The sequence below is a fragment of the Yaniella sp. genome (assembly GCF_030453185.1).
Classification (GTDB): domain Bacteria; phylum Actinomycetota; class Actinomycetes; order Actinomycetales; family Micrococcaceae; genus Yaniella.
The window spans coordinates 1-43,187 of sequence record NZ_JAKDKW010000012.1 but is presented as its reverse complement, the minus strand read 5'-3'; the positions used below and the strand labels follow the sequence as shown (position 1 = coordinate 43,187).

Here is a 43,187-nt window from a genome sequence, read left to right as displayed (position 1 = left end):
CGATGTCTTCTACGGTCTCCACGGGGGAGGCAGAATCCATGTGCACATTGAGTTCAGTGTCATCGATGGTGACCTCGGCGACCGGGAAGTCTGTGGTGTGGGAGGCGATCAACCCCATCGCTTCGGGAACGGTCATACCGTAGTCTGCGATTTCTTCTTCGATAGGCACGATTTCCAATGATGGTGCCGCGGCTTCAAAGTCGGACTCCACACGGGCGACGTCGTCGAGGTCTTCAAAAGTGGCGCTCAGTGTTTCTGTGGCTTCGGCCAGATCGGCTTCGTCGAGGGCATCGAGTTGAATATCAACGGTATCCGAACCCATCATGCCGCCACCGGCTTCGAGTCGGAATTCCCCGGCCTGTGGGTTGTCTTCAAAGTACGCATCCAACGTTGATTGGATATTGGTTTCGGCCTCGGACTGATCAGCCCCGGGATCAGTAATGAGGGTAAATGACGCCTGGTCAGGGCCACTGCCCATCATGCCACCGCCGATATCGGCCTGCACCGTATCGACCTGTTCAACTTCAGCGAGTTCTTCTTCTAGCTCGCGGGACAGTTCTGAAGTGCGTTGAAGCGTTGAACCTTGCGGCGCGGTGTAGGTCACGGCGTGCATGTTCATGCCGGTGTCGGCCAGCAGGTTAACTTTCAGGGCCGGCACCAATGCGAGAGAACCGACAAAGACACCGAGGGCGACGACGGCGGTGGTCCAGCGGGTACCACGAGATTTGATGGTCCAGGCGATGATCGGACGGTAGAGCCGTGCCATCCAGTTGGTGGTGACACGGATATCCGTGTCAGTCATCTGAGCGGCTTTATCACCTCGGATCCGCTGATTGCGCATGAACCAGTATGCCAACACCGGCACGATGGTCAGCGCCACGATGGTGGAACCGACCATGGCTAAGACTACGGTGAGCGCAAATGGTCGGAAGAGTTCGCCGGCCATGCCCTCAACCAACAGGATCGGTACAAACACCATGACCGTGACGACCGTCGAGGAAATCACCGCCGATGAGACTTCACCGGTTGCTCTGGTAATGGTCTTGGCTTTCGATTCACCTTTGGGCGCCTGCCTGAGATGTCGCATGATGTTTTCTATGACAACGATCGAGTCGTCAACCATGCGCCCAATGGTGATCATCAAGCCGGCAAGCGACATCATATTGACCGTTGTGCCGGTGGCCAGCATTCCGACAAACGCAAACAGCACCGACAGTGGAATGGTGATACCGGTAATGATGGTTGGACGAATCGATAACAGGAAGACGAAAATCACCAGTACGGCCAGGGCCAGACCCCACAGCCCCTCATTGGCAAGACCAGCGATAGCGTCTTCAATGAATTCGGCCTGGTCAAAGACCACGGTAAATTCGGTGCCCGAACCCATTTGCTGTGCGGCTTCATCCATTTCAGCGAGGGCTTGTTCGGAGACTTCAATGAAATTGGCGTCATTGGACGGCAGCACTAACAGCGTGATGGCTTCGTTGCCGTTGGTCCGCGATAGGGATTCTGCTTCGGCCTCGGTCTGTTCGACTTCAGTGACCTCGGAGAGCTGTATCGGCGCTCCCTCGTCAACAGGGATCAGTGTCGCCGCCATGTCATCGACGTCGTCGAAAGCGTTTCCGATAGAAATATCGAGGGATTGATGATCGTCAGTCACGTTGCCACCCGGGAAGACGACGCCGGCATCCTCCAGTGCATCCACAATGGCCGAACGGTCGAGCCCTTCTGCCTCCAAGGCGTCATCGTCGGGAGACAGTCGAACAATTTCCTCATTGGCACCGAAGAGCTGGACCTGGGCAATACCAGGGATGTTTTCGATATCGGAGCGCGCGGATTGTTCAAAGCGCCGGTCCAATTCGGCTGCGGGAAGTTCCGAACTCATGGTCACCACCATGGCCGGGATATCGGCTGAACCACCAGACAGCGTTGTGGTGGTTGTCCCATCGGGCAGCTGGTCATCCAGGGAGTTCAATAAGGTATCAGTTTGGGAAGCCGCGCGAAACACATCGGAACCATATTCCATTTCCAACGTCACCATGGAGAAATTGGAACTGGAGGTCGACGACGTCGACGTCACGTTATCGACGGCGGTCAACTGTCGCTCAATGGGCTCGGCTACCTGGTCGGCCATTTGTTCTGAAGAGGCTCCCTGGTTGGTGGCAGTGACCGCAACCGTTGGTAACTCAACCGGCGGGATCAGCTCACGCCGTAGCATGTTAAGCGAAACGAGCCCCAAGACCATGATGACGATGGTGACTAAGGCGATGAAGGCACGATTCTTCATGCTGAGTTTGACGAGCCAGTCCAATGTGGTCCTTCTATAACGTATGTATGGGTAGCCTGAGTTCTTGGAACAACTTACCCTAAACGGGCGTTGGGCACTCAACACCAAATCTGACGGAACGAAAGCGATATATGGACGTACAGCGAAAACTTCGGCCACGGGCCAAACGCGTAGGAGCCTATTTGGCGATTGTGGTGTTCCTGACGATGTTCATCCCCACCCCGTACACGATTCAGGCACCTGGGCCGACGTTTGACACCCTCGAACAAGTCGAGGCGGAAGGTACGACCCACGACATGGTCGAAATCGATGGCGCCGAGACATATCCCACGAAGGGTCGTCTAGATCTGACTACGATCTCGGTTTCAGGACCGCCGACGTCGTCGTCATTGGTACTCGAGGTGCTGTTTCACGCGCTGCAACCGTATCCGGCGATTACTCCGGCGGAGTTGCTGTACCCGCCGGAAACCACAGGCGATGAGGTGCGTAATCAAAATGCTGAAGCCATGGTTGATTCGCAGTCGTGGGCGGTGGCTGCTGCGCTAGAGCACCTCGACAAGGACTACATGCAGCGACTGTTTGCCTTGGACTTCACCGAGGATTCACCGGCTCGAGGCATTTTGGAGCCAAATGACGAGATCGTGAGCGTCAACGGCACTGAAATTACTGGTCACGGGCAGCTGGTGAATACTATTCAAGACGCGCAGGGCGAGCCAGTGGAGATGACCATTCGTCGCAATGGTGCCGAACAAACCCACACCATCCCGGTGGCCCAGGGCGAAGACGGGACGTATCAGGTCGGAGTCTTTTTGGATTCGGAGTTTGAGTTCCCCATCGACGTCGATATCTTCTTGGAAGACGTCGGAGGACCGTCTGCTGGGTTGATGTTTACGCTGGCGTTAATTGATCGCATGACCGAAGAATCTGTGGCGGATGGACGCCACATCGCCGGAACCGGAACCATTGATCCGGATGGCACTGTGGGGCCGATCGGCGGTATACAACAGAAGGTTACCGCCGCAGCATCCGAGGGCGCCAGTATATTTCTGGCCCCCGAACTGAACTGCGAAGAAATCACTCACGTGCCGGGTGGCATGACCGTTTATAGCGTCGATACGTTGGACACGGCGATAGAGATTTTGGATGCGCCAGAAGGTGAAATGAATTACCCAACCTGTTCATAGGCTGTCAGTTCGCTAGAATTTCACTGATTGTACAAAAAATTAGTCGGGCATGGCCCGCAGATAGGAAACTACCGTGAGTTTCGGACAAGGATTCGGTGGCATATTCGGCCGCCCGAATGATCCCTCCGGTGGCTCTGACGATTCCGGCGGTGCCGACCGCGGCAACGGTTTCTCGTCAGGCAGCGGAGGCTCGTCAGATGGCGATGCTAGAAGTAGCGGCGGCGCAGGTTCGCGTCGTCCAGGAGCACTACTCCTCACACTGATCATTCTCGGTGTGCTGGTGGCACTCTTCGTGCTGTTTACCATGGTCTACACGGAGGTGTTGTGGTTCAACCATCTGGGATACCAACAGGTGTTCTGGACCGAGTACACCACCAAGGCAATACTCTTTGTTGCTGCTGGTCTCCTGATGGCCGCGATTACGTGGTTGGCATTACATCTGGCCTATAAATACCGGCCTAAGAACCTCGCCGGGCAACTGCGCCGCAATGTTGAGCAGTATCAGAAGCAGCTCGAACCGATCCGCCGTTTGGTTTTCATCGGTGCCCCGATCCTCATTGGATTCTTTGCCGGCACCGCCGCCATGAACGGGTGGGAACAGGTTCTGCTGTTCTTCAACCAGGTGCCGTACGGCATGGAGGACCCAGAATTTGGTCTGGATATGACCTTCTTTATGGCCACGCTGCCCTTCTTGAACACCATGATCTCTTTCCTGGTGTCAATCGTGCTTGTCGCAGGTATTGCCGGCCTCATAGTGCACTACCTCTACGGCGGAGTCCGCATTGAAGAGGGCTCTGGAGTCACGGTGGAACGTGCTGCACGCTTCCACATCCTGATTTTTGCCGGCGTCTACATGTTGCTGCAGGCTGGCCGCTTTTGGCTTAACCGCTATGGCACGCTGCAGGACCAATCCGGTAACTGGGCCGGTGCGATGTACACCGACGTCAACGCCGTCATCCCTACCTCCACCATTTTGGCTATCGCCGCGATTTTGATCATCGGCTTGTTCATCGCAACTATGATCACCGGACGGTGGCGCCTTTCTATCATTGGTGTTGCTGGTTTCCTCGTGGCCGCATTGATTGCCGGTGCGATTTACCCGTTCCTGATTCAGGAATACCGGGTAAGCCCAACCGAGCAGACCATGGAAGCCGAATACATCGAGCGCAACATTGAATTCACTCGCGAAGGCTATGACGTCTCCGATGTGGAATACACCGACTACGCAGGTGAAACCGCTGCGGAACGTGGCGCACTTGCCGGTGACGCCGCAACCACCGCAAACGTCCGACTGATGGACCCGAATCTGCTCAGCCAGACCTTCGGTCAGCTGGAACAGTTCCGTCCGTACTATTCCTTCCCGGAAACCTTGCACGTCGACCGTTATGAAATTGACGGCGAAGTCCGAGACGCGGTGTTGGCAGCCCGTGAAGTCAACCCGCCCAGTGATGACTCGTGGGTCAACCAGCACGTGATCTACACCCACGGTTACGGCATTGTCGCCGCAGATGCTTCGGAAGTAGGTGGCGGTGGACGCCCATCGTTCCTGCTCTCAGGTATTCCAACCTCTGGTGTACTGGCTTCTGAAGATGACTACGAGCCACGTATTTACTTTGGCCAGAACTCACCGGACTACTCCATTGTTGGGAAAGAGGGAGACGCACCGCACCGTGAACGTGACCGTCCTCAGGAAACCGGCTCGGACCAGGACACCTCCTACACCTTCTCCGGTGACGGCGGTCCAGCCGTTGGTGGCTTGTTCAACCAGTTGGCCTTTGCCATCAAATTCGGGGCAACGGAAATCCTGTTGTCGCAGGACGTGAACTCACAGTCACAGATCCTCTACGACCGTGATCCAGTTGAGCGCGTCGAAAAAGTGGCACCGTATCTCGAAGTAGATACCAATACCTACCCGGCCATTGTTGACGACGAAGTTCTGTGGATCGTTGATGGGTACACCACTTCGGATGCCTTCCCATACTCGGACCAGTCTCAGTTGGAATCGGCTACCACCGATGCGCTCAATGTTGATCAGAACCTCACCTTGACCGGTCAGGTCAACTACATTCGTAACTCGGTCAAAGCGACCGTGAACGCATACGACGGTACGGTCACCCTGTATGCCTGGGAGCCGGAAGATCCACTGCTGCAAGCGTGGATGGAGGTCTATGACGGTACTGTGAAACCGTACTCGGAAATGTCGGCTGATCTCATGGCCCATGTCCGCTACCCGCAAGACATGTTCAAGGTGCAGCGTGAGCAGCTGGCTCGGTACCACGTGGATGATCCGGGTGACTTCTACGAGAACAACGATGCTTGGTCTATCCCAGATGACCCAACATCAGGTGCTGAAAATGACGTCAAGCTCCCGCCGTATTACATGACCATGCAGATGCCTGGTCAGGATCCAGCGTTCCAGCTGACGACGCCATTTATTCCACAGGAGCGTGAGGGCGTAGCCCAGCGAAACGTCTTGTACGGATTCCTGGGTGCCAATGGTGACGCAGGAACCGGTGAAGACGGTGTCAAATCTGACGAGTACGGTCACTTGCAGATGCTTGAACTGCCACGTCAGACGACGACTCCAGGTCCTGGACAGGCGCAGAACAACTTCAACTCTGACGACACCGTTTCGCGTGAACTCAACCTGCTGCGTCAGGGTGCTTCCGATGTGATCAACGGCAACATGATTACTTTGCCGGTCGCTCAAGGTATCCTCTACGTCCAGCCGGTTTACGTTCGTTCAACCGGCGAAACGTCCTACCCGGTCCTGCGAAAGGTACTGGTGGCATTTGGTGATGAGGTCGGCTTCGCTGACACCTTCGCCGAGGCGCTGGACCAAGTCTTCGAAGGTGACGCCGGTGCAGAAACCCCAGAGGAACAGCAGGCCCAAGAGCCAGCTGAGACCGAAGGGGAAGAGGGCACTGAAGAAGAAACCGAGCAGGCTGAGCCTCCAATGGCCGATGCTCCATCTGCGCAGCTTGCTGATGCACTCGATGAAGCACGCGATGCCATGGCTCGCTCTGAAGAGGCGATGGCCGATGGCGACTGGGCAGCATACGGTGAGGCACAAGCTGATCTGCAAGCTGCACTGGAACGTGCCATGGAACTCGACGACGGTGAAGACCCAGCAGAAGACGAAGGTGACGCTGCTAACAGTGACACCGAAAACGGCTCTGACTAAGGGTTATGACCTGATCCGTCAGTTTGCATTCCATTTCCGCGGTGTGTAGAGTGTAATTACACGCCGCGGGGTGGAGCAGTTCGGTAGCTCGTCGGGCTCATAACCCGAAGGCCGCAGGTTCAAATCCTGCCCCCGCAACGAGTAAGAGGAAAGCCCCCGACAATGTCGGGGGCTTTTCGCATGCCCAAAGAAAATAGTGACACTGTGTGCACAGCTCCTATGATGACTTCATTCGGGAGATGTCCAGAAAGCTGTACCAAAATAGTCCTGATACGAAAGGACGGATGATGAACGATAACTGGTCAGAAGAGGCCCGCGAACGCGGTAGCCGAGAAGAACAGCCTACTGAAACAATGGGGCAAGCTCCGCCGCCACCGCCGCCAGCCTCGGCCTCACCATACTGGTCTGACCAGCAGCCGTCTGAACCCCTACAGCACAAAACACGCCGATTCGGCTGGCCTGTATTGATCACCGGGGTGGTCCTAGCCGGTGTACTCGGTGGAGGAGCCGGTGGAATCGCCGTGCACTACGCAGGCTCTCCCGGCGCAACGAGCAGTGAAAGCGTCCAAGAGTCCCCACAGCTCAACCGTAGTGAGGACGTCACTCCAACCACTGAAGCTGCGGCAACTGCCTCTCCGTCCGTCGTAACTCTTTCGGTAGGCGGGGACGAGGCCCAAGGTTCCGGGTCCGGGGTAATTCTCGACAAGGAAGGCCACATTCTGACGAACAGTCACGTGGTCACCCTGGGCGGACAGACCGCAGCCGCCAACGTTCAGGTGCAAACCTCTGAAGGCCAAGTTCATCAAGCCGAAGTGGTAGGAACCGACCCGTTATCTGATCTGGCCGTCATCAAAATTGACGCCGAAGGACTCAGCCCGATCGAAATGAGCTCAGCCAAGGACCTGAACGTGGGGGACCAGGCAGTGGCCATTGGGGCTCCGATGGGCTTATCCGGCACGGTCACCGAGGGTATTATCTCAAACCTTGACCGCACGATTTCTGTGTCCTCATCTGCGGTGCCAGAAGAACCCGAGGTGCCCGAGCAAGAAAGTCCGTTTGAATTCGGTCTACCTGAAAATCAGGAAGTGCCCGCAGAACAGGGTCAAATCCACTTGAACGTGATCCAATCTGACGCAGCCATCAACCCCGGCAACTCCGGTGGTGCCCTGGTTGACCAGGCCGGACGCCTCATCGGCATCAACGTGGCTATCGCGACTCGCACTGAAGGCAATGTGGGCCTGGGCTTCGCTATTCCTGCCGAATACGCACAACGCGTCGCAGGTGAGCTTATCGAAAACGGCGAGGCCTCACACGGCATGCTGGGCGTATCGATCGTACCTTCAGGTGATGCGAACATCTCCGATGGTGCGCGTGTAGTCGAAGTCGTTGAAGACGGCCCGGCTGCGGGTGCCAATCTTGAGTCCGACGACATTATTACTGCTATTGACGGCAAATCGGTCACCGATCCCGGCTCGTTGTCAGCAACGGTACGTCAATATCCTGCCGGTTCCGAGGTCGAACTCACCGTCGTGCGTGACGGGGAAGAATTTACTGAAACGCTGCAATTGGGCAGTATGAGCTAGGGCTAGACTGGGCATATGCAACCCGTATATGCCCATGACCTGGTGAAAAGGTCAAAAATTTCTCGTGCCCTAGTCATTGCAGCGCACCCCGACGACATTGACTTCGGCGCTGCCTCTACCATCGCTGCGCTCAGCGCATCCGGTGTGGAGTTGACCTATTGCTTGGTGACTTCTGGTGACGCCGGTGGTTTCGAGCTTGACCACTCGCGCGAAGCCATGATCGCCCGGCGGGAGCAGGAACAACGTGACGCCGCGAATGTCGTGGGCGTCAGCGACGTTCGGTACCTGAAACATCTGGACGGCTACGTCGAACCCAACCACGAACTGGTGAGTGCGTTGGTCGCGCTGATGCGCGAAGTGCAACCCGACGTCGTCATCAGCCAGCATCCACAACGTAACTGGGACCGCCTGCAGGCTTCACATCCCGACCATATCGCGGTCGGCGAAGCAACCGTACGAGCCGTGTACCCGGCCGTGGAGAATCCATTTGCTTACCCGGACCTGGAACACCTGCCAGCTTTCCGAATTGGACAGCTGTGGATGATGGGTGCGCCTGCCGAACTGGTAAACCTATGCGTGGATATCACAGACTACGTTGACTTGAAGCTCGAGGCGCTGCACAAACATAATTCACAGCACCCAGACCCGGCCGCGATGGACGCACGAGTGCGCAACGCGCTGGAGACAAATCACCCGGAAACCGGCCGCGCAGCGGAAGTCTTCCATAAGGTCGCCATAAATGACGAGACCACGTTTGCAGGGTTCTAGCCTTCTAGCGGCATCTCTACGACAGCCGTGCCCGATGGTGTTTCCGAGCCGGTCTGTGGTTCTACGGTGATCCATAGCAGCTGGTACGCTGCTACACCGCGGAACTCCACCTCGTCGTCTTCCAATTCTTCTGCGGTGTAGGTATCCACCGAAACCACAGACCCGCCGGGCTCTTCGAAGAGCCATACCTGGTAGCTTTCGTCTTCGGAGAGCTCTGGAACGTCCTCAAAGGTGAGATAGGCGGCGTCTTCTGCCGTGGAGAAGCGCCCGGTTGCGGTGCCTTCTTCCATTTCCGCGTCGACGGTGACGGTATCCTCGGCATCGTCGACGCTGCTGCGGATCCGCATGTCGCCGGTGTTCAAAAAGATGACGGCGGCCAGCACGGCCACTACTAAGACAATGCCGACCACGATAAACATAGTGCGACTACGGCGTTGTTGTTCTGGGTCTTCTTCGATCTCGTACTCTTCAACGCCTTCAATAAAACCAATGCCCACGTTTTGTTCGGGCAGTTGATCGAGCACCGAATCCAGCAGCGAGGCCGGTGGGTGAGCGGAGACGCGGCGGTACGCCCAAGTGAGCATGCGTTGGAATAGGGCATGACGGGCGCGTAGTTGTGCCGCGACGTCGCGGTCCTGACGGTTGATCCAGGCTTCCACGGCAACCGAGTCATCATCATCAAAAGCTTGCAGTGCATTGAGCGTGGCCAGTTCGGTGCCGAGTCCAACCTGAAGATCGGCTTCGACGTCGTCAGAAAACGCGGCCGTCTGCCCGCCAGAGGACGAGAGCGATCCGGTCACCCGGGTGGTCAGCAGTGGATCGTTATCTGCGCTGGTGCGGCCGGTAATCTCGGTCTGATAATGCCGGGTCAATCGGATGGTTGCATCCCGAAGACGGGATTTGAGGGTTGGCACGGCAACGTTGAGCTCGCTTGCCGCCTCATTCACGGTGCGGCCACCTAACCAGATGGTGGTCAATGCCAGTGCCTGTGCATCGGTGAGTGGTTCAAGTTCTTTGAGTCGGGAGGCCACGGCCTGCATGCGGGAAACATCGCCGACATCCTGGGCGTCAGGCCGATGGTACCGGCCGATCTGCTGTGCGATCGAGTTGATCCATGCGACCACTGTTCGGTCTCGAGCCTGCTCGTCAGCGTGGTCCACATTGAAGTCAAATGTGAAATGTGGTGCTTGACGCCAGAGCGATGTGTAGGCGTCGGTAGTAGCCTGCAGGGCGTCGTGTTCGATAGGAAAAAGTGCGGTGAGCAGGCCGAATACCTGCGGTGACGTGACATCATAGAGCGCAGCGAAGGCTGCGGTGTCGTCGTCGCCGGCAAGCTTCAAAAGTTGGGCTGGTCCCGGAGTTTGTGTTTCCATCTCTGCTAGCTTATGAGGTGTTGTCGTGTAGAGCACTCCGGCGCGCCACAGGGCAGCCTAACTGCCCGAAAATTCATGTTGTCGCCAGGCCTCGTACAGGACAATGGAAGCCGTATTTGCCAGGTTCAACGACCGTCTTCCGGATTGCATCGGCAGGAACACGGTGTCGGTGATCATTGGGTCATTCAGCACCTCGTCGGCAAGACCGACGGATTCTTTGCCGAAGACCAGCACGTCGCCGGGCTGGTAGGTGACATCGTCATAGCGCAGGTTTCCGGTCCCGGTGAAGGCGAACACCCGTGTTGGCTGCAGCGCTTCCCATGCAGAGGCAAGATCAGGGTGCACGGTCACCAGGGCCAGATCGTGGTAGTCCAGTCCGGCGCGGCGAAGGTGTGCGTCGTCGAAATTGAACCCCAGAGGTTCCACCAAGTGGAGTTCAGCCCCGGTAATCGCAGCTAGCCGGATGGCATTGCCGGTGTTGCCTGGAATTTCAGGCTCATGAAACAGGACACGAAACTTCGGATTGGTCGCGCCGGGGGTGCGTGGTGCGTTGGCATGTGGATTCATAGTTTTGCTAGTAATTGTCCCATCGCGGTCCGATCCACCACGTTGTGGTCACCGGTGCCGATAAAGAGTTTGATTTGGCGGACCGCATCCATGATTGATGCGGGGACGTCGGTGAGCCCCAGGGTGTTGAGAGAAACGGGGGCCTGAATAGTGGGTGCATGCGGATTGGTGGAAAAGACGACGGCGAATCCGCCGATTTCGAAGTCCGGAAGCAGCTGTTGGAGGCCCGCGACGGCGTCAGATAGGTCCGTTAGCTCAATGCGTTTCTGCCCGGTGAGTTCGGTGCCGTTGAACTGGTAAACATCCGGCGGGGCATCGGCCACGGAAAACACCGCGACTTTCGTGCCGCCCAGCACCACGGTGCTTAGGACGTTACGTCGGGAGAGCTTGACCCCGTGAAAAATCCGTAGTGAGGGTAGTGCCGAATACACTCGAGTTTGCAATACCTGTGACAGTCGGCTGTGTAGGGTTCGCTGCTTGCGCCCGAAGAGCCCACCCGGGATGGTCCCGTGAACGATTCGTTGTGCCAGTGGTGAATCCACGGTCACGGTGGGGTTACCCACGAACTGAACCGGTCCATCTGCCAACGGCGGAATGAACCGGAGTGGCTCGGGCTGCTTCGAGGTGTTGGGCCGAGATTCATAGGCGCGCGTGGTGTGCCGTCCCGCCGGCCTTGGGGGCGGCGCGGAGGTGTTGGACGTGCCATTGGTCGTTGAATCAAGTTCAGACAATTGTTTCCACGCTTTAGTGATTGCATCAAAGCGCGCTGCATCACCACCGCGATCCGGGTGATGCCGTTTCGCCAAGGAAAGATAGGCCCGACGGATCTGCTTTTCGCTGGCCGACGGACTGACCCCGAGCACCTGATAGGGGTCTGAACGGTTACTGAGATTGTCTGACACGGGCCATATTCTACCGGTCCTGTTCTAAACTGGAGGACATGTCCCGAATCTATCTTGATCACGCAGCCACCACGCCGGTGCGCGATGCCGCCCTAGAAGCATTCGTGAGCCAGGCGAAACGCAACGGCAACGCATCGGCCCTGCACTCGGCTGGCCGCTCGGTGAAATTCCACGTGGAGGATGCCCGCGACCGACTGGCGGCGACCCTGGACGCTGATCCAACTGAGATTCTGTTTACCGCAGGTGGCACCGAGTCGGACAACCTGGCGCTCAAGGGGCTCTACTGGGCGAACCGACCCAACGACGTCATTCTTGCCACCGGTATTGAGCATCCCGCGGTGATAGAAACACTCGAGTGGTTGGAAGCCCGCGAAAACGCGACCGTGGTCTTTGTCGACGTGACCGAAGAAGGCTTTGTCGACGTTGGAGCGTTCAAAGCTGCGCTCGAAGAGTATGCAGGACGTATTGCTGTAGCGACACTGATGTGGGCAAATAATGAAATCGGCACTATTCAACCGGTCGAACAGATCGCCGAGCTGTGCCAGGCTGCCGGCGTGGATTTTCACGTTGACGCCGTTCAAGCATTTGGCAGCTTGCCCATTACGTTTGCGCCGGGCATGACCACCATGGCGCTCTCCGGGCACAAAATTGGCGCACCGGTAGGAATCGGTGCGCTGCTAGTGCGCCGTGACGCCAAACCGGTACCGGTTTTACACGGCGGGGGCCAGGAACGTGAAATTCGCTCGGGGACCATCGCCGACGCGCTGATCTTGGCTTTTGCCGCCGCAGCAGTCGAAGCCACCCAGAATCTGAGTGAAGAGTCGACCCGATTAGCCGGGTTACGAGACCAACTGATCCATGCGATTCAGGAACACATACCAACGGCAAAACTTCAGGGACCGGCCGACCCAAATTATCGGCTTCCAACGAACGTGCACTTTTCCTTTGCGGGGGCAGAGGGTGACTCGTTATTATTTGGGTTGGACATGGCAGGGATCGAGTCATCGACGGGTTCGGCATGTAATGCAGGGGTGTCACGCCCCTCGCATGTTATTTTGGCTACCGGCCAAAACGAATCAGCGGCCCGATCTACCCAACGGTTTAGTCTGGGACATACGACGACGCAAGAAGATATCGACGCGGTGATAGCTGCGCTACCGGGAATTTACCGGGCCGCAGCGGAGGCCGGGATGGCAGCAGAAAAGTCTTCCATCCGCACAGCTAATTCGCACCGCTAAACGGGAGAGCATTATGAAAAAGTTAAAGGTTTTGGCAGCAATGTCGGGCGGTGTCGACTCGGCAGTGGCCGCCGCGCGCGCAGTGGACGCCGGCCACGACGTCGTCGGCGTCCACCTGGCACTATCCCGCATGCCCGGCACCCTTCGGACCGGTTCGCGCGGCTGCTGCACTATTGAAGATGCCTCCGATGCCTGGCGTGCCTGCGAAATGCTTGGCATCCCGTACTACACCTGGGACTTCTCGGAACGTTTCCAAGAAGAAGTCGTCGACGACTTCATCGAAGAATACGCCGCCGGGCGTACACCCAACCCGTGTATGCGCTGTAACGAACGCATCAAATTCGCTGCCCTGCTCGAACGCGCACTGGCCCTGGGCTTCGACGCCGTCGTCACCGGGCACTACGCCAAAGTTCTTGAAGGCGAAAATGGCGAGCTCGAGCTCCACCGCGCCGCTGACGATGCGAAAGATCAGTCGTATGTGCTCGGTGTGCTGACCGCTGAACAACTCAAACACTCCCTGTTCCCGCTGGGGGATACCCCATCCAAAGAGATGGTGCGTGCCGAAGCGGCCGAACGCGGCATTTCGGTGGCTCAAAAACCAGACTCCCACGACATCTGCTTCATCCCAGATGGCGATACTCGGGGCTGGCTGGAAGAAAAGATCGACATGGAAGACGGGCCGATCTTGGACACCGAGGGTGAGGAAGTAGGCACCCACCCGGGCGCGCAGGCTTTCACCATCGGTCAGCGCCGCGGCCTGGCCATCGGTAAACCCGCTGATGACGGCAAGCGACGCTTCGTGCTGGAAATCCGGCCGAAAGATAACGCCGTTGTGGTGGGGTCTCGCGAGATGCTCGCCGTCGACCGTATTACCGGTATCCGCCCATCCTGGGCCGGTGCTCCGATCGCTGAAGCAGCAACCGGTGAGTGGTTCGACTGCCACGTCCAGGTGCGTGCTCACGCCGAACCTGTGCCCGGCCGTACTCGCGTGACGACGGGTGACGTCGACGGCTCCGAAGCCGTAGTGTGGCAAATCGAACTGGACGACTCCATTCAGGGCGTTGCCCCCGGTCAGACCGCCGTCGTCTACCAGGGCACTCGTGTGCTGGGGCAGGTCACCATCCACAAGTCGATCAACGCAGAACGTCTGGCACACGTCTAAGCTAGGAACCATGAACTACGACTCCAAGGCGTCTTCGTTGGCGGGCAAAACCGATCCGGCCATCTTTGAAGAACTCTTATCTATCCGATCCAGCATCGACAATATTGATGCCACTCTGGTGTATCTCCTGGCCGAACGGTTTAAGTGCACCCAGAAAGTCGGCCAGCTCAAAGCCGAACACGAATTGCCACCCTCTGATCCGGAACGTGAAAAGTCCCAGATCAAACGGTTGCATTCGCTAGCGCGTGACGCCGAACTCGACCCGGTATTCGCGGAGAAGTTTCTGAACTTCATCATCGAAGAAGTTATTCAACACCATAAAGCCATCTCCCAGGAGCAACAGTGACGATCCCCGTGGGTCTGGTCGATGGAACCTTTGCCGGAACTGACCTCCACGCCGTTTACGAACTGCAGCGTAACGAAATTGATGCCCCGCACATTCCAGCGCTGGTTGAACTCCCGGACGTCGGCTCCCACGCCACAGGCATCGGCAAGGTTGCCGCCAATCTCAGCGTGCCCTTTGAACTGCGATCCTATGGCTGGCAGTTGCAACATGGTGCAAGGATCTCTGCAAGCGACCAACTGCGGGCCGCATCGCATCGCGACAGCGCCATTCAAGCTATGGCTGATGTTGCCGCAGACGACGCCGTACCGGAAGTATCGGTGCGCCTACTGGGTCCTGTGGCCTTGATGATGTCCGGTTGGTTGCCCTCCGGGCAACGGATCCTACGTGATGCTGGTGCACGCGACGATATCGCGGGTGCCTGGGCTGAAGGTACCGCAACATTGATCTCGCGCATCCGTGCAGTACTTGGGGCTGCACCGATTATTCTGGTCGATGAGCGCCAAGCACACCTGGCCGTCAATGGTCAGGTGCGCACCGCTTCTGGTGCAAGTTTCGAACGGTCCATCGACGTGTCCGAAATCCGTTCCTACTGGGAAACCGCAGTAGCCCAGGAAGCCTCCGTGCTTGTTGAAACCTCGGACGAACTCGTTCAGACGGCCGCCGACGTCGGCGGTATTATGCTGGACTGGCCGCAGGGTCGCAACAGGACAACCGAGCGGACCTGGGAGCGCATTGACGGGCTCGTCCAAGCTGGGTCACCTGTTGCCCTGCAAGTCGAGCACCATGACAACCCTCAGCGCTATGCGGAAGAGCTCGTAGAACAGTACCTGGATTGGGGAGTCAGCCACAAAGGCTTGGAACACGTGTACTTCGTAACACGTTTTGACAGGGCAGGCGAAGTGGAAACCGGCTCCGGTCTCCAGTGGCTGCGTGTGCTAGCCGATCATGCTGCAGGCTATTCGGCGACACTGTAATACCTATCGGTCATTCACACCTGCTGAAATATGGGCAAAAAATCAAAGTCGGCCGGCTGCTTTGAGCCGCAGATACATATCGCCCACCGCCATCGGCAAATCGTCTGGTTGTGCTTCAATGACATCGGCCCCGTAACGATTCAGCAACTGCACCATCTTTCGGTTCCGCAATTTCTGAGCTTCAGCACTAGCCGCGATAAAAGCCGCATCGGAGGAGTCCCGGTCCTCAGCCATATCGTCGAGCTCCGGATCTGCTACGGCAGCAACCAAGACGACGTGACGTTTCGTCAGCACCGGCAAGATGGGAATCAGACCTTCTTCAATCGCGGCAGAATCAAGGGGAGTTACCAGCACAATCAAAGCACGTTGCCGTGTGACATTGGATATCTCCGGTGGCAACACCGACCAATCAGCAGCCAACAGGCGAGGAAACACTTGCGATAGTGCTCTGGACACGCGATGCAGCAAATGGCCTTTCTCCTCGGACGAGGAACGCGTACGAATTGACTGATCTAAGGTCAACAAATCCACTCGGTCCCCACCAGCATTCGCCAGCGCGGACATAAACAGTGCGGCTTCAATGCCCGCATCGAAACGGGTCTCATCGCCTACCCGCACGGCAGAGGCACGAGACGAATCAAGAACTACCACAACGCGGCGGTCACGTTCTGGTCGATACGTCCGGACAATAAGTTCATCAGAACGTGCCGAAGCCCGCCAGTCGATGGTCCGAACGTCGTCACCGCGAACGTATTCGCGTAAAGAATCAAACTCATGCCCAGCACCTGGAGCATAAACAGCCGATCTTCCCTCGATTTCGCGAAGCTGGTTAATCCGCGATGGCAAATGCCGACGAGACCGAAACGGTGGGACCACGGTTACGTCACCGGTCGAAGTATGCGTGTGCTGGCGCCCGCCCAGACGCAATGGTCCATAGGTGCGAATGGTCAGCTTCCGCGTCCGAACGGTACCGCGACGAGCCGGAGTGAGCATGGTGGCGAAACGCTGCGAGGCGCCAACCTGAATATCCATGCGGTGTTCGGGTTGTGAATCGTGAGCAGAGGGTTGCCACCCGTCGCGTACCTGGCCGAGCATTCTGCGCTGGGAATGGTTTGTTACCTCGACCCATACCTCAAGTGGCTCTCCCGAACGAACCTGCTTGTTCTCGCTGCGTTGCAGAGTCACCATCCGAGGCGAAGGCGTAAGCAACAGCTCAAAGCCAAGCACTACTAACTGCACGCCCAAGATCCCAAACACGGTGAGGTAACCGGGCCACACCACCATGGGGATGAACCCCAGTATCGCGAGTAGGACGAACCGAAACGAAATGAACATTACCGAGGCACCGGTACCGTTGCAATCAGGCCCTGCAATACCTGATCGACACTGACGCCATCCATTTCGGCCTCCGGACGTAGCGAAACACGGTGACGCAAGCAGGGTAGGACCAGGGACTGCACGTCGTCGGGGGTAATAAATTCCCGTCCGATCAGCCATGCCCATGCCTTGGCAGTTTTCATCAAGGCCGTGGATCCACGTGGCGAAACCCCGGTCTGGAATGATGGCGAGGAACGAGTGGCCTGCACTAGATCCACGATATAGGCCAGTACTTCGGGTGAGGTTTTAACCTGGGCGATCTCGGATCGGGCAGCCTCAATGGTTTGCTGATTCGCCACAGCCTTGAGTCCTGCTGCTATGAGATCGGTTGGACGGAATCCCGTGGCATGCCTGTTGAGAATCTCGATCTCCTCATTTCGTGCAGGGAGATCGAGCTTGACCTTGAGCATGAACCGATCCAGCTGCGCTTCCGGTAGGGGGTAGGTCCCCTCGTATTCAATGGGGTTTTGGGTAGCGATCACCATGAATGGTTCGGGTAGGGGATAGGTTGTGCCATCCACCGATACCTGGTGTTCTTCCATAGCCTCCAATAATGCCGCTTGAGTCTTCGGCGGGGTGCGGTTGATCTCGTCGGCCAACATGAGGTTCGTGAACACCGGACCTTCACGGAAGCGGAATTGTGACGTCGACGCATCGTAAATTAGCGAACCGGTCACGTCGCCGGGCATCAGATCCGGGGTGAACTGCACGCGGGTGTTGTTAAGGTCCATAGCTTCCGACAGGCTGCGAACCAATAGTGTTTTAGCAACCCCGGGAACACCCTCGAGTAAAACGTGGCCTTCGGCGAGCAACCCGATGAGCAGCGAGGTCACGGCGTGGTCTTGACCAACCACGGCCTTGGCAACCTCAGTCCTGACATCGTTGAGTGCGGGGCGGGGGGTTTGGTTCACTATGACTCCTTAGTTGGTGCTGCGAAGCGGTCACGCACGTCGTGTTCAAGTTGCTGTAAGTGTTGTGCCCAGGAAACAAATTCCCGGCTGGTCAGTTCACGGGCCGGCGGAGCATAGAGCTGGTGCAGTTCTGCAAGGGGCCGGTCCAATTGTGCTGCTGTTTCAGTCAGTACAACATTCGGTGCGCTGCCGGCTCCCAGCTGCAACGTTCGAGCTAGACGAGCAAGGCTGGCTTGTTGGAGCATCTGCAATGCGTGACGGTGGTGCTTTCCCTTGGCGTACATCCGGCCGCGCCCCACCGTCGTTTCGGCGGCGGAGACTTCCGCCGGGAGTGGTTCGGTAATCACCGGACCGGTTCGTCGCCCAATGTACAACAGGAAAATCCCGGTCACGACGACGGCCCATACGATGCTCATGCGCACCCAGTCGGGCAGCTGGACGGGGGAGAGATCCCCATCCTGATCTGGGTCTAGGCTGAAGTCTGGCTGGAACCAGATGACAGTATCCGACTGGCCGAGCGCCCAGGTAGCCAAAGTGGCCGTGCCGTTTTCATGGAGACCAGCGTTGGAGAGCATTTGCCAATCTGCAAAGACGATAGACCCCTCAGCGGTTTCGGCATACGCATAGGACTGTTGTTCTGTACCGGTATCTTCGTTATCCAGCGCAAAACAGCCCTGGGAGCCATCGCGGAGGAGCACACCGGCGCGAATGTTGTTAATATCTGTGGCCTCACGTGCGGCATCGAGCTGGCACGTGTCGCCGACCTCAAGCCGGTCGATTGCCGTCGTTGCGACGGTAGTGTCCACACCGTCTAAGAGGTATTGCGGTACTAAACTCGGTACTCCCGCGAAGACTCGCTGGTCAGCAGGTACCAGATCCGCTAATTCTTCGAGACGCTCGTACGAGCTATTCTGCATGGCCGAATTCTTGTCATGGAAGACCACGGTGGCCTCCGGATGGTTGCTCAACTCGGAGCGCAATTGTGTCATGGATTGTGCTGGACGAACCGCGATGCCTTGGTCGTCCAGCACACTGGTGATCCCGGCGGCACCTTGAGTCGTTTCGTCATCGATACCCAGGCTGCCTTCGGTCCGTTGCGGTTGTAAGGTAAGCCAGGTTAAAACGGCCAGCCAGGCCAGGACCACCAGGCAGACAACCGTGATCCACCCGAACTTTCGACGCGGGAGAGCCTTCATCGAGGTATCAACCTGGCCGGATCGTTGTGGGGGTTATACGCCTGAGGCTGTGCAGTCTGGAGGGAATGTGCCAGCTGCATAACAGTGGCCACCGCATCTCGGGTCGGGGTCATGGAACCATAGACCACCCGGTTGAACCCGCTCGACGCTTCATCGATAGCGTCACGGTGGTGGGGCAATACGGCACCCATCGTCCAGCCGAAAGTCGTTGCCGTGGTCGACGGCGTAACCTCAACGAGTTGTCGTTGCTGAGCGTTGCGCACGATGGATCGGTAAGCATGGATATACGCCTGGTCTAGCTCCCCGGATGCGAGGTAGCGCTTAGCAGAATCGAAGTATTCTTCAGCGGCAATCGATGAGTCCACGAGTTGGGACTCTTCAATGGCAGTGGGGCTTACCGATGGGCGGAAGTAGCGGATCAGCAGAAACAGTAGAACGGCGACGGCAGCGGCGAGTAGTACGACGATAACCACGCTGCCGGCACCAGAAGAGTCGACGTTGAGCGTAAGTGCCTCGTTAATCCAGCGGATGAAGCGTTCCCAAAGGCTCAGCGAACCGTCGATGTCGTATGAATCGATGCGTTCGGTGAGGAGTCTGCGAGCCTCGTCATCGTTGGGGGTCCAGCCAGTTGACCTCATTGATACGGTCCCGGAGGTTGCGGTGGTCCCTGAGGTGGCTGTTGTCCATATGGGGCTGGATATGCTGCGCTCTGTGGAAAGTGGCCGGGCTGCTGACTCTGTTGCATCCCGACACTGTGGCGCCCAGGAAGCACAAGGTTGGTCTCATCAAAGGAACTAGGCCGTTGGTCAGGCGAGGTATCAAAACGATCCATCGTCGAATCCGTGGAGTATTGCGCCGCGAGTTGTTGGAATTCCAGGTGCAAACCCTCTTTTCGGAACCGGTAGTCGTAGTACAGCGCGTTTGTCACAATCGCAAGCATGTTATAGATGACGAAGGTAATCAGCGTGGAAATGGCACTGATGATGGTGTTCACGATGACGGTAGCGAGGTTGAATTCTGCCTCGGTCCCTGCTCCGAGTATTGCGAAACTGCTGAACATCATCAGCGGCGTCAGGATCACCCCTTGGACGATCGACACGATGATCGTGAACAGGACGCCAATGCCGAAGGTGCGCCAAAAGTTTCCGCGGGTAAGGCTCCAAGAGCGGCGCATGGCGGCAAAGGGGCCGATGTCTTCAACGATCATGGCGGGTGCCACGAGGCACCAGCGGGTCATAAAGTACAGCACGGGTATGAGGGGGAGCAGTAAGAGCGCGAAGATCATGAACAGCATGCCGATAATGGCGCCGCCGTTGGTTGGTTCGATGTCGCTAAAGAAGAGATAGACGAAGAGTCCGACAAACAGCGCCGTGATTACGGTGGCGATCACTATGCCGGCGAAGATAAGGAGGGTCAGCCCAATGAGACGTCCCCACTGGCCGCGCAAAAGTCGAAAACCCTGGCCCAGTGACGTCTTCATGCCAACGGCACCACGACCGACCATGGTGGAATATATGCCCCACGTAAAGACATACCCGAACGCCGTAGCGATTTGCGCCAGGAGCATTGACACGAGGATCCAGATGGCGAATCCATCCATCGCCTGACCGAGCTCTGCGTAGGGGTCCATTGTTCCGAGGTTGCCCATAGACCGGCTCAGGAGAAACTCGCCGGTGGCCGTCAGGATAGCGGCCAGGCCCCCGAAGAGCAGTGCAGCACCAAAAAACAGTCCCGGCGATTTACGTAACGTTGTGAACAGCGAATTAAAATAGTCTCCGAGCGACAACGGCCGCAACGGCAGCGTTCCGGGCTGTGCCACCGGCATGAATCCAGGGTGATAATTCTGTGGTGGTTGTGGGGCTCCACCTTGCGGATTCCAGCCGTATGAACCGCTCTGGTACGGGTTCGGTTGCCTCGGATCTGGGCTAGACGGGCCGTAATATGACATGGCATCCTCGAAAGTTGTTAGAGCTGTGCTCTCATATACTGTATTGGTTCACTCGGTGGTAAACCAGATTCTAGCCACATGGGGCCGGAGGGCCGGGGCAATTTCGCCGCGATTACTTTAAAAGCCACTATGAGAAGTCTTACCCCTACTTGTCCGGTAGGCTTTACCCTGGTAAATACTATGCGAGTTGCGCTGGAAGGAATGCGGTTGAAGACCAAAGTATTAGTGGTTGACGACGACGAAGCGTTAGCCGAAATGATCGGTATCGTCCTGAACAACGATGGTTTTGAAACCTATTTTTGTTACGACGGCGGTCAGGCAAACGACATGTATCGTAGTGTGCGCCCTGATTTGGTGCTGCTCGATCTGATGCTCCCCGGCAAGGACGGTATTGAAATATTGCGCGACCTGCGCAAGGAGTCTGACACGCCGGTGGTTATGTTGACCGCAAAGTCTGAAACTGCCGACGTCGTGCGCGGCCTCGAAGCAGGTGCTGATGATTACGTGCCCAAACCCTTCAAGCCAGCCGAACTAGTGGCCCGAGTACGTGCTCGTCTCCGCGAAACCGACACCAAGGACTCTGAAACACTCTATATTTCAGATTTGACCATCGATGTGGCCGGTCACGAGGTCACCCGCGATGGCACCTCGTTGAGTCTGACCCCGTTAGAATTCGATCTCCTGGTAGAACTGGCACGTCGTCCAGGCCAGGTCCTCACCCGGGAAGAACTCCTGGAAGAAATTTGGGGCTATCGTCACCAGGGCGATGCTCGTTTAGTCAACGTCCACGTGCAGCGGCTGCGTGCCAAGGTCGAAAAAGATCCTGACAACCCCGAGGTGATTCTCACCGTCCGCGGCGTCGGATATAAAGCCGGCTAGCCTATGTCCACCGACGTCGTCATTCCCACCAATTTGACACCCGAACAGCCCAAATCATCCTGGGTGAAGCGGGTGTTCAGTGTGTTTAAGCGAACCCGTCGCCGGTTTGTTCGCGAGTGGGATTCGTCGATGTCGTTGCGAACAGCTGTCATCGCTGCAGCGGCCACCATCATCGGTTCGTTATTCTTAGCATTCTTCTTGACCCAGCAGATTACCAACGGGTTGTTCCAGTCGCGGTTCAACCAGGTCCAAGCGGAAGCGAATCATGCGCTGCAGCAAACCCGGCAGGTATTTGAAAACGCCGCGACTGCTGACGAGGATTCGACCACTTCTCTGGTTGCTGACACGCTGCGCCAGCTGACCACTGATGAAACGGCGTTTGCGCGAGACTTTCTGCTGGTGCCACTAGATGAGGACGACGATCTCTATGTCGGGTCCATGAGTTCCGGTGGTGCCACAGAACAACTCATCACCGATGATCTGGCGCAGCAGGTGTCTTCCGGCAGTGGCATCTATTACCAGTCGATTTCTTTACCTGATGCCGGGTCTACGCAGCCCGGCTTGGCATTTGGCACCCAGGTTGTCCTCCCACCGGGTGGCTACTATGCGTTGTACTTTATTTATGACCTCTCCGATGTCCAGGCCACGATCGATTACTTGATGAACGTCTTGCTTGTGGCTGGTGTGGGACTGTTGGTCATGAACATCGGTATCGCCCTGTGGGTCACACGGTCGGTTGGTAAACCCATCCAGCAGGCTGCGCAAACTGCCGAGTGGTTGTCATCCGGCGACCTTTCGGTTCGGATGGACGTCAAACGAACGGATGAGATCGGGTCACTGTCTGAGTCGTTTAATAAGATGGCCGACAATATTCAAGATCAAATCACGCAGCTAGCAGACCTTTCGCAAATCCAGCAGCGTTTCGTCTCTGATGTGTCCCACGAACTGCGTACCCCGTTGACGACGGTTCGAATGGCGTCCGAAGTGCTCTATGAATCCCGAAATGAGCTGGACCCGGTCCTACGGCGCTCCACGGAACTGATGCATCACCAGGTCGAACGCTTCCAAGCGCTGTTGGCAGACCTGTTAGAAATCTCGCGGTTCGACGCCGGTGCGGCCGAAGTGTCGTTGGAGAAAACGGATCTGCTGCACTTGGTCGCCGACGTCGCCCTGACCGCACAGCCGTTGGCTGATGAGACGGACACCCAACTGTCCATCATCGCTAAAGGCGATTCATTCACCGCAGAAGTCGACTCGCGCCGGATCGAGCGGATTCTGCGCAACCTGGTCAATAATGCGATCGAACACGGCGAATCACAACCCGTCGATGTCATTCTGGAAGGCGACGACACCTCGGTGTCCATCGTCGTCCGTGACCATGGCATGGGGATGACCGAAGCACACCTTGAACACGTCTTTGACCGCTTCTGGCGCGCAGACCCGGCGCGGACCAGAACCACCGGTGGCTCCGGTCTCGGGCTGGCCATTGCCGTGGAAGACACCCGCCTGCATAACGGCAGCATCGATGCTTGGGGCAAGAGCTCACAGGGTTCAGCATTTCGGGTGACCCTCCCGCGGATTTCTGGAACCGTCGTTTCAGGTTCAGCTCCATTGCAACTGCCTCCGGAATATGATCGTGCCAAGCGCGTTGCCCCGCGTGATGTCGACGTCGTAGATCCTGAAGATACCACGTCCCAGTCAGCCGTCTTTAATCGGATCACCGAACAACATCTGTATCAACCCAGAGACGAGCAATTATGAGCTTGGCTCGTCTGTTCCGACTGCTCATTGCCGGTCTCTTTACCTCGGCAATCATCGTCGGCTGTGCTAGCATCCCACAATCCGGCCAGATCGGTGAATCAGACCAGCAGGCCAATGTTGATCAGAACGTGGCCTACACGTTCAACCCGGCCGGACCGGCACAGGATGCCACTCAAACGTCGGTGATTAATGGGTTCATCTTGGCCGCAACCGGCATTCAAGGGGACTTCTCGACGGCTCGCGAATTCCTGACCGAGGATGCGGCCGAAACGTGGGACCCTTCGGCTCAAACCACCATTTACACCGGCAAACCGATTGTCGATTCCAACGGAGGCGATCAGTACAGCGTCGAGCTATCCTCCGTGGGGTCTCTGGACGAGGCGGGTGTTTTGGAACTAGCCGATGGCGGCGAAACTCAGAACTTCGACTTCAGTCTGGTGCAAGTAAACGGTCAGTGGCGTATCGATGAGCTGCCCGATGGGATTAGTCTGGACTCTGCACAATTCCGGGCGTTGTTCAATACCCAAACCCTCTACTTCTACGATCCCACCTACACTTACGCTGTGCCAGACGTTCGGTGGATGCTCAACACCTCTGATCAAACCGCCGCCATCGTCCAAGCACTACTCGACGGACCGGCCAATTACCTTGACGGCGCCGTCGTCTCTGCATTTGAGCAGGACGCGGAACTCTTCCGTGATATCGTGCCGGTCTCCACATCCACTGCCCAGGTGGATCTCACGGATGAAACATTTGCCGACACCTCAGAACTTACGCGGCACCGCATGCAACAACAACTGGAACTCGCGCTGGAACGTTATCCCGGGGTCTCAGATGTATCCATGACCAGAGAACGATCCGTGATTGATCTCGACGAAGCCCCCGATGAATTCACCCCGGCCGATAGCACAGTGACCACTGGCAACACACAGGTCGGTATTCATCCCGAGACGCAACAGCTGGTGGCCTATGAAGCGAATTCAACCACCACAATGGACGGCTTTCCAAATGTGGCGAATCTGGAACCGGCTGACCCCACGATGAACCGGCAACGCGATACGGCTGCCTTTGTCAACGCCGATCGCGATACCCTCTATGCGGCCAACGATGCCACGCAGTCCTATGAGATTGCCACCGGCACCGATCTCATTGCACCATCAATGGATGTGCACGACTGGGTGTTTTCGGTAACCGACGACAACACGATTATTGCCGCAAAAACCACTCGTACCGGACAAGTATTAGAAATCACCCACCCCTGGGCCGGACAGAACGTCGAAATTACCTCCCTTCGCATTTCGCCGGAGGGTACCCGCGCCGCCGTCGTCGTTAAACGGGAAGATAAGCCCGCTGAATTGTATTTGGCGGGTCTGATCCGCGATGAACAAGGACAACCTCAGGCGTTGGGCAACACCTTCAAATTACAAGCCGACGAACCGCCCAATACCGTTGAGTGGTACTCGACCGCAGAGGTGCTTGCTGGACGTGTCTCGGACCGGGAGCGCGTTGAGCTCGAGCTCCTTGGATTCAGCGGTCCATCAGTAAATTTCAAACCGATGCTGGGTATGGTGAGCTTCTCGACCGGTGCCGGCAATGTGTACGCAGAAACGGAAGACAACGCATATCTTCGCGTTGGCAATAACTGGCGGGCACAACCTGAGGCGCCCACCGAATTGTCTTATCCAGGCTGATATCCACAGACACTCCGACACGCGCTCCAACTTTTGCGGGTGTCCGACACACTGTGTACATGAGTTCGCTTTTGCAGGCCATTGATCGTTTGGCCACGTCACCGGCGGCCAGGACGATTACCCGTGCATGGCAGGGGATGAGCAACTTGTTAATCCCTAATCCGTGTGTGCTGTGCGCTTGGGACGACGCCGTCCAATACCAACTGTGCACTCGGTGTACCGCATTACTAAAAGAACAGCACGCCCAGGTTGTGCAGGCGCAAGACTTTGCTGATTCGTTGCCACTCAACACAGTGACGGGCATGGCTTTACCCGTGTTTGCTTCGTCGTTCTACACTCCGGAAATGTCCAAGCTGCTACTGCGTTTCAAAGACCATCAACGCGTCAACGCGGCAGGATTTCTGCGGCCGATTGTATACCGGACACTGCAGCACGCGGCGGATACTCTGGGATACCCCTACTATCGGCTGGTTCCTATCCCTGCATCTGGAGCGAGTATGAGAAAGCGCGGGTATAACCCGGTCACTGCAATGCTGCCGAAATCTGTGCCGCCTACGATGCTCTATGACGCGGAAACCCTGAAAACTCGCTGGCAGCTGTATAACCGCTCCTCGCATGCCGGTACCGGAGTTCAGTCTCGACGTGATAGCTCTCGCAAGAAATTTCGGGTGGCCCTACGCCATAATCCAGCGGCAGAACCAGTGATACTTGTTGATGATGTCCTGACCACCGGAGCCACTCTGGCCGCAGCGACGAGAACGCTGGAGTCGGCCGGTTTCGACGTCGTTGCGGCCGTCGTCGTAGCTACGGTCGTGCCCCGCAATTAGTGCGAACGGAACCATGCCAAAGAAGCAAAATTCAATGAATTGCCCTGGAGCGTAGCATCAGAACTTATCCTTCAGGCATCCAGCAGGTACCATGGGGATGACCCAGCGTAGGCGGTGAAGCAAAGCGACTCACGAGTTGTTTCACCGCTGACTTTATTGCACTAAGTACTACGAGGAGGACTTGATGGCATTAGACATCAATTACCTGGCCCGCGATACAGATCTTTCGGACGACTTCCGTACGTATGTTGAAGAGAAATTCGAAAAGATCTCATCACTGACCGAACAAGCACAGCGTCTGGAGGTCAAACTCGTTTCCCGTGAATCACACACCGGGGCCTCTGGTTTAGTCACCGCAGAACTTACACTGCATTCACCTCGTAACGTCGTCCGTTCCGAAGCGAATGACAATGATAAACAGATAGCGTTCGACCACGCGTTTGCCCGGCTGCAAGAGCGTCTTCGCCGTTTGCGTGAACGTGCAAAGAGTGGCCGTCGTCGTCCATCAGTGCAAGAACTGACACAGAATTTTGCACCGGTACCTTCCGACGTCTCGCTGGTCGAGGAAGTGCTCGAGCAGCAAGCCGTCGAAGCTCAAGAGCAGGCGGAACAGGAACGTCTGGAGCAGAACGGTGATATTCCAGTCACGATTCGTCGTAAAGTTTTCCCAACACAGCAGATGACCCTCGATGATGCCATCGACAATATGGAGCTGGTAGGTCACGATTTCTACCTCTTTATTGACGAGGAATCAGGATTGCCATCAGTTGCATACCGACGCCGCGGTTGGTCCTACGGCGTGATCGCAATGGGCGAGGAAGAGTCTGAGACGGTACGCGATTATCGTCAAGCTGAAGCCTAAAGCTCAGTGCTAAAATATGATGCCCCATCGGCAACGGTGGGGCATCATGTATGTGAAGACACTTCAGTTTGGCAAGTGCACAGACTTGCGACGTAGACTGTCAAGAGTGCGCGGTAACCCCGCCAAGAGTCGAAGATTTCGGGAGTATAAGACACGTGGCATCATTTATTGAACGGATTTTGCGAACCGGCGAGAAACGGACCCTCAAACGGTTGTGGCAATACGCTGACGCCGTGAATATGGTCGAAGATGACTTCGCAGCTCTCTCAGATGCTGAACTGCGTGCCGAAACAGATTCGTTCAAGCAACAAATCGCAGATGGCGTGAGTCTCGATGCCCTACTTCCCGAGGCGTTTGGCGCTGTTCGCGAGGCTGCTTCTCGTACCGTTGGGCTACGCCACTTCGACGTGCAGGTGATGGGCGGTGCAGCGCTTCATGAGGGTAGGATCGCTGAGATGAAAACCGGTGAAGGCAAGACCTTGGTTGCTACTGCACCGGCGTACCTCAATGCGTTGTCTGGCGAAGCCGTGCATATTGTGACGGTGAATGACTATCTTGCTGAATATCAGTCTGAACTCATGGGCCGTATCTTCCGGTTCCTCGGCATGGAAACCGGTGTGATTTCCTCCGGGCTCCCACCCTCCCAGCGCAAAGCACAATACGATGCTGATATTACCTACGGGACCAACAACGAGTTTGGCTTCGACTACCTGCGCGACAACATGGTCATGTCGAAAAATGACATGGTGCAGCGCGGTCACGGTTTCGCCATCGTGGACGAGATCGACTCGATTCTCATTGACGAAGCCCGCACCCCTCTGATTATCTCCGGACCAGCCCAAGGTGACGTATCGGGTTGGTATTCTCAGTTCGCTAAACTTGCACCGCGGTTGAAGCGCGACACCGATTATGAAATCGATGAAAAGAAACGCACTGTATCTGTACTGGAACACGGCATTGACAAGGTAGAAGACTGGCTTGGCATTGATAATCTATACGAATCTGCCAACACGCCACTTATTGGGCATCTGAACAATGCAATCCGTGCCAAAGAGCTCTTTCAGCGTGGAAAAGAATATGAACTCATCGATGGCGAAATCCGAATCGTTGACGAGCACACCGGGCGTATGCTGCCCGGTCGTCGACTCTCTGATGGTCTGCACCAGGCGATCGAGGCCAAGGAAAAAGTCAAGATTCATGCAGAAAACCAGACGCTGGCTTCGGTGACCCTGCAGAACTATTTCCGAAAATACACGAAGCTTTCGGGTATGACCGGTACAGCAGAGACCGAGGCTGCAGAATTCATGTCGACCTATGAACTCGGTGTTGTACCCATTCCAACCCACAAAGATGTACAACGTGTGGATCAACAAGACTTGGTCTACAAACACGAAAAAGCGAAGTTTGCTGCCGTGATCGAAGATGTGGCAGAACGTCACAAGAACAACCAGCCAGTGCTTATCGGTACGACGTCGGTAGAAAAATCTGAATACGTCTCGAAACTTCTAGCCAAAGAAGGCATCAAGCACGAAGTTTTGAACGCGAAGAATTATGCTCGCGAGGCTGCCATTATTGCTGATGCTGGTCGACCGGGTGCCGTGACCGTTGCGACGAATATGGCGGGTCGCGGTACAGATATTATTCTTGGTGGAAACTCTGAATTCGCAGCCGTTACGGAAATGAACCGCCGGGGTCTCGATCCTGAAGAGGACGCTGAGGAATACGAAAAGGTCTGGACCGAAGTCTTTGCTCAAGCAAAGGCAGATACCGAGCAAGAACGTGAGACCGTCAAAGACAGCGGCGGACTCTATGTATTAGGCACCGAGCGTCACGAGTCTCGGCGTATCGATAACCAGTTACGTGGTCGTTCAGGTCGCCAGGGCGATCCTGGTGAATCGCGGTTCTACCTGTCGATGACCGATGACCTGCTGCGACTCTTTAACGCAGGCATGGCTCAACGCGTCATGGGTATGAGTAACTTCCCAGACGATATGCCGCTTGAAGCGAAGATGGTGAGTAAAGCGATCGAGCGCGCCCAGGCAACTGTTGAAGAACGTAATACACAGCAGCGTAAAGATGTTCTGAAATACGACCAGGTGATGAATTCCCAGCGCGAAGCGATCTACAATGATCGAATCCACATCCTAGAGGGTGAAGACCTGCAAAGCAGGATCGTGGAGTTTATTGAAGAGTCTGTATCGGACATCGTCGATGATGCCTATCAGCTCGATAAGAATGAAGAACTTGATGCCGGTCAGCTCTGGCAGAATCTGCGCGGTCTCTACCCGGTATCGATCACGCAAGAGGACATGGAAGAGGAATTTGGCTCGCTTTCAAGGGTCAAGCCGGCCGACCTCAAACGAGAATTCGTCTCTGATGCCAAGGTGCTCTACGGGCTTCGTGAAGAAGAATTCGGCGAAGAACTGATGCGCGACCTTGAACGCCGGGTACTGCTGGAATCCATCGGCCAGAAATGGCAAGAGCATCTATATGAGATGGACTACTTACGTGAAGGCGTGGGGCTGCGTGCAATGGCACAGCGAGATCCCTTGGTCGAGTACCAACGTGAGGGACACACTATGTTCCAATCCATGATGCAAGCAGTGCGGGAAGACGCAGTCTACAAACTGTTTAACGTCCAATTCCGAAAACCGGAAGTGAAAGCTGGATCCGCTCTGCCGGGGGTCGCCGGTGACTTCTCGAAGATCGCGAACTTCAGTAATCAGCAACAACAACCGTTGCAGTACTCAGGTCCTTCCGCCTCAGCGCCCGGTACGGCCACCACCCAAACCCGTGCGGCCGACGGACAACGAGTCAAGCAGGCTCAAAAGTCCCGGGACGAGCGCAAGACGGATGAACGTGAAGCGCGTAAGGCCGCGAAGAAAGCTCGGAAGAACTCCTAACCAATTTCAAATGCGGTAACTTTCCAACGCTCCCGTTGCAGACAGAGACGCATCGCGATCGCCCGGGCGCGTTGACCTACACGGATGGTCATAGAGGTTTCCCAGTCGCCATTTTCGCGAACCTCAGCACGAACTCCAATCGGAGTAATTGAGGGTACTTTTGTAGCGCCACGTTCATTGCACCGAGCTGCAAGATAGTTACCGTTGACTGTACGTTCTACGCGGGCACGCAGTTTTTGAAAGAGCTCCAGTTCTATCCACGTACTGAGCTGCGTGAAGGGGCGTAATCCAAGTTCGGCTTCAACAAATGCGGAGCCTATTGTTTGCGTCATCTTTTTGATTGCCTCACGTTGCTCTAGGTGCCAGCGATCGCCAACCTCCGGGGCACGATGCTTCCGTAACGAAACGATATTGGACTGTGTACTAGATCCAAGAGGCTCCCGCTGCGGAGCATATTCGTCGGCTGGAGCGGTTAGAGATGATGCAATTTTGGGTTCTTGGTAAATAGTACGAAGAACGGGCCGAGGTACTGGGGTAATTGTGAGAGTTTCTTGAGCAACGGATCTTAGATGCCGTTTTGGGCTAGCTTGCTTGTCGTTGCCAAGGGACAGAGGTTCAGGCAGTGCACTGGACATGGGTGTTCCTCATCTCGTGTGAAGGTATTGAGTGATTTAGTGAGTAAATGGTGGAGCTTTGAGTACGGTTCCGGGGGAGAGCACATGGGGATCTTTACCAATCACGTCGATATTGTGTTGCCACCATTGACGCCAGCGTAGGTCGATCTGTGGAAGCGTTGACTCCGATCCCAGCTCTTGATGAGCAATATCCCACAGGCTGTCGCCTGTCTGTACTACGAACGTGGGCTCTTCGGGGCTGCGGTCCGGATTTGGTGTCGCAATATACGGGGATGGCACCGGCTTTTGTGGCAGGTATATCCCGGGCAGACCCGGCTTCGTTGTCTCTTGATCTTCGGTGTCTCGCATAGGGTCTTGAGGTACAGGAATTGTGGTCGTCTGACGTGGAGTGGGTTGAACAGGGATTTCGGTACCGTTCGAGCTCCCTGTAGCCTCGGGTACAACATCAGGTTCGAGCTGACTTGATTTCCGCGGTTGAGGGGCAGCCGCCGGCGATTGCGTGTCAGGGACGGCCGTAGTAGGTGCCTTTGAAGTTGCTGACCTGGGAGAGGGCTCGTCGGATGACTGTTTAGCCGCGGGTGACGAATGCGCCTGCTCGTCCGTGGCAGCTGACATTTCGGCAAGCTCTGGCATGAACGGGTTGTCCGCGATCGTTGACGCGATCTCGGTGGGTTCCGGGGTGGTCGCTTCAGTTGCAAATGCCTGCGAACTAAAAGTGAGCTGGATCCCGATGACAGAGACGATGATCCGTTGCAGGAATTTCGGGGTAAACAGACCCGACCAATACCCGACTACCTTATTTTTAGTTTTGACGGCAATAGCAAATCCAAGTCCGGCAAGGAGAAAAATCCCCCATATCGTGCAGAGCCCGATGCCCAAAAATCCACACAACAACGCGATCCAGTACTCCATCGTTTGGACTGACGTTGCCGCAGGGTTGTGTTGCCACGTTTGAGCTATCCACAACAGCAGCGGTCCGGCAAGGGATCCCAGCACAGCCAGCACAATATCTTCAAACTGGGCTGAATGCTGCCGAGGTGTTGCACTGTATTTACGCATGCGTCTCCTGGTTCAAAGTTCTTCCTAACAATGAACGTAGCTTTGCACACATGTTATTTGGTTGTCAACGGATAACTTAGAAATCGTTTGATATTGTTTGATGCACTTTGATTCTCGGGGTGTGATTGTGCGTCAAATTTCGTTGAGCGTTTGCCGTATGGGCAAGCGACATTCAGATGCTGCAATCTCGTCCAGGCGGCTTTATGGTGATTCCATGCGATGGAATGATCTCTTTGCCGATTTAGAAGCCCAGCTAGAGTTTGGGCGATGGCAGTCTGCAGAGCAGGATGCTGCGGAACTGACCAGGGGCATGTGGGCTGAGCTGAGCCTGATGGATAGATTGCGCGGGGCTCTAGGGCAGCAGGTCCGTGTGGTGCTGCAGGATGGTCGAATTCAAGTACTGCAGTTGCGTTCTGTTGGCCCCACCTGGGTCGGGGGCCACGCGGAATCAGGGGCGGTGCTTATCAGCCGCGACGCTATCTTGGGGGTTGAAGGTCATCTTCAGCGCGCTACCGTTCCGTCACGCCCATTGCAGGCAGGCCCCAGTATGGCGTCAATTTATCGTTCGCTTGGTCGTCGCCGAGAAGCCTTGCAGGTGCTGGGGCGACACGGGGACGTCGTTGCCGAGGGCACAATCGACAGGGTCGGCAAGGATCACTTCGACGTAGCGATGCATGCTCGTGACGAATTTAGGCGTGCTGCCGTTGTGCAGGGGGTCCGAGTCGTACCTTTTGAGGCGGTCTTGCTGGTGCGAGCGTCTCCGATGAGCCTCAACGATATGTAACCGCCGATGTCGCAGGTTACTGATGTTGCTCGTCGCGTTGTTGATCTGTCTCGACAACGCGCTGACGCTGTTCGTCATGTAGGTGTTCGATAAAATCTTCGAATTTTTGTGAGTCAACGCGCCATTGGCCTCTGCCGCCGATCTGAAATGCTTCGAGTTCGCCCTTGAGAACCATGGTGCGAACAGCGGCGGTCGAGATTTGGAGTTCTTCTGCAACATCCGTCAGGGTCAGAAAGCGGGGCATTGCAGCTCCTAATGATCGGAAAACTTGATAGGTTTTGTTGCTCTTAGGTTACTCTAGATGCATATTGTTCACAAGTGCATTCATGTGCATAACCCTGATCATCACGCGGTTTTTCTGCATGTTCGGTCTAGCTGGGCGAATCAGGCCTTTCGTTCTTGCGTGCAATGCGCCACAGTAGATGCTGGAAACTCACACCGAGGAATAGCACATGAACAAAGAACCAGTAGAAGCATCTCGTATTCGGGCACCCGGCTGGCGGGACCCACGGCTGATCGTAGGCATCATTCTTGTCTTACTTTCAATCACAGGCGTGGTTGCACTCATTCAAGCCATGGACGCCCGAGAGGGCTATTGGGCGGCATCCGTGGACATTGTTCCGGGCGCTGAAGTCAGTGCGGAAGATTTTCATATCGTACAAGCCAGCATGTCTGAGTCATCAGATCGATACTGGATAGCAGACGATCAATTACCGTCCAAATTTCTTGTCTCGTCCACGATCAGACAGGGTGAAATGTTGCCCGTCCAAGACGTTTCAAACTCGGACCCAGACGGGCGCCAACAAGTTGGCGTTCGCGTTTCGAAGGATATGCCCTCGGCGGTTTCCACTGGTTCCAGGGCGGACGCCTGGGTGGCACTGGCAAGTGCTGACGGTCGTGGTTTCGAAGAACCGACGAAACTTATTAGCAACGCTGAAGTAGTCGGCATGAACGATAACTCGTCGGCCTTTGCGGCGGCTGAAACGACCACAGTCTATTTGATGCTTTCCGAGGAAGCATTGCCCACTGTGCTTGATGCGCAGGCCAACGGGGCACAGATTTCGCTTGTACCAACAACTGTCGGTAAGTAGCGCATGATGCAAACACTCAATGTTGCGACAACTATTAATCCGCGTTTTGATCATGTCACACCGATCGAAGCAACCCGCTCGAGCGTGACCATTAGCCACCGTTGCCATGTGATTGCAGAGCTCATGGCAGTGGCTCGGTCTGGTCTTGTTGACGTTGTGTTGGTGGCCAACGACCTTGAAATGGTCAGTTTAGAGACCTTGCAACAGTTAGCAGACGGTGATGGATACGGCCCTAAGGTGGCCGCGATCAGCGATGTGACTGAAGACCGTCAACGCCTTAGCACTTTAGGTATTCCAGTGGCCTCACCGAACTGGTCAGGTACGGAACTTGTGCAATGGCTCCAGGAAGCGCACCGGTCGGTTGCATCCGTAGAGATTTCGGCAGAACTCAGCCCAGAGGATTTACGTTTCCTGAAAGACGTGGATCCGGACCACAATTCGACGATGGTGGCCGAAACCATTGATCACCACAGCAGGGGCCGACGTACGGGGCGTCGAGCTGCGCCTTATGACCCCGCCCAAGATCTCCCAACCGCTTCGTTGTCTGAAACACCCACCAACGATTCTGTCGAACAAATACCTTGCGACTTATCAGCATCGCCCGTTCTAGCGATACGTGAGGAACCGGATGATGCGTCCGAGGCTTCTCATCAGACGGTTGACGACGGCGTCATAGCAGCTGAAATGTCCGAAGTTGAACACGGGCCGCTGGGGCATGTGACGGCAGTATGGGGCCCGATAGGCTCTCCTGGCGTAACCACGATCGCTGTGAATCTGGCTGTGGAATCGGCCTTGGCCGGTTACCGAACCTTGCTTATCGACGCTGACACTTACGGGGCCGCAATTGCGGTCCACCTCGGTTTACTGGATGATACTGCAGCTATCGCGCAGGCTTGTCGTGCAGCGGAACACAACGGCATCGATGCATCATCGTTGGCCAATTTCGCTCAACATGTCACGGTGGACGGCACCAGATTAGACGTCATCACGGGTCTGACTCGGGCCGAACGTTGGCCACAATTGCGTGCTGCCGCATGGACACAGGTGTTACTGGCGGCACGGGCTGGTTGGGACCAGATTATTATTGACTGCGGTTTTGGCCTGGAAGAAGACGAAGAGCTCAGCTTTGATATACCGGCGCCACAGCGCAACGCGACGACTGTGACCGCGGTGCGCACCGCTGACAGCGTCATGGCGGTGGGGACCGGCGATCCCGTGGGTTTCGTTCGGTTTATGAAAGGGTTAGAACTCCTAACAGAAACCAGTCAAACGTCGGTCGTACCTGTCATGAATAAAGTTACTGCCTTGGCGTCCGGAGTCGGCCCAAAACACCAGCTGACTGGAGTATGGGAACGCTTCGGGCCTTCCAATGCACTGGAACATTTCATTCCTTGGGCACCGGAAATCGTGTCTACGGCACTGCTAGCAGGCAAAACACTCGCCGAGTCTGCCCCGAAATCTGAACTGCGCCACGGTATTCGAAAGCTCATGCTCGCCTGTGCACCGACACCGGCACCGTCCTCCGCCGTTAAAACACCGAACGCAAAGGCCACGACCGCTCGGGTGCGTCAGGCAGTTACAACATTCAAGCAGCGCCTAACACGGAGTCGGTGATTGTCCGGCCTGTGACCCTTGCTCCTCAACCCTGTTGTCTGATGAGCTGGAGGAGCTAATGTGTGGTGTGGCGGCAATGGCGCCGCCGGTGAGTACTTTTTCGCACAAAGGAAGATGCATAATGCCTGCAAATGATCCGTTGTGGACAGCGCCGTCCACAGGTAGCCAACTTCAAGCCACCAATGAACTCATGGAAGTCTATTTCCGGCACATATCTCCAGAAGACCAACGTGAGCTTGGCGAAGGAGGCCGAAAAGCCATGGTGCAGTCGCACCTGGAACTGGCCGTTGAAGCTGCCGGCGAGCCCAAAATTGGCATCGTGAGACAACCCCGGTATGCAGTGGTGCAAGTCGTGCATCCAGATATCAGGTTCCTGGTGGATTCCGTATCGGCGGAGCTGAATAAGATGGACGTGCCGATGTCGGTGATCGTCCATCCCATTGTGGTGGCACACCACGCTCAAAAGGACCAACGGTTAACTGCAATCTTCGAACTCCCAGCACACCAGCCCCGACTTTCCGGTGATGCTGTCATGCCGCTGGAGCACATTCCAGCTGCTCCAGAGGGACAGCACGCCGAACTGCAATCCTGGATATCGATCCAAACGGGCGTGCCATTGGAAGCCGACCAAGCAGCAAACCTCGAAGCTGCTGTTGAGGCAGCCTTGGCTGATGTGCGTTCGGCCAATGAAGACTTTGAACTGCTCAAAGAAGCTGCAACCCAAACTGCCGAAGCACTCCGTTCCGAGGCACCGCCCACAGCCAGGGGGGTGGAGCCCGCGGCTGAACTGCTTGAGTGGATGCACGCCGACAATTTCGTGTTTCTTGGCTACCGCGAATACGACTTGGCTACAAATGGCGATGGCAAACAATACTTGGACGCCAACCGTGAGACCGGACTCGGGGTGCTCCGAGAACAAACTTCGACGGCCCGCCCGCTCACAGAACTCGGGCAACAGCAGATCGACAATCCCAATCCGCTGATCATTACGAAGACGAATTCCCGGTCTCGGGTCTACCGCAATGCGTACATGGATTTCATCGCAGCGAAAAAGTATGACGACCAAGGCACCGTAGTCGGGGAACGCCGTTTCCTCGGTCTCTGGCGGCCCACCCTTGAGGCACTCCCCATAGACCAGGTTCCTTATGCGCGTGAACTGGCCATACAGGTTCGTGAAGAGGCCGGCTTTGCATTTGACTCACACTCTGCTGCCGCGTTAGATCACGAGTTGGATCGTTACCCACTCGATGAGATGCTACAGATGGAACCCAGAGAAATTTTGGACACGATGCTGGGCATCCTCGGTCTGGGACAGCGCCGCAAAACCAGGCTCTTTTTACGTCCCGATATATACGGACGGTTCATGACCGCCATGGTATTTCTGCCGCGCGATCGGTACAACACCTCGGTTCGATTGCGAATCCAAGACGTTCTAGTCCGCCATCTGAACGCAGAATCGCTAGATTACAGCGTCCACCTCGATGAATCAGTTCTGGCACGAGTGTTTTACCGGATTCAGCTGCCACAAGACTGGCAAGGCTACGACACGGTGGACCAAAACGTTATCGAGGACGAACTCGTGATGGCAGTGCGCTCCTGGAAAGAGGGCGTGGATATTCAGGCAGTCACCGTCTTTGGTGAGAACTCCGGAGTTGAAGCGGCTCAGGTGTGGGATGAAGCCTTCCCGCCGAACTATCGGGTGCGGTTTGGCATCGACGACGCGATGGAAGATATTTCGCGTTTCACCGCATTAGATGGCGATCGACCTGCCATTTATCTCGTGCCGCGTGAAACCGGTGTGCGCATGAAGATCTATTCCGCCACGTCGATCACTCTGACTACGCTGATGCCAATTCTCGGTGAACTCGGGGTCGAAGTAACTGACGAATACCCGTTCCACATTACTCCGCGAAACCGGGATACCTACCATCTCTACGACGTCGGTCTGCTGGCCGGCGATGACGTGAACATTAGCAGTGTTGGAAAACTACTCGAAGACACCGTGGCTGCGGCCATCGTGGGCGATATTGCGGCAGATTCATTCAACAAACTGGTCTTACATCAGGGTCTTGCCCCCAATCTTGTGGCTGTCCTACGCGCGTATGGTCACTACTTGCGACAACTGCAGTTACCGAACTCGTTGCAATTCATGGCAGAAGTCCTCTTAGCTAATCCAGCGGTCACCGCAGGGCTGGTCGAGTACTTCGAAACCCGATTCGATCCGAATATCGACGGGGTCGGTACAGAACCCGAAGGCCAGGCGTCTGCAGAACGTCTCGAAAAACTCGACGCTATCGTCGACTCGCTACATGAGCGAATCGATCAGGTGGCAACGCTTGACGCCGACCGACTGCTCCGGCATTATCTGACCGTCATGCAAGCCACCGACCGTACCAATGTCTACACGGGACACGGTTGGCACAGTTTCAAATTGGCACCGCAACGTATCCCGTTTGCGCCACACCCTCAGCCGCTCCATGAAATCTGGGTCCACTCACCAGAGATATCCGGCGTACACTTCCGGTTCGGCGCTATTGCCCGTGGTGGCCTGCGTTGGTCCGATCGACGCGAAGACTTCCGTACCGAAGTGCTCTCGCTCGTCCAAACACAGCAAACCAAAAACGCTGTCATTGTGCCCCAGGGTGCCAAAGGCGGCTTCTACGCTCACCAGCTTCCCGACCCCGCCGTGGACCGTAATGCCTGGATGGAAGCGGGCCGGGAAGCCTATCGGACTTTCATGCGGGGCATGTTGGACATCACCGACAATCAAAAAACCGTCGATGGCCAACGCATCATTCATACCCGTGACAACATTATCCGCTACGACGACGCAGATACCTACCTGGTGGTTGCAGCAGATAAGGGCACCGCGGGGTTCTCGGACACCGCTAATGAGATTGCCGCTGAATATGACCACTGGTTAGGTGATGCCTATGCTTCGGGTGGTTCGGTGGGTTATGACCATAAGAAAATGGGTATTACCGCTCGCGGTGCATTCGAATCCGTGAAATCCCACTTTGGCACCATGGGTGTCGACGTGGAGACCGAACCCTTCACCGTGGTCGGGATCGGAGACATGTCCGGCGATGTCTTTGGTAATGGCATGCGTCGCTCACGGCACACCAAACTGGTTGCAGCATTCAACCACCTACACATATTCATCGATCCAAACCCCGATCCCGATGTTGGCTTTGACGAACGCGAACGGCTCTACTTCAAGCCACGCTCAACATGGCGAGATTATGAGCCAGACCTCATCTCAGCCGGGGGCGGTGTCTTTGATCGATCGGCACGCTCAGTAGAAATCACCGAGCAGATGCAACAAGTCTTTGGTATTGCTGACGGCATCACTGAGATGACCCCAAATGAATTGCTCAAAACGGTGCTGCAGGCGCCCGTAGACCTGATCTACAACGGTGGTATTGGTACTTACATCAAGGCATCGGACGAAACTCACGATGACGTGGGGGACCGAGCCAATGACCCGATTCGCATCAATGGCGAACAAATCCAAGCCAAAGTAGTCGGCGAGGGTGGCAACCTCGGTGCCACCCAGGCGGGGCGTGTCGAAGCGGCACGCAACGGTGTCCTGATCAACATGGATGCCATCGACAACTCGGGTGGCGTCGACGCATCGGATCATGAAGTCAACATTAAGATCCTGATTGACACCATGTTGGCCGAAGGCGTCATTAACCAAGATGAGCGCTCTGACCTGCTGTTGTCCATGACCGATGAAGTCGCGGAGCTTGTGTTGGTTACGAACGTGGCACAAAATGCCCTGCTGCGTTTGGAAGAAGGATTAGAAGACGACTGGACCCCAACTTTGATACGTCACACTGCATGGCTAGAAGAGCATGCGGGACTCAACCGCGAACAAGAAGCCATTCCGAGTGAAGAAGAACTTCGTAAGCGATTGAACGATGGGGAAGGATTTGTCACCCCGGAACTGGCAATCTTGGCGTCGTACACCAAGATCCAGCTGATGCAGGACCTCTTGGACTCTCCACTGGTCGAAGACGAGTGGTTCAATGATTGGCTGTATGCCTACTTCCCACAAACACTGCAGCAGCGCGCCGGAGACACTGTGCTGCGCCACCCCCTGGCCCATGAGATTATCGCAATGCTAGTAGCCAACCATGTGATTGATACTGGCGGCATTACTACAGTATTCCGGGCACAGGAGGAAACCGGAGCAGACGTTCGAACCGTGGTTGAATCGTTCTTGGCTGCTCAAGAGATCTACTTGATCAACGAGTACCGCCGCGAGCTTGAAGCGCTTCCCAATTCCTTGGATGCAGATGTGCGGTGGGAAGCCGGTTATGGTTTGCGACGTCTGACCGACCGTCTTACCCGCTGGATTATTCATCATCAGCGCGCGGACCTGTTGATGGAGCAGCGTATCGAGGCCTATCAAGATCAGGTTCAAGCACTGCTGCCCACCTTGACGGATATGTTTATTGGTGAAACCAAGCAGCGTTTCGAAGACGATCGGGACCGATTGATCACAGCCGGGTTCTCTCAAGACCTGGCTGCCAGAAGCGCGAGAATCTTTGAAGCATATTCACTGCTGGACATCGTGGAATTGTCTGAGTCAATTGACGTCGATGCTCGACGAGTGGCCGGGATTTTCTTCGCACTGCATGAGGAATTTGGTGTCAGCAATCTCTTAGAACTCATCACTGGCCTCTCGCGGCATACACGCTGGGATTCACTGTCACGAGTCTCTATGCGTGAAGATCTCTACACCTGGTTGACTGAGCTCACGGGTGCCGTGGTCCTTACCGAAGGCAATGAAGAGATGAATGCCCAGGAAGCCCTCAAACATTGGGAAGCGGATCACGCGCGGCGTGTAGCTCGGGTCCGGACCTTCCTGGATGGCGTCTCCGAGCAACTGCACGAGCAAGCTGCCAGTCAGGGCGATACAGACTTATCAATGCTCACCGTCGTTCTGCGACGTCTGCGCACGCTTATCCTGTAACTGCGACATACCGTCGTCAAACCCGGGCGACGAGGTTACGCTACATATATGTACACCTCGTCTCCCGGGTCTTTGATTTTCGATCGGCACCGTCCAAGACTGGAACTCATCATCTCTGAATGGCAGATCGCTGCTGATCTGTCGTTCTGCGATATGGTCCTGTGGTACCCCAGTGGTGATTCGTATCTTGCTCACGCCCAGGCACGCCCGGTTACGGCACAAACCAGCCTGCCCCAAGATATGACCGGTGCCGGACCACCAGCGAACCTGCAGCCTGTCTTGGAACATGTTTTTACAGGTGGGCAACCTGTCGTCGCCAGCGATGAATATCCTTATGGACCACCGGGCATCGCGGCTTGGCCTGTTGTGTGGCAACACGAGACTATCGCGGTGGTAACCGTGCATCAAAACCTGGTCTCGCAACGGCACGCATCGCGCCTGGAAGAAATTTACCGGAAGTCTGCCAATGACCTATTTGTGATGATGGCAAATGGCGTATGGCCTGCGGAAGACTCAAAAGCCTCATCGACAAGTCACGGGAATCCTCGGGTAGGTGATGGTCTCGTGCGGATCGATGCATACGGCCTGGTCATTTATGCGTCGCCGAATGCAACTTCAGCGTTTCGGAAACTTGGAATCCGTGAATCGATGGACGGACGGCAGCTAGCACGTCTGGTCACCAATGAGCTAGACCAAGGCATGCCTATTAACGAAGCGATGCCGACGGTCTTGTTTGGGCGACAATCTGCTCGGGTGGATATCGAAACTCGAAAAGTTGTGCTCTCAGCCCGGTCAATTCCGCTTTTTGACGAGCACGGAACTCGATTTGCTGCCCTGGTTTTGCTTCGCGATATCACAGAAATTCGTCGTCGGGATGAGCAGCTCATTAGTAAAGACGCCACGATTCGCGAAATCCATCATCGTGTGAAAAACAACCTGCAAACAGTGGGCTCATTACTGCGAATGCAATCGCGCAGAATGCAGTCTGATGGCGCCCGGCATGCGCTGCTACAAGCAATGTCTCGGGTGGACGCCATTGCTCTGGTCCACGAGACGCTATCTCAAACCATGGACTCTACCGTTGATATGGACGATCTGCTGAACAGACAGTTCACAATGGCCGTTGATATCGCTGCTGAATCCAGGCCGTTGACAACGACCATAGACGGAAGCTTCGGTCAGTTGCCTGGGCAGCTGGCAACACCACTGGCGCTGGTGGTCAACGAACTGGCGACCAACGCTGTTGAGCATGGCACCGACGTTGCAGGGGGCAATATCCAACTGCTGGTCAAACGGTACCAACCATCAGGGCAGCCTCATCCATATCTCAAGGTGGAGGTAGTCGATGAAGGCATCGTTGACGTACCGGAGGCCGTGTACTCGATTGGTAGCGGTCTCGGCACTCAGATTATTCGTACACTGGTCGAATCAGATCTGCGGGGAACAATTACCTGGCAGCGAGAGCGACGCAATGCTGCGGGGGTTGCGGGGACCCGCGCCACGGTGCTGATCCCGTTAGACCATTAAACACCGATGGTGCTGCACAGATTGTGCAACACCTTCGGTTTTTTGAAAAGTATCTTAAGAAGCGCGACGTGCACGAGCCTTGCGGCGCTTCAGCGCGCGACGTTCGTCTTCGCTCATACCGCCCCAGACCCCTGAGTCTTGACCGGTATCGATAGCCCACTGCAAGCAGACCTCTTGCACCGGACATGTACGACAAATCGCCTTGGCTTCTTCTATCTGCAGTAATGCAGGTCCGGTGTTACCTACCGGAAAGAAGAGTTCCGGATCCTTATCAAGGCAGGCTGCGCGACTGCGCCAATCCATACTGATCGCTCCCTAAGAATACGCCGTGTCAGCGTCAATAAAAAGTGTGTACTCATCAGTAACTCCAAAACGTTCGACCCTATCGCAACGACGTTCTTGTGCACCCATGACAAAGTGAGTACTGATCTTCGTTAATGTGTTATGAACCAGCTTTTCACGGAGTGTGCACCTGTTCAAGAGCTTTTCCAAGAAATATCAACAAATCGGCGAGTCGTTAATCACATTGACGGGATCGTGGTCTCGCAATGATGCCACGATCACATATCGGCGCATATAGACGACTACGCTTGGACGGTACGTTCAATCGTTGGACATTCCAGTTTTTATCACGGAGTTACTTCATGCAACAGGCACCCCAAAGCGCTCGTCCGTCACCGGTCGTGATGCTTGTCGTGGCAGTGGTGGCTGGTCAAGCCATCGCATTAATCGTCAACGCCATTTTGACGATTATGGACCCCGACTCTCAGGAGCTGCCCCCGTCGGCGATGATCTTTTTGACGTTTTTATTTGTGCTGGGGGCAATTTGGCTGCTGGCAGCAGCAAGAGGCGTGTACCGGGGCAGAGCCTGGCCTCGCGGGGCTCTAGTGGTGGCAGAAGTGCTGGCGGTGATCGTATCCTTCACCTACCTGCAGATGGGCGACATATTGGTCGGCGTAGCCCTGTTGCTTTCAGGTGGGGTTGTCCTAGTGACGCTGTTTACTCCGGCGTTGAATAGTCACCTTGTCCAACGCCGGAATCGAAATATTGGTTAGTTGACGGCGCCGGTGTATTTTTCCCCGGGGCCTTGCCCTGGGGGATCTGGGACGATCGACTCGTCTCGGAACGCCAGCTGGAGAGACCGCAGTCCATCCCGAAGTGGGGCTGCGTGGGCTGAGCCCATATCTGGAGCGCCAGCAACAATGAGACCGGCCAAGGCGGTAATGAGCTTGCGGGCTTCATCGAGGTCAATGTGTTCGCGGGCATTGGGCATGTCGCCCAGGCCAACTTTAATGGCCGCAGCAGTCATGAGGTGCACTGCGGTAGTAGAGATGACCTCTGCTGCGGGAACTTCGTGAATTTCGCGAACTTGGCTCTCGACGTCATCGAGTCCGAATTCGTAGACGCCTTCTTGTGCATGATCATGTGGTTCAGTCATAGGTCCAAGCTTGGCATATGTTCACGTCACAAATCGCAGATATACGCATTTTTCGTGCTGAGAGTACTTCAACCTAAATTGCAGGGCTATTTCAAAGTCGTGCGTGGTGAGTAGGGAATTTTGGATGTGCTGAGG

The 43,187-nt window shown here is 55.9% G+C and carries 34 protein-coding genes and 1 tRNA gene; 21 read left to right on the top strand and 14 right to left on the bottom strand.

Annotation, left to right across the window (positions count from 1 at the left end):
- A partial coding sequence (locus L0H14_RS03465; RefSeq protein ID WP_301421397.1) for an efflux RND transporter permease subunit occupies positions 1–2,311 on the bottom strand: 2,311 nt, incomplete at its 3' end.
- A 107-nt stretch (positions 2,312–2,418) separates the two neighbouring features.
- Here L0H14_RS03465 and L0H14_RS03460 point away from each other — a divergent pair.
- The 5 genes from L0H14_RS03460 (at position 2,419) to L0H14_RS03440 (ending at position 9,006) form a co-directional block, all read left to right on the top strand.
- Positions 2,419–3,471 carry a PDZ domain-containing protein gene (locus L0H14_RS03460; RefSeq protein ID WP_301421395.1) on the top strand — a complete coding sequence of 351 codons (1,053 nt, stop codon included), beginning with the start codon at positions 2,419–2,421 and terminating at the stop codon, positions 3,469–3,471.
- 73 nt (positions 3,472–3,544) lie between these two features.
- On the top strand, positions 3,545–6,655 hold the full coding sequence (locus L0H14_RS03455; protein WP_301421394.1) for a UPF0182 family protein: 3,111 nt from the start codon (positions 3,545–3,547) through the stop codon (positions 6,653–6,655).
- A 64-nt stretch (positions 6,656–6,719) separates the two neighbouring features.
- Positions 6,720–6,793: transfer RNA gene (locus L0H14_RS03450), tRNA-Met, on the top strand.
- 146 nt (positions 6,794–6,939) lie between these two features.
- Positions 6,940–8,238 (top strand): S1C family serine protease, encoded by a 1,299-nt coding sequence (locus tag L0H14_RS03445; protein WP_301421393.1) that lies wholly within the window; start codon positions 6,940–6,942, stop codon positions 8,236–8,238.
- 15 nt (positions 8,239–8,253) lie between these two features.
- Positions 8,254–9,006, top strand: coding sequence for a PIG-L deacetylase family protein (locus L0H14_RS03440; protein ID WP_301417551.1), 753 nt, complete (start codon positions 8,254–8,256; stop codon positions 9,004–9,006).
- On the opposite strand, the gene L0H14_RS03435 is transcribed toward L0H14_RS03440, so the two are convergent.
- Genes L0H14_RS03435 through L0H14_RS03425 form a run of 3 tightly spaced genes read right to left on the bottom strand, consistent with a single transcriptional unit; the run spans position 9,003 to position 11,848 of the window.
- The gene (locus tag L0H14_RS03435) at positions 9,003–10,379 is read right to left on the bottom strand and encodes an anti-sigma factor (protein ID WP_301417549.1); all 1,377 of its coding nucleotides are present in this window, start codon (positions 10,377–10,379) and stop codon (positions 9,003–9,005) included. The genes L0H14_RS03440 and L0H14_RS03435 overlap by 4 nt on opposite strands.
- A gap of 57 nt (positions 10,380–10,436) precedes the next feature.
- Complete coding sequence (locus tag L0H14_RS03430) at positions 10,437–10,946, bottom strand: tRNA (cytidine(34)-2'-O)-methyltransferase (RefSeq protein WP_301421392.1); 510 nt, start codon at positions 10,944–10,946, stop codon at positions 10,437–10,439.
- Positions 10,943–11,848: a J domain-containing protein gene (locus L0H14_RS03425; protein WP_301417545.1), complete on the bottom strand. Its 906-nt coding sequence runs from the start codon at positions 11,846–11,848 to the stop codon at positions 10,943–10,945. The genes L0H14_RS03430 and L0H14_RS03425 overlap by 4 nt, the downstream gene beginning before the upstream one ends.
- A 38-nt stretch (positions 11,849–11,886) precedes the next feature.
- Here L0H14_RS03425 and L0H14_RS03420 point away from each other — a divergent pair, with 38 nt between their 5' ends.
- The 4 genes from L0H14_RS03420 to L0H14_RS03405 are packed head-to-tail and all read left to right on the top strand — an operon-like array spanning position 11,887 to position 15,568.
- A complete protein-coding gene (locus L0H14_RS03420; protein ID WP_301417543.1) occupies positions 11,887–13,086 on the top strand; it encodes a cysteine desulfurase family protein in 1,200 nt (399 codons plus the stop codon).
- A gap of 13 nt (positions 13,087–13,099) precedes the next feature.
- Entirely contained in the window at positions 13,100–14,248 is a 1,149-nt protein-coding gene (gene mnmA, locus L0H14_RS03415; RefSeq protein ID WP_301417541.1) for a tRNA 2-thiouridine(34) synthase MnmA, read from the top strand.
- Between the two features lie 10 nt (positions 14,249–14,258).
- Positions 14,259–14,594 carry a chorismate mutase gene (locus L0H14_RS03410; RefSeq protein WP_301417539.1) on the top strand — a complete coding sequence of 112 codons (336 nt, stop codon included), beginning with the start codon at positions 14,259–14,261 and terminating at the stop codon, positions 14,592–14,594.
- Entirely contained in the window at positions 14,591–15,568 is a 978-nt protein-coding gene (locus L0H14_RS03405) for a hypothetical protein (protein ID WP_301417537.1), read from the top strand. The genes L0H14_RS03410 and L0H14_RS03405 overlap by 4 nt, the downstream gene beginning before the upstream one ends.
- Positions 15,569–15,610: 42 nt before the next feature.
- On the opposite strand, the gene L0H14_RS03400 is transcribed toward L0H14_RS03405, so the two are convergent.
- Genes L0H14_RS03400 through L0H14_RS03380 form a run of 5 tightly spaced genes read right to left on the bottom strand, consistent with a single transcriptional unit; the run spans position 15,611 to position 21,000 of the window.
- On the bottom strand, positions 15,611–16,903 hold the full coding sequence (locus L0H14_RS03400) for a DUF58 domain-containing protein (protein ID WP_301417535.1): 1,293 nt from the start codon (positions 16,901–16,903) through the stop codon (positions 15,611–15,613).
- The gene (locus L0H14_RS03395; RefSeq protein WP_301417533.1) at positions 16,903–17,856 is read right to left on the bottom strand and encodes a MoxR family ATPase; all 954 of its coding nucleotides are present in this window, start codon (positions 17,854–17,856) and stop codon (positions 16,903–16,905) included. The genes L0H14_RS03400 and L0H14_RS03395 overlap by 1 nt, the downstream gene beginning before the upstream one ends.
- Positions 17,856–19,052 (bottom strand): hypothetical protein, encoded by a 1,197-nt coding sequence (locus L0H14_RS03390; RefSeq protein ID WP_301421391.1) that lies wholly within the window; start codon positions 19,050–19,052, stop codon positions 17,856–17,858. Before L0H14_RS03390 ends, L0H14_RS03395 begins: the two co-directional genes overlap by 1 nt.
- On the bottom strand, positions 19,049–19,690 hold the full coding sequence (locus L0H14_RS03385) for a DUF4129 domain-containing protein (RefSeq protein ID WP_301417529.1): 642 nt from the start codon (positions 19,688–19,690) through the stop codon (positions 19,049–19,051). Before L0H14_RS03385 ends, L0H14_RS03390 begins: the two co-directional genes overlap by 4 nt.
- On the bottom strand, positions 19,687–21,000 hold the full coding sequence (locus L0H14_RS03380; protein WP_301421390.1) for a glycerophosphoryl diester phosphodiesterase membrane domain-containing protein: 1,314 nt from the start codon (positions 20,998–21,000) through the stop codon (positions 19,687–19,689). Before L0H14_RS03380 ends, L0H14_RS03385 begins: the two co-directional genes overlap by 4 nt.
- Before the next feature lie 207 nt (positions 21,001–21,207).
- Between L0H14_RS03380 and mtrA the strand changes: the two genes are divergently transcribed.
- The 6 genes from mtrA to secA all read left to right on the top strand — a co-directional run bounded on the left by mtrA (position 21,208) and on the right by secA (position 29,923).
- Positions 21,208–21,879: an MtrAB system response regulator MtrA gene (gene mtrA / locus L0H14_RS03375; protein ID WP_301417524.1), complete on the top strand. Its 672-nt coding sequence runs from the start codon at positions 21,208–21,210 to the stop codon at positions 21,877–21,879.
- Positions 21,880–22,008: 129 nt separating this feature from the next.
- Entirely contained in the window at positions 22,009–23,640 is a 1,632-nt protein-coding gene (mtrB, locus tag L0H14_RS03370) for an MtrAB system histidine kinase MtrB (protein ID WP_301421389.1), read from the top strand.
- Positions 23,637–25,331, top strand: coding sequence for an LpqB family beta-propeller domain-containing protein (locus L0H14_RS03365; RefSeq protein WP_301417520.1), 1,695 nt, complete (start codon positions 23,637–23,639; stop codon positions 25,329–25,331). Before mtrB ends, L0H14_RS03365 begins: the two co-directional genes overlap by 4 nt.
- Positions 25,332–25,390: 59 nt before the next feature.
- On the top strand, positions 25,391–26,158 hold the full coding sequence (locus L0H14_RS03360) for a ComF family protein (protein ID WP_301421388.1): 768 nt from the start codon (positions 25,391–25,393) through the stop codon (positions 26,156–26,158).
- Positions 26,159–26,342: 184 nt separating this feature from the next.
- Entirely contained in the window at positions 26,343–27,020 is a 678-nt protein-coding gene (gene raiA, locus L0H14_RS03355) for a ribosome-associated translation inhibitor RaiA (RefSeq protein WP_301417516.1), read from the top strand.
- Positions 27,021–27,175: 155 nt separating this feature from the next.
- Positions 27,176–29,923, top strand: a complete 2,748-nt coding sequence (gene secA, locus L0H14_RS03350) for a preprotein translocase subunit SecA (protein ID WP_301417514.1) — start codon at positions 27,176–27,178, stop codon at positions 29,921–29,923.
- Here secA and L0H14_RS03345 read toward each other — a convergent pair.
- Positions 29,920–30,255, bottom strand: coding sequence for an Rv3235 family protein (locus tag L0H14_RS03345; protein WP_301417512.1), 336 nt, complete (start codon positions 30,253–30,255; stop codon positions 29,920–29,922). The two genes, secA and L0H14_RS03345, sit on opposite strands and share 4 nt — an antisense overlap.
- A gap of 339 nt (positions 30,256–30,594) precedes the next feature.
- A complete protein-coding gene (locus L0H14_RS03340) occupies positions 30,595–31,617 on the bottom strand; it encodes a LysM peptidoglycan-binding domain-containing protein (protein WP_301421386.1) in 1,023 nt (340 codons plus the stop codon).
- Positions 31,618–31,831: 214 nt separating this feature from the next.
- On the opposite strand from L0H14_RS03340, the gene L0H14_RS03335 reads away from it, so the two are divergent.
- Entirely contained in the window at positions 31,832–32,401 is a 570-nt protein-coding gene (locus tag L0H14_RS03335) for a hypothetical protein (protein WP_301417508.1), read from the top strand.
- A gap of 16 nt (positions 32,402–32,417) precedes the next feature.
- On the opposite strand, the gene L0H14_RS03330 is transcribed toward L0H14_RS03335, so the two are convergent.
- Complete coding sequence (locus L0H14_RS03330) at positions 32,418–32,645, bottom strand: helix-turn-helix domain-containing protein (protein ID WP_301417506.1); 228 nt, start codon at positions 32,643–32,645, stop codon at positions 32,418–32,420.
- Between the two features lie 208 nt (positions 32,646–32,853).
- On the opposite strand from L0H14_RS03330, the gene L0H14_RS03325 reads away from it, so the two are divergent.
- The 4 genes from L0H14_RS03325 (at position 32,854) to L0H14_RS03310 (ending at position 41,614) form a co-directional block, all read left to right on the top strand.
- Positions 32,854–33,492 carry a flagellar biosynthesis protein FlgA gene (locus L0H14_RS03325; protein ID WP_301417504.1) on the top strand — a complete coding sequence of 213 codons (639 nt, stop codon included), beginning with the start codon at positions 32,854–32,856 and terminating at the stop codon, positions 33,490–33,492.
- Between the two features lie 3 nt (positions 33,493–33,495).
- A complete protein-coding gene (locus L0H14_RS03320) occupies positions 33,496–35,106 on the top strand; it encodes a chromosome partitioning protein (RefSeq protein WP_301417502.1) in 1,611 nt (536 codons plus the stop codon).
- 121 nt (positions 35,107–35,227) lie between these two features.
- The gene (locus L0H14_RS03315) at positions 35,228–40,087 is read left to right on the top strand and encodes an NAD-glutamate dehydrogenase domain-containing protein (protein WP_301421385.1); all 4,860 of its coding nucleotides are present in this window, start codon (positions 35,228–35,230) and stop codon (positions 40,085–40,087) included.
- Positions 40,088–40,135: 48 nt separating this feature from the next.
- A complete protein-coding gene (locus tag L0H14_RS03310; protein ID WP_301419848.1) occupies positions 40,136–41,614 on the top strand; it encodes a sensor histidine kinase in 1,479 nt (492 codons plus the stop codon).
- Between the two features lie 54 nt (positions 41,615–41,668).
- Here L0H14_RS03310 and L0H14_RS03305 read toward each other — a convergent pair whose 3' ends face one another.
- Positions 41,669–41,917: a WhiB family transcriptional regulator gene (locus L0H14_RS03305; RefSeq protein WP_301419846.1), complete on the bottom strand. Its 249-nt coding sequence runs from the start codon at positions 41,915–41,917 to the stop codon at positions 41,669–41,671.
- 341 nt (positions 41,918–42,258) lie between these two features.
- Between L0H14_RS03305 and L0H14_RS03300 the strand changes: the two genes are divergently transcribed.
- Positions 42,259–42,669: a hypothetical protein gene (locus tag L0H14_RS03300; protein WP_301419844.1), complete on the top strand. Its 411-nt coding sequence runs from the start codon at positions 42,259–42,261 to the stop codon at positions 42,667–42,669.
- Here the strand turns inward: L0H14_RS03300 and L0H14_RS03295 are convergent.
- Positions 42,666–43,052 (bottom strand): DUF1844 domain-containing protein, encoded by a 387-nt coding sequence (locus tag L0H14_RS03295; RefSeq protein WP_301419842.1) that lies wholly within the window; start codon positions 43,050–43,052, stop codon positions 42,666–42,668. The two genes, L0H14_RS03300 and L0H14_RS03295, sit on opposite strands and share 4 nt — an antisense overlap.
- Positions 43,053–43,187 lie beyond the last annotated feature (135 nt).

What these genes read in the sequence shown, in the direction of transcription:
- L0H14_RS03460 (WP_301421395.1), top strand. Translation starts at nt 2,419, where the DNA reads ATGGACGTACAGCGAAAACTTCGGCCACGGGCCAAACGCGTAGGAGCC.
- L0H14_RS03445 (WP_301421393.1), top strand. Translation starts at nt 6,940, where the DNA reads ATGATGAACGATAACTGGTCAGAAGAGGCCCGCGAACGCGGTAGCCGA.
- L0H14_RS03440 (WP_301417551.1), top strand. Translation starts at nt 8,254, where the DNA reads ATGCAACCCGTATATGCCCATGACCTGGTGAAAAGGTCAAAAATTTCT.
- L0H14_RS03435 (WP_301417549.1), bottom strand. Translation starts at nt 10,379, where the DNA reads ATGGAAACACAAACTCCGGGACCAGCCCAACTTTTGAAGCTTGCCGGC.
- L0H14_RS03430 (WP_301421392.1), bottom strand. Translation starts at nt 10,946, where the DNA reads ATGAATCCACATGCCAACGCACCACGCACCCCCGGCGCGACCAATCCG.
- L0H14_RS03420 (WP_301417543.1), top strand. Translation starts at nt 11,887, where the DNA reads ATGTCCCGAATCTATCTTGATCACGCAGCCACCACGCCGGTGCGCGAT.
- mnmA (WP_301417541.1), top strand. Translation starts at nt 13,100, where the DNA reads ATGAAAAAGTTAAAGGTTTTGGCAGCAATGTCGGGCGGTGTCGACTCG.
- L0H14_RS03410 (WP_301417539.1), top strand. Translation starts at nt 14,259, where the DNA reads ATGAACTACGACTCCAAGGCGTCTTCGTTGGCGGGCAAAACCGATCCG.
- L0H14_RS03400 (WP_301417535.1), bottom strand. Translation starts at nt 16,903, where the DNA reads ATGTTCATTTCGTTTCGGTTCGTCCTACTCGCGATACTGGGGTTCATC.
- L0H14_RS03390 (WP_301421391.1), bottom strand. Translation starts at nt 19,052, where the DNA reads ATGAAGGCTCTCCCGCGTCGAAAGTTCGGGTGGATCACGGTTGTCTGC.
- L0H14_RS03385 (WP_301417529.1), bottom strand. Translation starts at nt 19,690, where the DNA reads ATGAGGTCAACTGGCTGGACCCCCAACGATGACGAGGCTCGCAGACTC.
- L0H14_RS03380 (WP_301421390.1), bottom strand. Translation starts at nt 21,000, where the DNA reads ATGTCATATTACGGCCCGTCTAGCCCAGATCCGAGGCAACCGAACCCG.
- mtrB (WP_301421389.1), top strand. Translation starts at nt 22,009, where the DNA reads ATGTCGTTGCGAACAGCTGTCATCGCTGCAGCGGCCACCATCATCGGT.
- L0H14_RS03365 (WP_301417520.1), top strand. Translation starts at nt 23,637, where the DNA reads ATGAGCTTGGCTCGTCTGTTCCGACTGCTCATTGCCGGTCTCTTTACC.
- L0H14_RS03360 (WP_301421388.1), top strand. Translation starts at nt 25,391, where the DNA reads ATGAGTTCGCTTTTGCAGGCCATTGATCGTTTGGCCACGTCACCGGCG.
- raiA (WP_301417516.1), top strand. Translation starts at nt 26,343, where the DNA reads ATGGCATTAGACATCAATTACCTGGCCCGCGATACAGATCTTTCGGAC.
- L0H14_RS03345 (WP_301417512.1), bottom strand. Translation starts at nt 30,255, where the DNA reads ATGACGCAAACAATAGGCTCCGCATTTGTTGAAGCCGAACTTGGATTA.
- L0H14_RS03340 (WP_301421386.1), bottom strand. Translation starts at nt 31,617, where the DNA reads ATGCGTAAATACAGTGCAACACCTCGGCAGCATTCAGCCCAGTTTGAA.
- L0H14_RS03335 (WP_301417508.1), top strand. Translation starts at nt 31,832, where the DNA reads ATGCGATGGAATGATCTCTTTGCCGATTTAGAAGCCCAGCTAGAGTTT.
- L0H14_RS03330 (WP_301417506.1), bottom strand. Translation starts at nt 32,645, where the DNA reads ATGCCCCGCTTTCTGACCCTGACGGATGTTGCAGAAGAACTCCAAATC.
- L0H14_RS03325 (WP_301417504.1), top strand. Translation starts at nt 32,854, where the DNA reads ATGAACAAAGAACCAGTAGAAGCATCTCGTATTCGGGCACCCGGCTGG.
- L0H14_RS03320 (WP_301417502.1), top strand. Translation starts at nt 33,496, where the DNA reads ATGATGCAAACACTCAATGTTGCGACAACTATTAATCCGCGTTTTGAT.
- L0H14_RS03315 (WP_301421385.1), top strand. Translation starts at nt 35,228, where the DNA reads ATGCCTGCAAATGATCCGTTGTGGACAGCGCCGTCCACAGGTAGCCAA.
- L0H14_RS03310 (WP_301419848.1), top strand. Translation starts at nt 40,136, where the DNA reads ATGTACACCTCGTCTCCCGGGTCTTTGATTTTCGATCGGCACCGTCCA.
- L0H14_RS03305 (WP_301419846.1), bottom strand. Translation starts at nt 41,917, where the DNA reads ATGGATTGGCGCAGTCGCGCAGCCTGCCTTGATAAGGATCCGGAACTC.
- L0H14_RS03300 (WP_301419844.1), top strand. Translation starts at nt 42,259, where the DNA reads ATGCAACAGGCACCCCAAAGCGCTCGTCCGTCACCGGTCGTGATGCTT.
- L0H14_RS03295 (WP_301419842.1), bottom strand. Translation starts at nt 43,052, where the DNA reads ATGACTGAACCACATGATCATGCACAAGAAGGCGTCTACGAATTCGGA.